This window comes from Streptosporangium sp. NPDC023825 (genome assembly GCF_040639575.1).
Taxonomy (GTDB): Bacteria; Actinomycetota; Actinomycetes; order Streptosporangiales; family Streptosporangiaceae; genus Streptosporangium.
This window is the reverse complement of sequence record NZ_JBFAAE010000021.1, coordinates 1-56,963: the sequence shown is the minus strand read 5'-3', so window position 1 is coordinate 56,963 and position 56,963 is coordinate 1. Positions and strand designations below refer to the sequence as shown.

The window sequence follows — 56,963 nt, the reverse complement described above, 5'->3', positions numbered from 1 at the left end:
GTGGACGGGTGTCCGATCGGACGGGGTGCCTCAGTGGAGCAGCGCGAAGAGCGTCAGCCACCGGTCGGGATGGACGAACGCCACCACGGCGTCACGGTCCACCCGCGCCTGCGCGAACGCGGCGTCCACCCGCCGGGCCGCGTACCGCATCCGCAGCGAGGCGTGCAGCGAACCGCCCAGCCCGGTGAAGCCGTACTCGACGAACTCCCGCCAGGCCGCGTCCCGGCCGCCGGCGAGCAGCGGGACGGGGCGCGACACGATCCGCAGGATCGCCGAGTCGACGGCGGGCACCGGCCGGAAGCTCTCGCGGCCGACCTGCCCGGCCAGCTCCCAGGAGTGGCCGGGCCACGTCAGCACGGTCAGCTTGCTCCAGCGGCCGAAGTCGCCGGAACGCTTGCGCGCGTACTCCAGCTGGGTGAGCAGGGTCGCCGAGGTGAGCGCGGGCGCGCGCAGGCACCAGCCGACGATCCTGGAGGTGATCGAGTAGGGGATGTTCCCGGCGACCGCGAACGGCTCGCGCGGGACCCGCGCGGTCAGGAAGTCGCCCCTGACCACCTCGATCCGGTCGTCGTCGCGGGTGCGGGCGGCGAGCCTGCCCGCGTACAGCGGGTCGATCTCGTACGCCACGACCCTGGCGCAGCTTTCCGCGAGGGCCAGGGTGAGAGCACCCTGGCCCGCGCCCGGCTCCAGGAGCAGCCCGTGCGATCCGACCGCCCCGGCCATCCGCCGGACGGCCCGCGGGTCGACGAGGAAGTTCTGCGAGAGGGTGCGCCTGGCCCGGTCGCGTTCACCGCGGCCACCCTCGTTCCTGACCTTTCTCTGGGTGTGTGAATGGTTTCCGTGCGCGAAGGAGTGCGTCACAGCTTTCGCCCTTTCGGGTCCGAGGTGAGGAAAGGTCTCGGAGGCCCTGGGCGCGCATCGGGGACGCGTGGAGAACGGAGGAGAGGTGACGCGTCCCTAGCGAGCCGGAGCCCGGCTGCCGCGGGGACGGATCACGTAGCCGACCATCTGGGCGGCGAAGCACATGCACATGGCACTAGACGGTACGGCCCGTCTCGCTGCCTCGCAACGGGTTTTCCACCGGCGCGGCCTGAACAGGTTTTCCGCCGGGGCGGGCCGGGGGGTGCCGGGGGTACCGGGATCAGCCCCCGAACAGGCGCGACGCCGCGTCGCGGGCGACGAAGAAACCGACGATGCCCAGGGTCCAGCCGAGCGCGGAGGCCGAGTGCCTGCGCATCCAGGCGCGCAGCCGTTCCAGCTTCGGGTCGAGCCGGCCTCCGGCGACGGTTTTGACGCCGAACAGCACGAGCGGCGGCAGGATCATCACGAGCACGTAGCCCGCGAGCAGCGGCACCCACTGGACGGCGGGCAGGTTCGCGCCGGTCATGAAACCGATCGCGCCGAGGTAGGGGATCATCGTCGCGACCTCCAGCAGGGCGGCGGTCAGCCCCAGGAGGATCATCGCCCCCGGCCCGCCGAGGCGGGGCTCCCAGCGGCTCGGTCCCTCCTTCTCCCTCTGGCGCTTGGAGTCGAAGCGGAAGCTGAGCAGGAACAGCCCCACGCCGATCGCCAGCTGGATCCAGTAGGCGGTGCGGCTGTACAGGGCCTCCTCGAAGGCGGCGAGGGCCGCCCCCAGCCCGAGCATCAGCGCGACGCCGACGCCGAAGTAGAAGGTGGCGACCGTGGCGAGGTAGACCAGCAGGCGGCCCGCCGGCGACCGGTCCGAGGCGAGCAGCAGGTAGAGGGGAATGCCGAGGGTCCCGAAGCTCGTGCTGTCGACGAGCGCCAGCGCTCCCAGGGTCAGTACCAGTTCGATGGTCAACTTCGCTCTCCGTCGGTGACGCCGGGGGCGCGGTGGCCCCGCGTGCCCCGCGTATCCGCGGGCGCTTCCGGCCATGACCATGGGAGCGGGTACGGGGGGTGATCGGTTGGGTTCCGGTTCTCACCTCCGATCATGCGATGCCGGAACCCGGGTGACCTCCTGCGTGACACCGAAGCCGTCGTACATCTTTCGAACTACGGCAGGGAGGGCGTGCCGGGCAGGCCCCGCGAGATGCGGTCGCGCAGCCAGTGGTAGGAGGCCTTCGGGGTGCGCGTCCCGGTGGGGAAGTCGACGTGCACGAGCCCGAAGCGCTGGCTGAAGCCCTCGGCCCACTCGAAGTTGTCCAGCAGGGACCAGACGTAGTAGCCGCGCACGTCCACCCCCTCGGCCCGCGCGCGCTCGACGGCCCCGATGTGACCGTCGAGGAAGGCGATCCTGTCCTGGTCGTCGACCGTGCCGCCGGGGCCGGGCTCGTCGGGCTGGGAGCAGCCGTTCTCGGTGACGTAGACCGGCGGGAGGGCGTCGCCGTACCGGGCACTGAGGCCCAAGAGCAGCTCGCGCAGGCCGTCGGGGACGACGGGCCAGCCGAAGGCGGTGGTGGGGTAGCCGGTGACGCCCGCGTCCTCGAAAGGGAGGCCCTCGCCGGTGGGCGCGGCGATCCGGGTGGGGTTGTAGTAGTTGATGCCGAGGCCGTCGAGGGGCGTGCCGATCAGGTCCAGGTCGCCGTCGCGCACGCAGTCGAGGCTCACCCCGTACGCGGACAGGTCGGGATAGGCGCCCAGGAGCACGGGATCGTTGAACAGGCGGTTGTGCAGGACGTCGTAGGCGTCGGCGGCGGCCAGGTCGGCGGGGTCGGAGGAGGCGGGCCAGACCGGGGTGCAGTTGTTGGTGATCAGGACCTTCTCCGCGCCGCGCGCCCTGAGCTCCCGCACGGCCAGGCCGTGCCCGAGCAGCTGGTGGTGGGCGGCCGGGAGCGCGTCCAGGATCAGGGTCCTTCCGGGGGCGTGGGTGCCCAGGGCGTAGCCGAAGACCATGTGGATGAAGGGCTCGTTCAGGGTGATCCACAGGGGGATCCGGTCGGCGAGCCTGTCGGCCACGGCCGCGGCGTACTCGGCGAAACGGTACGCGGTGTCGCGGTTCAGCCAGCCGCCCTCGTCCTCCAGGGGCTGGGGCAGGTCCCAGTGGAAGAGCGTGGCGGCGGGGACGATGTCCTTCTCGTGGAGCGCGTCGGCCAGCCGGTCGTAGAAGTCGAGGCCCGCCCGGTTGATCGCGCCCCTCCCCTCGGGCTGGACGCGCGGCCAGGCGATGGAGAAGCGGTAGGAGTTCGCCCCGAGGCCGGACATCAGCGCGAGGTCCTCCGGCCAGCGGTGGTAGTGGTCGCAGGCCACGTCGCCGGTGTCGCCGCCGCGGACGCGGCCGGGCTCGCGGGTGAAGGTGTCCCAGATCGAGGTGCCCCGTCCGTCCTCGGTGACGGCGCCTTCGATCTGGTAGGACGCGGTCGCCGTGCCCCAGAGGAACATCCCGGCCTCCAATGTGCGTGAGTCTGGCTCATGTTAATCCCCCGGGTCTGTCGTAGGGGATGATGGGGAGATGACGAACGTCTCCGGGGGAACGCTTCGCCGCCGGCCCGCTCAGCGGCGCAGCCTGGAACGGGTGGAGCGCATGCTGGACGAGTGCGCGCGGTTACTGGACGAGGTCGGCTACGAGGCACTGACCACCAAGGAGGTCGCGCGCCGCGCAGAGGTTCCAATCGGCACTTTCTACCAGTTCTTTCCCGACAAACAAGGGCTTGTACGCGCGCTGGCGCTACGCAATCTGGAGGCGTTCCTCGGCAGGATCACGGCCAGGCTCGCCGAGGTGCAGCTGTCCGAGTGGACGGAGATGGTCGACCTCGCGATCGACGAGTTCGTCGCGATGAAACGGTCCACACCGGGATTCGCGGTCGTCGACTTCGGGGGGGTGCTCGCCTCGCCCGGCGGTCCCATCCTCATGGGGACCCGTCGCATGCTCGACGCCGCCCTGGAGAACAACGCCATCGTGGCCGACCGGCTCCGCGCGATCACCGTCGAGCTGCTCGGCGCCCCGCTCGGCCCCGAGCTGGACCGGGTGCTCTTCGTCGCGGTCGAGGCCGCCGACGCGGTGCTCAAACTCGCCTTCCGCTCCCTGCCCGACGGTGACCCCGAGCTGATCGCCGAGTGCAAGCACCTGGTCCGCCGCTACCTGTCGGCGCACCTGCCGCAGGAATGACGGCGCCCGCCGCCGGTGCTCACCGGCGGCGGGGCCGACCGGCGGGACCCGCCGCCGTCGGTGGACGCGGTCGGTGGACGCCGTCAGCGGACGCCGTCAGCGGACGCGGTCGGTGGACGCCGTCATCGGCGGGTCCCGTCAGCGGACGGCGTCCAGGCGGGCGCGGTGCTCGTCGTCGAGCTTGAGGTCCAGCGCGCCCAGCGCCTCCTCCAGCTGCGCCAGGGAGCTCACACCGACGATCGGGACCGTCGTCACGTCACCGCCGATCAGCCAGGCCAGCACCACCTGGTTGACGGTCGCGCCCAGCTCGCCCGCGATCTCCCGCAGCACGGCCAGCCCGCGCTCGGTGCCCGGGTGATCATAGATGTCCTGGACCGGCCGGTCCTCGCGCGTGTAGGCGCCGAACATCAGCGTGTTGTACGCCCACAGGGTCAGGCCGGGCTCCGAGCGCAGGTAGTCGAGCATGTCGTCCTGGACCAGGACGTGACCCGCCTCCGGCAGCCGTACCCCGGGCCGGGGCCGCAGGTAGGTGTGGCGGAGCTGGACGTTGGTGTAGAGCGGCCAGCCGTTCGCCCGCGAGGTGGCGCGGGCGCGCTCCAGGCGCCAGGCCGGGACGTTGCTCGCGCCGATCTCGCGGACCTTGCCCGCCTGGGCCAGCTCGGCGAAGGCGCCCAGGGTCTCCTCCAGGGGAACGGAGCGGTCCTCGATGTGCGCCCAGTACACGTCGACGTGGTCGGTGCCCAGCCGCCGCAGGCTGCCCTCGGCGGCGGCGGCGATCGCCGTGGCGGACAGGCCCTCGGCGGAGTCCAGCGTCCGGTCGCCGGGGACGGTCGGGCGCGCGCCGCACTTGGTGCTCAGCACCATCCGGTCGCGGTTGCCCCGGGCGGCCAGCCAGCGGCCGATGGCCAGCTCGCTCTCGTCGCCGGTGGCGCCCTCGTTCCAGAACGGGTAGTTGTTCGCGGTGTCCAGCAGGGTGCCTCCGGCGTCGGCGAACCGGTCGAGGATCGCGAAGCCGGCCCTGTCGTCGAGGACGGTGCCGAAGGGGATGGTGCCCAGGGCGAGGGGGATGCGTGTCATGAACGCCACCCTGAATGCTGGAGTGGACTCCAGGGCAAGTGGGTCGCCGGGAAACATCGGAACTTGACCTTGAGTGGGCTCCAGGTGACATGCTGCCCGATGTGAGTGTGTACACACCGGGACAAGTGGTGGAGGAGACCGGCTTCAGCCTCGACACGCTTCGTTACTACGAGCGGATCGGGTTGCTCGAGTCGATCGGCCGCAACGCGGCCGGGCAGCGCCGGTTCACCCAGGAGGACGTCGGCTGGCTCGGTATGATCCGCTGCCTGCGCGACACCGGCATGCCGATCGCGGAGATGCTCCGCTTCGCCGAGATGACCAGGGCGGGTGACCACACGGTCCGCGACCGCATCGCGCTGCTCGAAGCCCACGACCGGCGGGTGCAGGAGCAGGTCGAGAACCTGCGCGAGAAGCAGGTGGCGATCCGGAACAAGATCGCGTATTACCACTCGGTGGTCGACTAGGAACTCCACGGCCCGCGTCGGCGGGGAACCGGGAACCGTACGGCCCGCGTCGGCGGGCGACCGGAGACCGCGCGGCCCGCGTCGGCGGTAGGCCGGACGGGCACGCGGTTCGTGCCGGAGGTGAGCCCCGGGGCTTATGGCCGTCCGGAAGCCGTACGACGGCTTTGCCCCTGGTCGGGGTGCCCTTTTCGGTCCGGCTGTTAAACCGGTATCGAGGTCGGGTGTCCGGGGAGGGGCCATGGTCGCACCGCGCGCGCGCCGGATCAACATCCCGCTGCGCCACGTCGCGCTGATGTGCGGGGGGATGCTGTTCGCCCTTCTCGCCAACGTGACCTACCTCCAGGCGCTGGACTCCGAGCGGCTCAACGAGGACCCGCGCAACAAGCGGACGATGATCGCGCGCTTCGAGAGCCCCCGGGGCAGGATCCTGCTCCGCGACGGCACGGTCATCGCGACCAGCCGCAAGGCCAGGAGCGCCACGTACCGTTACCGCAGGGTCTATCCCGGCGGGCCGCTCTACGCGGCGATCACCGGGCACTTCTCGCTCCACGGCACCGGTGGCGTCGAGCAGGCCGAGGAGGCCCTGCTGTCCGGGAGCGACCCCCGGGTGAAGGTGCGCGGGCTGGTCGACGGCACCCGCGGCGGCGCCACGCTCAGGCTCACCGTGGACCGTGGCGCCCAGCGGGCCGCCTACGACGGGCTGCGCGCCACCGGCAAGCCCGGCGCCGTCGTCGCGATCGATCCGCGCACCGGCGCGATCCTGGCCATGGTCTCCCTGCCCTCGTACGACCCGAACCTCTACACGAGCTTCGACGCGGCCAAACTCGACCGGGTGGACAAGCGGCTGCAGGGCGACCCCGAGGACCCGCTGCTGAACCGGGCGATCCAGCGGAACTACCCGCCGGGATCCACCTTCAAGATCATCACCGGCGCGGCGGCGCTCGGCTCGGGACGCTACGACCCCGGCACCCGCGTCAGCGCCCCGAAGTCCTTCCGTCTCCCCGGCACCGCCACCTACCTGCGCAACGCCGGCGGCGCCGCCTGCGGCGGCGGCGCACTCCCGCTGCTCCAGGCGTTCCGGCTCTCGTGCAACACCCCCTTCGCGAAGATGGGGGTCGACCTCGGCCAGGACGCGCTGCGCGAGCAGGCCGAGGCCTTCGGGTTCGACACCGACGACCTGCAGGTGCCCATGCCGGTGGCCAGGAGCGTCTATCCCCCCGCGCTGGACGACGCGCAGACCGCGATGTCGGCGCTGGGCCAGTTCGACGTCCGGGCCACCCCGCTCATGATCGCGATGATCGCGGCGGCGGTGGCCAACGACGGCTCGCTGATGCGCCCCCACCTGGTGGACGAGGTCCGTCTCGCCGACGGCACGGTGATCGACGTGACCGAGCCCTCGCCGTACCGCCGCGCGCTCGGCGCCGAGGAGGCCGAACGGCTCACGGAGATGATGGTCGCCGTCACCGGGAGGGGAGGGACCGGCGTCGCCGCGGCCGTCCGGGGTGTGAAGGTCGCAGGGAAGACCGGCACGGCGGAGAACGCCGTCTCGGGCGAGGACCACGCGATCTTCACCGGCTTCGCCCCGGCGGTCTCCCCCCGGATCGCCGTAGGGGTCCTGGTCGAGGGCGGCGGGCCGGGCGGGCGGGTGGCGGCCCCCATCGCCAGGGCCGTCATCGAGGCGTTCCTGGGCGGTCAGACCGAGTAGGGCCCGGCCCGGAGACGAGGTCGGGCCGGGGAGGTTCCGGCCCGGAGGTGACAACGGAGGTGACGGTGGCCGGGGAGGTTCCGGCCCGGAGGTGACAGGGGCCTTCGAGGCCGTCCCGGCGGGTCAGGCCGAGTAGGCCCTGGCCTGGAGGCTGTAGAGGTCGGCGTAGAGGCCGTCGAGGGTCATGAGCTCGTCGTGGGTGCCGTGCTCGACGACCTTGCCGTGGTCGAGGACGTAGATCCGGTCGGCGTAGCGGACGCTCGCCAGCCGGTGGGTGATCAGCAGCACGGTACGCCCGTCGGCGTGCCGCCGGATGCGCTCGAACAGGGCGTGCTCGGCGCGGGCGTCCAGGGCCGCGGTGGGCTCGTCGCAGATCAGCAGCGGGGCGTCCCGGTGGAAACCGCGGGCCACCGCGATCCGCTGCCACTGGCCGCCGGACAGCTCCTGGCCGTCCTTGAAACGCCGGTCGAGCAGGGTGTTGTAGCCGTGCGGCAGCTCGGCCACCACCTGGTCGGCGCCCGCGACCTCGGCCGCCGCGACGAGCGCGGGCTCCCCCTTGTCGGTGCCCATGCTGATGTTGTAGCGGGCGGTCAGCGGCCAGCGCGTGTGGTCCTGGGCGATGACCGCGATGCGGTCGCGCAACTCGTCGGGATCGACGTCCGCCAGGTCCGTGTCGTCCCAGCGGACCCGGCCGCCGTCCGGTTCGTACAGCCCGGACAGGATCTTGGCCAGCGTGGTCTTGCCCGAGCCGTTCTCCCCGACGAGGGCGATCACCTCGCCCCTGCCGATGGTCACCGTGAGCCCCTGGAGCGCCGGGCCGGCGGAGCCCGGATAGGTGAAGACGACGTCCTCGGCGGTGATCCGCTCGAAGCTCTCCGGTGCCTTCGCCGGGCGTCCGGCGGGCAGCCTGCCCTCGGCCTCGGCGCAGAAGTCGAGGAAGTCGGTGAAGTACAGGCCCTCCTCGTAGAGGCGGTTCGTGGCGTACATCAGGTTGGCCAGATAGGTCTGGCCCGAACGGATCGCCAGCACGGCGGTGCCCGCGACCGCCAGGGGGACCGCCCCCACCGCCAGCAGCACGCCCAGGGCGACGTAGACGACGGCCGTGCCGACGCCGCCCAGCGCCTCGCCGACGACCCGCGCGAGGACCTGCCGCCTGGCCAGGCCGAGCATGACCGTCTGCTCGGCCGTCGCCACCGCGTCGTACATCCGCATCAGGAAGCCGCGCATGGTGAACGAGCGCACCTCCGCGGCCGGATCGCGGTCCGCGAGCAGCTCCGCGATGATCCACTTGCGGCGCCTGGCCGGGATCAGGGCGTACATCGTCGTGTAGCGCATGCGCGCCGAGCGGACCGCCGCCCACGCGTCGGGCAGCACCGCCAGCACCAGCAGCGGCAGCAGGACCGGGTGGAGCACTCCCAGCACGCCCGCCGCGGCGACGATGCCGATGATCGCGGTCAGCGTGTTGATGGCCGTGCCCACCACCTCGTCCGCGACGCCGACCCCGCGCGCCCTGGCCCGCTGGAGCGCGTCGTGGAAGTCGGGGTCGTCGAAGGCCGCGAGGCCGACCCGGCCGGTCAGCCCGTACAGGCGTTCCTCGGCGATCCGGCCCACCTGGGGCTCCAGCCGTGACTGGGCCCAGCCCGCGCCCGCCTGCGTGAGGGTGCGCAGGGTCGCGGCCACCCCCACCAGGATCAGGCTGGGCAGGGCGGCCCGCACCCGGTCGGGGGTCGGCCCCGCCTCGAACAGCGCCGACAGCACCCCGGTCGTGGCGAGCAGCCCGAACGCGGTGAACACCCCGCTCAACAGGCTCAGGGAGATCGCGATGACGGTGTCGCGGGGACTGGCCAGCCACGCCAGCCTGACGGCCTGCGACACCAGCGCCGGAAGCCTGCGGGCGATGGTCAGGAAGCCGACCTTCGTCATCTTGTCGGTGTGGGCGTACCAGCCGGAGACGCTGATCTCGCCGATCTCGGGGACCGGGTCGGCGGGGGAGTTCGTCATGGGAGCAGTGTGAGTCGCCGCACCGGCGATGGCCATCGGACGACCGCGGGATGGCCGCGGGCGGTCACGGCGGGACAGGGTAATCCACAAGCCGGAAAAGGTCTAAGGCTGGGCATGGTTCGGTAATTGATGTCACACTTTCTGTGACGGTTCTATCCGCGACCTCTCTAAGAGCCGATGACCCAGGACACCGCACACTCCTCCTTCACCGGAGGCAACCTCCCCCTCGAACCCAACGGCTTCGTGGGGCGTGAAGCCGACGTGGAAGAGCTCACCGACCTGCTGGGCGTCGCCAGGGTGGTGACGCTCTGCGGGGCGGGCGGCATCGGCAAGAGCAGGCTGGCGGTCCGGGTCGCCGGCCAGGTGGCGGGGGAGTTCCCCGGCGGGGTCTGGCTGGTCGAGCTGGCCGACGCGGTGCGCGGCGACCAGATCGAGCCCCGGGTGGCCGCCGTGCTCGGGGTCAAGCCCGAGCCGTCCCGCGCGCTGGCCGACACCCTGATCGACGCGCTCGGCGACCGGCGGCTGCTGCTGGTCATGGACAACTGCGAGTCGCTCATCGAGGAGTCCGCGAGGTTCTGCCGCGCCGTGCTCACCGTCTGTCCCGACGTACGCGTGCTCACGACCAGCCGCGAGCCGCTCCGGGTGGCGGGGGAGACCGTGTGGCGGGTGCCGCCGCTCACCCTGCCCAGGAGCGACGGCCACGACCTCGGCACCAGCGAGGCGGTGCGGCTCTTCCTCGGCACCAGCGAGGCGGTGCGCCTCTTCGCCGACCGCGCCACCGCCGCCTCGCGGGCCTTCTCCGTCACCGAGCAGAACGCTGCCGACATCGCCGGGCTCTGCGAGGCGCTCGACGGGATGCCGCTCGCCATCGAGCTCGCCGCCGCCCTGTGCAGGGTGCTGACCGTGGAGCAGATCAACGCCAGGCTCAGGGACAGGTTCCGGCTACTGTCGGCGGGCGACAGGACGGCCCCGGCCAGGCAGCAGACGCTCAGGGCGACCGTCGACTGGAGCTACCAGCAGCTCAACGAGCCCGAGCGGATCCTCCTGCGCCGGCTCGCGGTCTTCACCGGCGGGTGGACTCTCGACATGGCCGAGCAGGTCTGCGCGGGCAACGCGCTGTGGGCCGAGGACGTCCTGGGGGTGCTCTGCGACCTGGTCGACAAGTCGCTGGTCCTGGCCGACGCCGAGGTGGCGGGCGAGACGCGCTACCGCATGCTGGAGACGATCCGCGAGTACGCCACCGAGCAGCTCGACGCCTCGGGCGAGGAGCCCGAGTTCCGGCGGCTGCACCGCGACCACATGATCGAGATCGCGGCCCGGATCCACCGGACGATCGTCCGGCGCCCCCGCCCGGCCTGGACCGAGATCTGCCCGATGCTCGTCATGCTGGACGAGCTCCAGACCAACGTGTGGGCGGCGGTGCGCTGGTCGGTCGAGTCCGCGGGCGACCCCGAGAGCGCGCTGCGCCTCCTCGTCCTGCTGCGCTGGCCGATCATCGCCGGGGGGAGGTTCACCCCGGCCGACAAGTGGCTCGACCGCCTGCTCGACGCCGCCCCCGAGGACCTGACGCCGTCCGTGCGCGGCGACGCGCTCGCGCTGCGCGGGCAGGTGGCCTTCGGGCAGGGCGACCCCGACACCGCGCAGATCGCCTGCACCGCCGCGGTCGGCCTGTGCCGCGAGGCCGGCCTGTACGGACCGCTCAGCGGCGCGCTCGCCATCCTCGCCTGGGTCGCCATCTACCAGCGGCGCCCCGAGCGGGCCAGGTCCCTGCTGGACGACGCGCTGGAGGCCGTACGCACGGTCGACGACCCCTGGCACGAGACGGTCATCCGGTCCATGGAGGGCACGTTCGCGCTGTCCGAGGGCAGGGCGAAGGAGTCACAGCGGTCCTTCGAGGCCGCGCTCGCCATCGCCCACGAGCTCGACAACCACTGGGCCGCGCCGGTCGCCCTCATCGGCCTGGCCCAGGTCGCCTGGCTCCGCGGCGACCTGGCGGAGGCCCGTGCCCACTACGAGCGCGCCCTCGACATGCTCCAGGACATCACCGCCCACTGGCAGGCCATCACCTGCCTGTCGGGGCTGGGCCGGATCGCGCTGGCCCAGGGAGACCTCCCCACCGCGCGGGGCAGGCTGATCGAGAGCCTGCGGCTCTGCATCGGGACCGGCCAGCGGCTCGGCGTGGCCCGCCGCATTGAGACGCTCGCGCAGCTCGCGCTCGCCGAGGAGGACGACCGCCGGGCGGTGCGCCTGGCCGGGGCCTCCGCCGCGATCAGGAGCGCGATGGGCGACGCCGTGCTGCCGCCCGGGTTCGGGGCGCGGATGGAGGAGCTGCTCCAGCCCGCCCGGGTGCGTCTCGGCGACGCGCTGGTCGCGCAGCTGTGGGCGCACGGCCAGGAGATGTCCCAGGAGCAGGCGGTCCGCTACGCGCTGCAGTTCGACGAGCCCTACGAGACGCCCCTGCTGCTCGGCAAGCATCCGGTCGTCGCCCCCATGACCACGCTCACCTGCCGGGAATGGGAGATCGCCGAGCTGATCGCCAGGGGGATGAGCAACAAGGCCATCGCCGACGAACTGGTGATCAGTCCCGCCACCGCGGCCCGGCACGTCGCCAACATCCTGGCCAAGCTCGGGTTCTCCTCCCGGACGCAGGTCGCCACCTGGGTCATCGAGCAGAACCGCTCCTGACCGGCGCGGCTGCTCACACGCCCCACCCGGCGCCGGTGAGTGCTACATACTCCGGACTACACATTCGCGGGGGTGAAGATACATCCCGGGATACGCAGTCCGGAGCATGTGTCGTACCCGCCGCGCACCGTACGTTTTCCTGGTGTTCGACCGATGACGTCCAGCCTTCCGCACCGCGCCGGCCACAGTTCCGGTCCGGGACGGTAGGTCCACACCATCCCGGGCGTCTCGGTCGAGCACGTCGCGGACGTCGCGTGTCCCCGCTTGATGGCCGAGGTCTCCTCGGAGGGGTGGGGGCTTGGGCCATGGGTCATGCGACAGCGGGCTCGAGTCGCGCAGGGCTCGGGCCCGCCCATCGCCTTTCCAGGCTCTTCTCCTGGTTTCTCCTTTTCGGCCGCGGCGTCGGGACCCGCGGACCGGGCGCCGCCCAGGGGGAGACCAGGCATCACCCGAGGGGGAACAGGGCGCTACCCGAGGGGAGACCAGACACCACCCGAGGGGTGACGGGGTTCCGTCCTGGAGGAGAGGGCCGAATACACAGTCATCTACATACATCTGCGGATGCCCGCGTGGATCGAGCGGCCCTACCGTCGGCGGAATGAGACCCACCTCTCCGTCCACCAGCTGCACCCTCACCGAAGCGGTGTTCGGCTACGCGCACGGTCGAGGTGACCGGCCCGCCCTGATCGACCTCGGCGCCGGGGTGGTGTACGGCTACCGCCGGCTGGCCGCGGAGGTGACGCGGGGAGCGTCGGGCCTGGTGAGGCGGGGTGCCCGGCGGCGCCAGGTGGCCGGGATCCATGTCGACAGCGCTGTGGCCCAGACGCTGGCGGTGCACACGGTCATCGCGGCGGGAGGGGTGGCGGCGCCGATCGCCTCCGGATGCGAGGAGATGGCCGACCTGCTCGCCGAGTGGGACGCGCGGCTGCTCATCACCACCCCGCCCCTGGCCGACGCGTCGTTGCGGGCCGTGGAGGACTCGCGGGTCCGGCAGGTGATCGCGTTCGGCCAGGCCCGTGACACCGTCGACTTCGCCGACCTGCTGCTCCTGGAGCCCGTCCCGCTGCCCTTCCTCGACCCGGCGGTGCAGCCCGCCCTCCTGGTCGACGACGGGGGCGTGCTCACCCACCACGACCTGATCGTGCGGATGAACGTGCTCGACGAGGGCGCCGAGCTGGGGAAGTCCGACGTCCTGCTGGTGACCTGGCCCCTGCGGTGCAGCCTGGCCATGACGACCCTGATCGGGCTGGCGCTGATGCGCGGCTCCCTCGTCGTCGTGGCCCCCGGCCTCTCGCCCGACGAGCTGTCGGCGACCATCCACGACTTCGGCGTCACCGTCGTGGCCCTGTCCGACGGGGCCGTCCAGCGCGTCTGAGGTATCCCCGGTCCTGTCCGATGGGGCCGTCTCGCGCGTCTGAGGCGGCTGCCCGAGGTGTTCCACCTGGGCCGATACGTGTCCGGCGGCGTGTGCTCCCGTCCCCTGGGTAGTTAACGACCAGCATGTTCTCGTAAAGGGGATCGTTCTCATGGCGCGCATTCTGATCACCGGCTCCACCGACGGCCTCGGGCTCATGGCCGCCCGGCTGCTGGTTCACGACGGCCATGACGTCACGCTGCACGCCCGCAACGACACCCGAGCCGGCGACGCGCGCGACGCGCTGCCGGAGGCGGAGACCGTCGTCGTCGGAGACCTGATCACCATCGAGGGGATGCGGTCCGTGGCGGCCCAGGCCAACGAGCTGGGCCGGTACGACGCGATCATCCACAACGCCGCCGTCGGATACCGGGAACCGAGCAGGATCGAGACCGCCGACGGCCTGTCCCACGTGTTCGCGGTCAACGTGCTCGCCCCGTACCTGCTCACGGCGCTCATCACCCCACCCGACCGGCTGGTCTACGTCAGCTCCGGCATGCATCGCGGAGGGGACCCCAAACTGGACGACCTCCAGTGGAGCACCCGCAACTGGGACGGTTCACGGGCGTACGCGGACAGCAAGCTGCTGGACGTCGTCCTGGCGTTCGCGGTCGCCCGCCGATGGCCGGACGTGCTGTCCAACGCGCTCGAACCCGGCTGGGTCGCGACGAAGATGGGGGGTCCGGGCGCGCCCGACGACCTCTCCCTGGGCCCCGTGACGCAGGTGTGGCTGGCCACGAGCCAGGACCCCGAGGCCATGGTGACCGGTGGCTACTTCCATCACCAGGAGACGCGCTTCGCCCACCCCGCCGCGCGGTCGCCCGAGGTGCAGGACGGCCTCCTCGACGCGTGTGCCAAGCTGACCGGCGTCCCGCTCCCGTCGCACGCGGCGTGAACACGCCGTCGCGGCCGGGACCGCCGGCGCCCCGGTGTTCCGGCCCGCCCGCATCCGTCTCCACGACGGCCGTCCACGCTCCCCTCGGCCGGTTCCCGCCCGGTTCCACGACCTGACGGCCTCCGGAGGGTTGAACCGGACGAGGCCCGCGGACGTCTCATGATCATGCGATTGATCGTCCTCACGTCTCTCGTCGCGTTGACCGCCTGCGGCGCGCCCGCACCCGTGGCGCGGAGCACGGGCGCACCGGCGGCCTCCACCCCCGCTTCGGCGCCGGCCTCGACGAAGACGCGGGCGGAGGCGGAGTCCGGGTCCAGGTGTGCTCCGGCCCCCTCCAGGAGGCTGGACCCCAAACTGCTCCGGCAGATCGCCTTCGACTACGACCCCCTCAACTCCCCGGAGGAGCTCGCGGCGAAGACGCCGCTGGTCGTCGGGGGAACCGTCGAGGACTTCGTACCGGGACCGATCGTCGAGGAGGGGCTCCCCGGCGACCGTACGCACTACGTGCTGATGCCGGTGAGAGTGACCGAGCGGTTCAAGGGGCGATCCGCCGGTCTGGTCCACGTGAAGTTCTTCCAGGGCGGGATATGGCGGAACCAGACCCCGGTCCACTCGGTGGCCGACTTCCGCAGGGGGGTGCCCGAGGGCACCAGGGTCCTGCTGTTCGTCTACCCGGACACCCGGAAGGAGTGGCCCGTGGTCGAGGACCGGGCAGCTCTCCCGGCCGGGACGCCGATCTACACGACCCATCCGCAGGGAGCGCTCCTCGGCAGGGGGCTGCGGGTGATCGGCGGCATGGAGGAGATCGACCCGGCCTCCCGCTGGGCCGATCCCTGTGGCCTGGACGGCATCGCCGCGCGGCTGCGCGCCGCCGGGTATCGCGGTACTCCCTGAACCGGTCCCGGCGCTCCGGCTTCGTCTCGCCGGGAAGACCGTCTCCGGGCGGTTCCTCAGGGCCGGAGTCCCGAGGGATCGACCAGGGCGTCGCCCAGCGCGGTGCGGTGGTACAGGACGCCTCGGCCGGTGCGGCTCCCGGTGATCAGGCCCGCCCTGCGCAGGGCGGAGACGTGGCCGCCCACGGTGCCCAGGCTCAGCTCCAGCAGGGTCACGAGCTGGGTGGTGGTCGCCGGGGTCGCCAGCTCCAGCAGCAGGCGGCTCCTGGTCCTGCCGATCAGTCCGGCCAGGCCGTCCGGCGTCTCGGGCAGGATGCCGGTGCCCCGGGCCGGATAGCTGATCGCGTACGGCCAGTGGGTCTCCAGGTAGGAGCCGACTCCGATGGGGAACACGGTCGGGATGAAGAGCAGTCCGCGCCCGTCGAGCCGGTAGGTCTCGTCCGAGCCCCTGGAAAGCACCTCGATGACACCGTCGGGACGCCAGCGGACCCGGGGGGTGAGGTCGTCGAGTGCCGCGGCCCAGCCGTAGGTCGCCAGGCGGCCCGCCCGCTGGACCACGTCCCGCTCCAGGATCGCGTGGAAGCGCGGCCACGCGGGGGAGACGATCTCCTTCCAGATCGCGGTCAGCGCCTCGGCGAACAGCCGTACGACGTCCGGTGAGAACAGCGTGTCCCTGACGGGCTCCGGCGGGCGCGGCATTCCCTCCAGGTTCCTGGTGATCTCGGCGTGCGCCCGCGCCACCGGGGTGGCGCGCACCACCGCGATCTCCGCCTCGAACGGGGTGTTCACCCCGGTCGGCGGCGGCGCGGGGAAGTCGGCGTTGTAGTGCCGCTCGCGGAACAGGGCCACCATGGCCCTCAGCCCGGGGTGCGCGAGCAGCAGCCTCCCGTACGGCTCCCGCATCCTGCCGGCCCACGCCCGCCACTCCCCGGCCTCCCTCCTGCCGGAGAGGATCCAGAGCGCGTGGTGGGTCACGATGAGCGGGGAGATGGCGAACCTGCTGGCCATGATGTCGTGCGGGGTGACCTCGATGCGGAAGACCATTGCGACGACCCTTCGGATATATCCGAAAGGTTAGCCAGCCGTCCGGACGCCTCCCACCATCGTGTCCATGACCACACAAGAGCGCGGCGCGACCTATACGGAGGTCTTCGCGAACCGGGACTTCCGTGTCCTGTTCGGAGGCTTCACCCTCCTGGTGGCCGGGGACCAGGTCAAGATGCTGGCCCTGTCGGCGCTGGTCTACGCGCGGACCGGCTCGCCGGGGCTGTCGGCGGCGTCGTACATGGTGGGGTTCCTGCCCTACATCGTCGGCGGGACCTTCCTGCTCTCGCTGGCCGACCGGATCCGCCCGCGTGCGCTGATGGTCGCCGGTGAGCTGGTACGGGTGGTGACCTGCCTGCTCCTGGCCTTCACGGGCCTGCCCGTCTGGGCGATGCTCGTCCTGGTCCTGGCCACCGGGCTGTTCTCGCCCGTCTTCGGGGCGGCCCGCAGCGCCCTCCTGCCCGACCTGCTGCCGGGCGACGCGTTCGTCCTGGCCAGGTCCGTGCTGAACGTGACGGCCGCCGGGGCCCAGATCGGCGGCCTGGCGGCGGGCGGCGCCATCCTCGCCCTCGCGGGACCCGCGGGGGCGCTGGCCGTCACCGCCGCGCTGTCCGCCCTGTCGGCCGTGGTGCTGCGCTACGGCCTGCCCGACTTCCCCGCCAGGAACGCGAGCGTCGCGAACGCGCGGGGAGAGGGTCCTGTACGGGAGACGCTGCGGGTCAACCGGGCCCTGCTGGCGGACCCCCGGGTGCGCGGCCTGCTGCTCGCGCAGTGGCTGCCGGTCTCGCTCGTGGTGGGTGCCGAGGCGATGATGGTCCCCTACCTGGGAAACGCCGCCGGGCTCGCGCTCGCCGGCGCCTCCGTCGGAATGGCGGCCGGAAGCTTCGTCGTCGGCCGGTTCGTCTCGCCCGCAGGCAGGGAGCGGCTGGCGTTCTCCCTCGCGGTCGTGTCGGGCGTTCCCCTGCTCGCCTTCGCCGGCCGGCCGGGGCTCGCCGGAGCCGCGCTGATCGTGATGCTCTCCGCGGCGGCGTCGACCGCCTGCCAGCTGGGATTGCAGCGGTGGTTCGTGGACGCGGTCCCCGAAGCGGTCAGGGGGCAGGCCTTCGGCCTGGCCTCGGCGGGGATGATGACCGGCCAGGCCCTGGGCGGCGCCCTGGTCGGTGTCGCCGCCGAGGTGACCTCCCCGCACATGGCCATTGTCCTCACGGGAGCCGCGACCGTCCTCTCCGCCCTCGCCCTGCACCGGTCCCTGAGAGCCGGCGGGCGGCGGCCCGCGTGACAGCCGCCCGCACCCCCGGGGAAGCCGGATCGGCGAACCCGGCGCGGGCGGCTCGCGCTCTCGACGCCCTGCCCGGCGGCCTTATCGGTGAGGGCCGAGCCGGTCGCGCGAGGTGCGGACGCGCAGGCGGCCGTATTCGAGTTCTCCGGTGATCCGGACGTGCAGCGCGCCCGGACGTGCGCGGCCGGGCAGCGCGCAGGTCACGCTGCCCCATCCGGTGCGTACCCCGTCGACGTTCGCGGTCGCGCCGGGCGGCAGGACGATCGTGGCCGAGCCGTAGGGGAGCCGGAGCTCGATGTCGATCTCCGGATACCGGACGCGGGCCTGGGACAGGTCGAGCTTCACCCCGCCGTACTCGGACTCGACGCGCAGCAGGCGCGGGACCTGCCAGTCGCCCGACCGCTTGATGCGTCCGCCCGTGGACGTCAGCCGGAGGACGTCGTCCGGGGCGTCCGGGCTGTCCGGGTCGTCGGGCAGGTCGGTGATCAGCGGCAGCAGGTCGCCGTGGTAGGTCGCCGTGAGCGCGCGTTCGAGCCGTTCCTCCATCTCGCCGGGGCCGAGACGACCGTCGGCGAAAGCCTGCTGGAGCCGGCGCACGACCCTGTCGCGTTCTCCGTCGGAGACGCGTATCCGTGGTTCCATCCGCTTTGTTGTCCGTCCTGTCTCGTCGGGCCCGATCACTGGCTGACCGCTCTCTTGTACAGCCGGATGGAGAGGGGCACGAAGACGACCAGGAGCAGTACCGACCAGAGCAGCGTCGCCGGCACCGCGTGCTGGAGCGGCCAGGCGCCGGGCACCGGCATGGCCGCGTTGGTGTTGCCGAAGAGCTCGCGAGCGGCCTGGACGACCGTGGAGACGGGGTTCCACTCGGCGACGACCCGCAGCGGCCCGGGCAGGCGGGTGCTGTCGACGAAGGCGTTGGACAGGAAGACCAGCGGCATCGACACGATGGTGGCGATGTTGTTGAAGACCTCGGGCTTGCGCAGGGCCAGCGCGACGGTCGCGGTCACCCACGAGAAGGCGTACGAGAACAGCAGGAGCAGCAGGAAGCCCAGCACGGCTCGATGCGGCTCCGAGTGGATGCGCCAGCCGACGGCCAGCCCGACGAGGGCCATCGCGACGACACTGCTCGCGTTCATGATGACGTCGCTGGAGGTCTGGCCGGTCAGCACCGCCGACGGGGACATGGGCAGCGTGCGGAACCGGTCGAAGATGCCCTTCTGCAGGTCCAGGGTGAGCGTGTAGCCGGTGATCTGCGCGCTCGTCACGATCGTCTGGACGAAGATCCCGGGAATCATGTACTCCTGGTACGACATGCCCGGCAGGTTCATCATGCTGCCGAAGACGTACGCGAACAGCAGCACGAACACGATCGGGAGGATGATCACGCCGCCCAGCAGGTCGGGTGCTCGCTTGATCTTGAGGACGTTGCGCTTGGTGATCGTGATGCCGTCGGCGACCGCCAGCTGGAGGGCGTTCATCGGGAGTGCTCCTTCGTCTTCGTCGTGGTGGGGTCGGCGGTCGGGTGTCCGGTGAGGGTGAGGAACACCTCGTCGAGCGTCGGCCGCCGCAGTCCGGCGTCGCGTACGGCGACGCGTTCGGCGGCCAGGTGGCCCAGGGCCGTGGTGAGCGAGGCCGTGCCGCCGCCGACCGGGATCGTGAGCCGGAGCGTGGCGTCGTCGGCCCGCGCGTCCCCCACGGCCAGGGGAGCGAGCACGCGCCGCGCGGTGTGCAGGTCGGCCGTGCTCGTCATGGTCAGCTCGACGCGGTCACCGCCGACCTGGTCCTTGAGCTCGTCGGCGGTGCCGAGCGCGATCACCCGGCCGTGGTCGACCACCGCGATCGTCCTGGCCAGCCGGTCGGCCTCCTCCAGGTACTGCGTGGTGAGCAGCACGGTGGTGCCGTCGGCGACGAGTTCGGAGATGACGTCCCACAGGCTCGTGCGGGCCCGGGGGTCGAGGCCGGTGGTGGGCTCGTCGAGGAACAGCACCGGCGGGGCGGCGACCAGCGCTCCGGCCAGGTCGAGGCGGCGTCGCATGCCGCCGGAGTAGCCCTGCACGGGGCGGTCGGCCGCCTCGCTCAGGTCGAAGCGTTCCAGCAGCTCGCGGGCCCGCTGCCTGCTGCGTTTGACGCCCAGGTGGTAGAGGCGGCCGACCATCTCCAGGTTCTCGGCACCGGTGAGGTGGTCGTCGACGGCGGCGTACTGGCCGGAGGCGCCGATGTGGGCGCGCAGCCGGTGCGCGTCGGCGACGACGTCGAACCCGGCGACCGTGGCGCGGCCGGCGTCCGGTTTCAACAGGGTGGTCAGGATCCGTACGGACGTGGTCTTTCCCGCGCCGTTGGGGCCGAGCAGGCCGAACACGGTGCCCTGGGGGACGGACAGGTCCATCCCGTCCAGGGCGACGACGTCGCCGTACTTCTTGACCAGCCCTTCGGCCGTTATCGCGGGGGGCATGCGGGTTTCTCCTTCGTTTGTTCGTGCCGGGGGACAGAGGGATGAGGGCATGGGGGGACAGCGGGATGAGCGGGATGAGGGCGTGAGGGGGTAGCGGGCGGTCGCCTGTCGACCGTCCGGTTGCGTGCGTCGGATGGGGTTAGATGTCGAGGTCCTCCACGGCGGGACGCTCGGCCATGTCGGCGATCAGGTCGTAGAACTCGTCAGGGATCCTGCCGCGCAGCTCCTGGAAGGTGTTCACGACCTCAAGCGTGGACTCGCCCTGGACGAATCCCCAGCTGGAGTCGGCCAGGCCGAGATAGCTCCGCCACGCGCCGCGCGAGAGGAGACCCTCCAGCCAGTTGTCGGCTCCCGACGTCAGGCTGTCCGTCCAGTCGGGCGAGCGGTCCACGTGCAGGACGTATTTGTCCTTGCGTGAGCGGTACACCCGGAACATCTCCACCCGGCTGCCCGTCGTGCGTCCCCACTCGCCGAGCAGCACCCCGGAGAAGCGCTGCTTGCGGCCCGTGCCACCCTGGCCGACCTGCACGATGATCTCGTCGTAGCCCTCCTGGCGGCCGTCCTCCATCTCGACGTAGCGCCGCAGCGCCATGCTGATCGCCGTCGACAGCTTGCCCCCGGCGAGCTCCTGCGCCCTCTGGAACAGGGGGAGATCCTCGTCCGAGACGTAGATCGTTTTATTGGGCATCGTTCCATCCTCATCCCGTATACGTATAAGCCTACGTATAAAACAGCATGGGCGGCAAGGCCCTTCCTGTTTTTCGCGTTATATCGTGATTTAGTGGTGATGGGTGCCGCCGGGCGGCACGTCGGCGAGGTCTCGGCCGCCGGGTCCGGGGGCCGGTCCGGGGATCAGAGCTCGACGCTCTCGCCGGGCCTGAGCCGCCGGATGTCGGCCCCGAGTCTTTCGGCCTCGCCGGCGAGCACGCCCTCCAGCACCTTGACGCCCCACTCGTTGATCAGACCGTCGTGGATCGCGTACGCGCGCCGGGGCGCCATCGTCCGCAGGTAGGCGATCATGTCGGGAACCGTCATCCAGGGAGCCTGGCCGGGCACCAGCAGTGTCGGCACGTCGACGACGGTCAGCGCGTCACCCGGGTGGAGGACCTCCCCGTCGACGACGAACCCCACGTTGTCCACCGGCGGCACGTCGGGGTGGCTGAAGTGGTGCTTCTCCCCGACGACGGTCACCTCGAAGCCTGCGATCGGCAGCACGTCCCCCTCCCGCACGACCCGTACGCGGTCGCCGAGCCCGGTCAGGTGCCGGGCCACGCCGGGGCAGGTGTAGACGACGAGACGCGGGTCCCCGGCGGCGGCCGCGCGCAGACGCCCGGGTTCGAAGTGGTCGAAGTGCTCGTGCGTGACGAGTACGGCCTCGGCGCCGGTGACGGCATCGGCCTCCGGGGTCATCGCGCCGGGATCGATGGCGAGGCTCCGCCCGTTCTTCTCCAGTCGCACGCACGCGTGTCCGTATTTAGTGAGCTTTATCGTCATACGTCACATGCTGCTCGCCCCGTGACGTCTCCTTGATCCGATCTGCCACGGGCGAACATTCGCGCAGGTGTCAGGCCTGGGTCAGGCGGTCGTACACAGTCGCGGCGGTCAGGCCGTAAGCGAGGTGCGGGACGATGTCGGACACCCAGGACGACGCGCTCCACTCGCGCGGGTCGGTCAGGCGCAGGATGGTGAGAGGGGCGACGCTCGCGCGGTCGGCCGGCTCGCCCGCCGCCCGGGCCGGCAGCCCGCTCGCGGGCCGGCCGCGTACGACCATGTCCAGGTAACCGGCGATGTTCAGCGCGGTGGTGCCCGCCGCGCTCGTACGGCGTGCCGACGCCGACCGCGGCGGCGGGGTCAGCGGGGGGACGGGGCGCTGCCCCTGACGCCCGAGGCGTGCAGGTCGGCCTCCACCCGCGCGGCGGTGGCGAGCAGCGGGGGGAGCAGGTGGCGGCGGGCGGACTCGGAGGTCGTACGGCTCGCGTGGGAGGAGATGTTGATCGCGGCGGTCACCCGTCCCGAGCGTTCCCTGACGGGGACGGCGATCGAGCGCAGGCCCTCCTCCAGCTCCTGGTCGACCATGGCCCAGCCCTGGGCGCGCACCCTGTCGAGCTCGGCTCCGAGGGCGGCGGGAGAGGTGATCGTCTTCGGGGTGAACCTGTGGAGCTCGACCTGTCCGAGGTAGGCCTCGAGGTCGCCGGGCGGCAGCCAGGCCAGCAGCACCCTGCCCATCGAGGTGCAGTGCGCCGGGAAACGGGTGCCGATGTTGATGGTCACCCGCATGATCCTGCTCGTCGCCACCCGGGCCACGTAGACGACGTCCTCGCCGTCGAGCACCGCCACCGACGCCGACTCGTGCACCTCGGCGACGAGGCGTTCGAGGTGCGGCTCGGCCACCTCGGGCAGCGAGAGGCTGGACAGGTAGGCGTACCCGAGGTCCAGGACGCGGGGGGAGAGCGCGAACAGCCGCCCGTCGGTCCTGACGTAGCCGAGGTCGACGAGCGTGAGCAGGAAGCGCCGGGCCGCGGCCCTGGTCAGGCCGGTCGCGCGGGCCACCTCGCTGAGCGTCAGCTCGGGGCTCGTCGCGCTGAACGCCTTGATCACCGAGAGCCCGCGTGCCAGCGACTGCACGTGGTCAGAGCCACGGTCAACCGGTTCGACCATCCCCGCCCTCCTCGTTCCGGTCGAACTCTAGCGCCGCCCGTGCCACCGCGAACGCCCGGTTGGCGGCGGGCACGCCCGCGTAGATCGCGGTCTGCAGCAGCACCTCCTTGATCTCCTCCTCGGTCAGCCCGACGCGCAGCGCCGCCCGCACGTGCATGGCCAGCTCGTGCTCGTGCCCGAGCGCGGCGAGCATGGCCAGCGTGATGCAGCTGCGGGTGCGCCTGTCCAGGCCGGGACGGGTCCAGATCTCACCCCACGCGTACGTGGTGATGAACTCCTGGAAGTCCGCGGTGAACGGGGTGGTGCCCGCGACGGCGCGGTCCACGTGCTCGTCGCCGAGTACGGCCCGGCGCGTCGCGTCCCCGGCCGCCCACCCGTTCGTGCCGGTCGTCTCCGCGCTCTCCCCGCTCATCTGCCCGCTCTCCCGTCCGTTCGTGCCGTTCGTCTCTCCGGTGTCCCGTTCGCTCATCCGCCGGCTCCCGTGAGGTTCTCGTGGGCGGCGAGTGCCCGGTCGACGAAGGCGGCGGCGGAGCCGAGGGCGCCCGCCGGGTCGAGGGCCGCGTCGATCTCCCCGGGGGTCAGGGAGACGCCGGGATCGGCGAGCAGGACCTCCCGTAGCTCCGTGCCCTCCTCGGTGGCGCGGGCGCAGGCGGCGTCCACCAGCCGCCGGGCCTGCGGGGTGCCCCCGAGCCGTACGACGACCTGCTCGGCCATCAGCAGCCCGCGGGTCGCCCCGAGGTTGGCGCGCATCCTGGCGGGGTCGACGGTCAGGCCCTCCAGCACCTCGCGGAGCCAGGAGGCGGCGCTGCCGGTGAGCCGGAGCAGCTCGCCCAGCGTCTCCCACTCGGCCTGCCAGGGGCCCGCCGCGCGCTCGTGCTCCTGGACCATGCCGTCCAGGATCGAGGCGACCAGCCCGGGGACGCGCTGGACGCAGGCGAGCACGGACATCGAGCCCACCGGGTTGCGCTTGTGCGGCATCGCGCTGGAGGTGCCCCGGCCGGGCCCGGTGGGCTCGGCGACCTCCGCCACCTCGGTCTGGGCCAGCAGCTTCACGTCGTTCGCCACCTTGCCCAGCGTCCCCGCCGCGGTGCCGAGCGCGCAGGCCAGCCGGGCCACCGGGGTCCGGTCGGTGTGCCAGGGGACGAGCGGCTCGGCCAGTCCCAGGCCGGCCGCCAGGAGCGGCGGCACCTCGTGGCCCCGCTCGCCGAGGACCGACAGGGTGCCCGCCGCCCCGCCGTACTGGACCGGCAGCGGCACCTCCGCCAGCCAGGACCGCGAGCGGTCCAGCGCGCTCAGCCAGCCCGCCGCCTTCAGGCCGAACGTGACGGGCACGGCGTGCTGCAGGACGGTGCGCCCGGCCATGACGGTGCCGCGATGACCGGCCGCCAGTCGCGCGCAGGCGTCCGCGCAGGCGGACAGGTCGGCGAGGATCGGTGCCAGCGCGCGGCGGGCGACCAGCATGGCGGCGGTGTCGTTGACGTCCTGGCTGGTGGCGCCGTAGTGGACGAACCGCCGCAGGCCGGGCTCGATCCGCTCCCGCAGGGCGGCGACCAGGGGGATGACGGGGTTGCCGGTCCGCGCGGCCCTGTCGCCCAGCTCGGCGACGTCGTAGAGCCCGGGGCGGCAGGCCTCCGCCAGCGCGGCGGGCACCTCGGCGGGGACCAGGCCGAGCGCGGCCTGCGCGCCGGCCAGCGCGGCCTCGGCGTCCAGCATGGCGGCCAGCCACGCGACGTCCGACACCTCCGCCGCGGCCTCGCCCCTGGCGAACATCCCGGAGAACAGGCCGCCGTTCACGGGAGCGGGAACGGGATCGTTCGCGGGAGCGGGATCGTTCGCGGGAACGGGAACGGGAGCGGGATCGTTCGCGGGAGAGGGAGAAGGAGAGGTCATGTCCACCTCCGGGTGGTTCGGACGCCGGTCATGGCCGCTCAGGAACCGATCCCCTCGAGGACGACGGCGAGTCCCTGGCCGACGCCGATGCAGATGGCGGCCAGGCCGTACCCGCCGCCCCGGCGGTGCAGCTCGTGGGCGAGGGTGCCGAGGATACGCGCCCCCGAGGAGCCGAGGGGGTGGCCGAGCGCGATGGCGCCGCCGTTGACGTTGACGATCCCGGGGTCGAGATCGGGCCACTCGGCGAGGCACGCCAGCGACTGGGCGGCGAACGCCTCGTTGAGCTCGACCACGCTCAGGTCGGACCAGCCGACGCCCGCCCGCTTGAGGGCCGTACGGGCCGCGTCGACCGGCCCGATGCCGAACAGGTGGGGCTCGACGCCGGCCACCGCGCGGGAGACGATCCTGGCCAGCGGGGCCCGCCCTGACCGGGCGGCCCCCGCCTCGTCGCCGACGAGCAGCGCGGCCGCGCCGTCGTTGAGCGGGGAGGCGTTTCCCGCGGTGACGGTGCCGCCGGGGCGGAAGACCGGCTTCAGGCCGGCCAGCGACTCCTCGGTCGAGTCGGCCCTGACGGACTCGTCGTGGCCGAGGGCGTCGAGCGGGACCACCTCGCGGTCGAAGACGCCGTGCTCCCAGGCCGCGGCCGCGCGCCGGTGGCTGCGCAGCGCGAACCGGTCCTGGGCCTCGCGGCCGATGTCGTAGCGGTCGGCGAGGATCTCTGCGCCCTCACCCAGGGCGACCGTCCACTCGGCGGGCATCCGGGGATTGACCATGCGCCAGCCGAGGGCGGTGTCGTGCAGGGTCCGCTCTCCCCGGTCGAAGCCCCGCGCGGGCTTGGGCATCACCCACGGCGCCCGGCTCATCGACTCGGAACCTCCGGCGACCACCAGGGACGCGTCGCCCACGGCCACCGCGCGGGAGGCGGCGATCGCCGCCTCCAGGCCGGAGCCGCACAGCCGGTTGAGGGTCGTGCCGGGCACCGTCACCGGCAGCCCGGCCAGGAGCACGGCCATCCGCGCGACGTCCCGGTTGTCCTCGCCCGCCCCGTTGGCCGCGCCGAAGAACACGTCCTCGATGGCGGCGGGGTCGAGGGCGGGGGCACGGTCGGCCAGTGCGCGGACGACGTGCGCGGCCAGGTCGTCGGGGCGGACGCCCGACAGGGCCCCGCCGTACCGGCCGATGGGCGTGCGGACCGCGTCGAGGATGTAGACGTCGTTCACGTTCGGAGGCTCCTGTCGGCCGGGGGCTCGGCGAGCGGGGCCACCAGGGCCATCGTTCCTCCCCGCGCGTCCTCGATACCCGGATCGGTGGACGTTCGTCATGCGTACGAATGTTCTCTGAATGAACTTACTGAGGTGCCGTTCGGGCGGTCAACTTCGCCGCCCGACATTCTTGACACGCCGGATGCCGGGGCGTAGCTTCCGCGATACGCATCGTGCGTTCAGGGAATCTTTGTTCGCATAACGCACGCCCATTCCCCACCCCTTCCCCCCGGAAGGTCCCGTGCGTCGTTCCCCGGCCCCCTGGCCGGCCATGACCAGCCATGACCAGCCATGACCAGCCATGACTCAACATGACGAAGGAGACGCCATGTCGCTGATGGACGCCAAGACGTGGACCGGGCAGGTTTTCGGGGACGGCTGGATCACCTCGCACGCGGGTGACGCGGCCGTGGTCGAGCCCGCCACCGGCGTGGAGCTCGGCCGGGTCGGCGTGGCCGGGGCCGAGGACGTGGCGGCGGCGGCCGTGCGCGCCGTACGGGCCCAGCGGGAGTGGGCGGCGACCTCGTTCGAGGAGCGGGCGGCCGTGCTGCGGCGGGCCGGGAGGCTGTTCGAGGAGCACGCGGAGGAGATCCAGGACTGGCTGGTCCGCGAGGCCGGGTCGATCCGCCCCAAGGCGGGCGTGGAGACGCACGTCGCCGCCCAGGAGTGCCACGAGGCCGCCGCGCTGGCGTCCCAGCCGCTGGGGGAGATCCTGCCGACCGTCAAGCGGCGGCTCAGCCTGGCCCGCCGCGTGCCCGCCGGGGTGGTCGGGGTGATCGCCCCGTTCAACTTCCCGCTGGTCCTCGCCATCCGCTCGGTCGCCCCGGCGCTCGCCCTGGGGAACGCGGTGATCCTCAAGCCCGACCCGCGTACCGCCGTCTCCGGGGGTGTCGCCGTCGCCCGTGTCTTCGAGGAGGCGGGACTGCCGCCCGGGCTGCTCCACGTGCTGCCGGGAGGCGTGGCGGCGGGTCAGGCGCTGGTCGGCGATCCGCTGGTACGGGTGATCTCCTTCACCGGCTCGACCTCGGCGGGGCGCGCGGTCGGCGAGGCGTGCGGACGGCTGCTCAAGCGGGCGCACCTGGAACTCGGCGGCAACAGCGCGCTGATCGTCCTGGACGACGCGGACCTGGACCTCGCGGTCTCGGCGGGCGCCTGGGGCTCCTTCCTGCACCAGGGGCAGATCTGCATGACCACCGGACGCCACCTGGTGCACTCCTCGATCGCGGAGGAGTACGTGGCGCGGCTCGCGGAGAAGGCGGACCACCTGCCGGTCGGCGACCCGGCGGGCGGGCAGGTCGCGCTCGGCCCGCTGATCGACGCCGGCCAGCGGGACAAGGTCCACGGCCTGGTCACCGCGAGCGTCGACGCCGGGGCGCGGCTGGCCGCGGGCGGCACCTACGAGAGCCTCTTCTACCGGCCCACGGTCCTGGCCGACCTGCCCGCGCACTCTCCCGCGTACGTCCAGGAGGTGTTCGGCCCGGTCGCGCCCGTCGTGCCGTTCTCCACGATCGAGGAGGCCGCCGCGCTGGCGTCCGACAGCGAGTACGGCCTGTCGCTGGGCATCCTGACGCGCGACGCGATGCGCGGCCTGGCGCTGGCCGACCTCGTTCCCACCGGGATCGTGCACGTCAACGACCAGACGGTGGACGACGAGGCGGTGGCCCCGTTCGGCGGGGTCGGCGCGTCGGGTACCGGCTCGCGCTTCGGCGGGGGACGGGCCAACATCGAGGCCTTCACCGAGACCCGCTGGGTGACGATGCAAGGAAATATCGCGACGTATCCCTTCTGACTCCCTGCTGACGGGCTCCGGCGGGCTCCGGCGGGCTCTGCGGATCTCCCGAGAGTTCGTGAATTCTGAAGGGGGTATTGGGCGGAACCCAAGGTGAGATACCCCTGAGGATGGAATGTCAGGTCGCGGGTTGGCGAACACGAGCTGTTTCTCCGCGACCTGCGACGCAGGGGCCTGGGCACCGGCAGGACGGCCATCGGCGTTAGTGGCTCTGGGCCTCGGGGATGGATGCATGTGGCGAGGCTGCTACGCAGGTGATGGCCGGATGAGGTCATGTGGTGGCGGCGTTTACGGCGGTCTTGGCCGTGACCGGTGGGATGGAAGTGGCGTAGCGGATGCGATGCATCCTTTGGCGGCCAGGACAGGCCCGCCGGTCCGGTTCCTTTAGGTCTGGACCTGCGGTTGCGCGCTGGTCGAGAAGTGGTGTGGAGGTTGTCTGGCCCTGGCCGAGCGGATAGCGGAGGGGTATGGCGCGGTCCGTAATCAAATGAGAACTTCATTCGGTTTGTTTCGGTCTGACCTGACTTGTTGTGATCATTGTGTGTATCGACATGATTGCTTAGCGTCATTGGGCGTGGGCTCGCCGGGCCCGGCAGGAAGGCGTGCGATGGGGCTTCTGCGCAGCAAGACCACAGGATTCTCTGCGGTCGTCACGACGACGCTGAACCAGCCATGGACGTTGTGGTTCCTGCGCAGGGACGAGGCCGCACTGATCGACACGAAGGCTCTACAGTGGCGCAAGCCGCTGGCACAGGCGTTCGACGGGGCGTTCGCCACTCTGCCCGAGCCGTTCGCCAGCTGCGGCGACGGCGTCATACGCCTTGGCCAAGGCTCCACGCTCTTCCTCGCCGGCGACCAGTGCCTGGAGCAGGACTGGAACAAAAAAGACCTCTACCGGGGGCCAATCACCAGCTACCCGGGCCTGGGGGCTTACATCCCGGCCGCGTTCCGCAGCGACCTCGACGTCGCCGTGCAGTTACCCAACCTCTACAGCACACGCCGCACCATGCTGATCAAGGGTGATCAGTGCGCGGTCATCATGTGGGGCCAGGGCGTGGGCTATCAGGGCCCGCTGTCGGGTATGGAGGGCGCCGGGTGGAAGATGCTGCCCGAGGACATGAGCGGTGACTTCGATCACGCTGTCGTGTGCCTGCCCGGCGGGGTGCATCGAACCTTGTTCATCAAGGGCGACAAGGCGATGGACTTCGACTGGGACAAGGGCCCCACAGCCGTGGGCACCTGGGGTGAGGTGATGGCCGGACTGGCCGCCCTGCCCGCCCCCTACCGGCAACCCCGACTGCCGGCCGCCGGGCGCTTCTCCGGTACCGCCGACGAGCTGCGCGTCGACCTGGAAGGTGAGCTGCCGGTGGTCTCCGGAGACCTGTTCCGCGTCTCCGACGGCAGCTACTACAACTCCTTCGTCCTGGACGGCGACGAGGCGGTCGAGCTGCCCGCGACCATCGAAGGCATCGCGGAGTACGCCTACGACACCAGCAGGACGCTGGTGTCGGTGCAGGTGGACAAGTCATGACGGCTCAGGCGGCGTTCGCCGACGCCGGCGTGGAACTTTGCACCGCGGGCGTCCCCGACGAGGTGTCCCTGGACGGGACCGGCGAGGACCTGGTGTGGTCGGACGCCGAGCTGCACGCCGCGATGGTCAGCCACTTCAGCCTCCATCGCGACACCCGGCAGTGGAAGCTGTGGGGCTTCATCGCCAACCGCCACACGAGTCCCACGACCGACTCAGGCGTCGACAACATCACCCTGAACGAGACCGTGCGCCGCCTGGCCCGCGCCCACGCCCGCGCCGGTGACCTCAAGGAAGCCGACACCGTCCTGGACCAGCTCGTGGAGACCTTCCGCGACAAGGACGTCCCGGCCCCCGTGCTGGACACCATCGTCGAGCAGGCCGAAGCCACCCGCACCCAGCTGCACGACCAGCCCTGACAGGCCCCCGGGCCCGCGCCGTCCCCCAGGGCGTCGCAGGCCCGCCAGGCGACAACGTCGCCGCCATCGATGTCCCTCTCTGGCAAGGCGCCGGCCTGCGGAGGGGTGAGAGGCGCTCCCGAGAGGTGCCGGCCCGACTGTCCGACGGTGGGACAAGGGGTGGCATCTGGCGGCTTCATGCGGGCGGCAGAGCTCCACCCGCCGCCCGCATGAAGCCGCGACGGGGAGCGCGCGTGATCGACCGGCGCCCCCACCCCCGTTCGAAGGATGTCTGATGACAGGAACCCGCCCCGCCCTGCCCGACGCCACCACCCCGGAGTTCCAGGCCGAAGCGCTCGCCGAGGCCAACGCCTACCGCGCCAAGCACCACGCGCCCCCTTTGGTCATGGACGCCGAACTCAACGCCTACGCGCTGGAGCGGGCCCTGTCCCGTTCCGAGCAGGAAGGGCTCAAGGCCGGTCACACCGGCCTGCGCGCGCAGACGGGCGAGAACATCTTCTGGGGCGGCGACGCCGAGGCCCTGCCCGGATCCAGAGCGGTCAAGAAGTGGTACGACGAGATCGCCGCCTACGACTTCGCCGCCGCCCAGTTCTCCTCCAGCGCCGGTCACTTCACCCAGCTGGTCTGGAAGGCCAGCACCAAGGTCGGCATCGCGCGCGTCGCGGGCCAGCCCGGTGAGTACTTCGAGACCTACATCGTGTTCGTCTTCGAAGAGCGCGGCAACATGACCGGCGCCTTCGCCGACAACGTGCTGCCCGCCTGAGCGGCCGGAAACGAGCGCTGGCGTGAGTCACCCGCACCACGCCAGCCGACATTCCACCAGGTCTTCCAGCCTGCCCGCTCGCTGGGAGAAGGGCACCTTTCAAGGCGAGGTTGACCTGCTGTAGACCTCGCCTTGGCCGTAGGCATCGGCGTTGGGATCGTCTTCGGGCTGGCCGGCCAGGTCGGTTACCGAAGGAGCGAACTCATCGGCGAAGCCGGGCTCGTCATGAACGTCTTGCTGATCCGCCCGGCGCTCCGCCAGCGGAGCATCCTCGTGATCAGGTCCGGAATGCGACCTGCTTTTTCCAGAATATGGTCGCGCCCGTGCGATGAAGGTGACACCGCGGGGCAGCCGGTGAGCTCGACAGCACCAGCCGCCCCAAAGGTGGCTCTCTAGATCGGAAGAGAGCATCATCACGCTACAACGCAGCGGTCGCTGCCCCCCCTGGAGCAGCGCCGCAGGACGGGTGCGCCGCGCCCCTGCGCGGGGTGCGGGGGCAGCCGCCGCAGAACCACAACGGATCGCCGGCGGCCCGCCCCGGGCTACTCCGTGTCGCTCTGGCGGGCTCTGAGAGGTTGAACAACCTCCCCTGATGGTGCGCTGTGAGGCTTATGGGAGAGTTGGGCAATGTTCGAGCGGGGAGTCGGTGTGTCACGGGTGTCGCGGATGTCGCGGGTATTGCTCATCGCGGGATTCGTGCTCGCGGCGCTCAACCTGCGGCCCGCGCTGGCGGGCATCTCCCCGGTACTGGACGAGATCATGGACGACCTCGGGCTGAGCGCCGCCGGGGGAGGGGCGATCACCACGGTCATGGTGGTCTGCCTGGGCATCCTCGGCCCGCTCGCCCCCCTGCTCGCCCGCCGTTTCGGCCTGGACCGCACGCTCATGGCCGGGCTGCTGATCCTGGCGGCCGGGGTGGCGCTGCGCAGCGTGGGAAGCGTCCCCGCCCTCTACGCGGGCGCGGCCGTCGCGGGCACGGCCATCGCCGTGATGAACGTCGCGATGCCCGGCGTGGTCAAGCAGCACTTCCCCGCGCGGATCGGGCCGTTCACCGCGGTCTACGTCTCCTGCCTGGTGCTGGGCGCCGCGGTGGCCTCCGGTTCCGTGGTCCCGATCGAGCGGGCCACCGGGCTCGGCTGGCGCGAGGTGACGGCGATGACCGCGATCCCGGCACTGGCCGCGGCGGCGCTCTGGCTGCCCCAGGCACTGCGCCGCCCCGCCCGGCCGGAGGTCGCGCCCAGGCCGTTCGCCGTGCTGCTCCGCAGCAGGGTGACCTGGTACGTCACCGTCTACATGGGCCTGCAGTCGCTGACCTTCTACATCATGCTGGCCTGGATACCGACGATCTTCAAGGACGCGGGACTCCCCGCCGACCAGGCCGGATACATGCTCAGCCTCACCAACCTGGCCCAGATGGCGGCCACGCTGACCGTTCCGGTGCTCGCGGGCCGGGCCCGGTCGCAGGTGCCGTACGTCACCGCCGCGACCGTTCTCACGATCGCCGGATACCTCGGCGTGCTGATCGCCCCCGCCGCCCTGCCGTGGCTCTGGATGATCGTTCTCGGGGTGGGGCAGGGCGCCTCGATCGCGCTGGCCCTGCTCATCATCACGCTCCGCGCGCCCGACCCGGTCTCGGTCACCGCGCTGTCGGCCGTCGCCCAGTCCGTCGGCTACACGCTGGCCGCGCTCGGACCGCTCCTGATCGGCGCGCTCCACCAGCTCTCGGGCGGCTGGACGCTGCCGCTGCTGGCCGGGCTCGGCGCGTGCGGCCTGCAGCTGGCGGCTGGATTCCTGGCCGGGCGCCCGGTCGCGCCGTCCGGCGCGGACGAGCCCCGCCCGGCCGAGGGGTCACCTTCCATGACCTGATCTGTATGCCATAAAACCCCTGGTCAGCGAGGTTAAGCGGCCTCTTGTGGCTTTCCTGGCGGGCGCGTAGCGTGGGACGGGGCCGCCACCGGACGACCGAAGGGCGGAGCCGCGATCGGCGGCACGCCGTACGGCATCACGTTCACCCGGATCCAGGGTGGCCGTCATTCCATTCTCTTTGCGACTCTCTTCGCGACGACGACCCCGTGTCACCGGGACTCCTCGCGATGCGGACGGGGAGGCGGCCATGGTCGCGACGGCGCGACGGCTCGTGAGGCGGGTTCCCGCCACGGGCGCGGATCTCCTGGTCGGCTGCCTGGAGCGGTCGGGGGTCGAGTACGTCTTCGGGATCCCGGGCGCCAAGATCGACGCGGTGTTCGACGCCCTGGTCGGCGCCGAACCACGACTGGTGGTGTGCCGGCACGAGCAGAACGCCGCCTTCATGGCGGCGGCGGCCGGCCGGCTCACCGGACGGCCCGGCGTGGTGCTGGTGACCTCCGGGCCCGGCACCTCCAACCTGGCCACCGGCCTGGCGACGGCGACCACGGAGGGCGACCCGGTCATCGCGTTCGCCGGGGCGGTGCCCCGCGCCGACCGGCTGAAGCGGACGCACCAGTCGATGGACTCGGCCGGCCTGCTCCGGGCGGTCTGCAAGGCCGCCTGGGAGGTGGACGACGTGGCCGCCCTGCCCGAGGTCGTGTCGAACGCCTACCGGACGGCCACCACCTCGCCCCGCGGGGCCGTGGCCGTCATCCTCCCGCAGGACCTCCTCGGTGACGCCACCACGGAGTCCCCCGCCGGGACGCCGGACGTGCCGCGGCTCGGGCCCGCCCCCCCGGAGGCGGTCGACCGGGCCGCGGACGCCGTCAGACGGGCGCGGACGCCGGTCGTGCTGCTCGGCGCCCGGACCGGCGACCCGATCACGGCCGAGGCGGTGCGCGCCCTGATGGCGCGCACCGGGCTGCCGGTGGTGGAGACCTTCCAGGCCGCCGGGGTGGTGCCGCGAGGTGAGCTGGAGGAACGCTTCCTCGGCAGGGTCGGCCTGTTCCGCAACCAGCCGGGGGACGAGGCGCTGGCCCAGGCGGACCTCGTCCTCGCCGTCGGGTACGACCACGTCGAGTACGACCCCGGGCTGTGGAACCCGGGCCCCGGGGCGGGACCGGAGATCGTCCACCTGGACGACCTCCCGGCGGAGATCGACAATCACTACCGGCCGTCGGTCGAGCTGCGCGGCGACGTGGCGGCCACCGTGACGGCGCTGGCCGACCGGCTGGACGGGCTGGCCCTCGCACCCGGAGCCGCGGCCCGTGTCGCGAGGCTGCGCGCCAGGCTCGCCGACCTGGACGCCGCGCCCGCCGAGTCCCCTCCGGGCCGGATCCATCCCCTGCGGATCGTCCGCGCCCTGCGTGAGGCGGTCGACGACGACACCACCGTGATCTGCGACGTCGGCTCCCACTACATCTGGATGGCCCGTCACTTCCGGACCTACCGGCCACGCGGCCTGCTGTTCTCCGACGGCCAGCAGACGCTCGGCGTGGCACTGCCCTGGGCCGTCGCCACGGCGCTGGTGCGGCCGGGCCACAGGGTGGTGTCCGTCTCCGGCGACGGGGGCTTCCTCTTCTCCGCCATGGAGCTGGAGACCGCAGTGCGCGTCGGCGCCGACCTCACGCATCTGGTGTGGCGCGACGGCACCTACGACATGGTCGCCTTCCAGGAGCGGTTGAAGTACGGGCGGACGTCGGGGGTCGACTTCGGCCCGATCGACACGGTGCGCTTCGCCGAGAGCTTCGGCGCGACCGGGATGCGGGCGACCGGCGCGGACGAGCTCCCCGGAGTACTCCGCCGGGCCCTCGACACGCCGGGTCCCGTCGTCGTGGAGGTGCCGGTCGACTACGGCGACAACGAGAGCCTCGGGGCGGTTCTGCGGCTGGAGTCGTTCGAGTGACATCCTCCCGGGAGGGGTGACGGCACGATGGACGGACACAGTAAACACAGTGGACGCAGCGGACACAGCGGGCGTCACGGCCTTCTGGACGGGCTGGTGCGCGCCTTCCTCGCGCACCACGACGGTGGAGGCGGCCTGCACCGGGATCCCGGCCGGGCCCGCGAGATCTTCCAGTCGTCCACGATGGACGCGCTGTTGGACGGGGTGTACGAGGGCGACCTCACCATCGGAGAGCTGCGCCGCCACGGGGACTTCGGGCTCGGGACCTTCAACGGGCTGGACGGCGAGCTCGTCGGGTTCGACGGCCGGTTCCACCATCTCCGGTCGGACGGCACCGCCGCCCCGGCCGGCCCCGCGGAGAAGACCCCCTTCGCCGCCGTCACCTTCTTCCACGCCGACCGGGAGACCGAGGTCGCCCCCGGCACGTCGCGCGCGGAACTGGAGTCGCTGTGCGACGGTCTCGCCGCCGGACGCAACCTCTTCTACGCGGTGCGTCTCGACGGGCTGTTCACGCGGGTGACCACCCGCACCGTGGCCAGGCAGCACCGGCCCTACCCGCCCCTGACCGAGGCCACCCGCGACCAGCGCCTGACCACCTTCACCGACGTCGAGGGCACCATCGCGGGCTTCCGCACCCCGGACTACGCGCAGGGGATCGCGGTCGCCGGCTACCACCTGCACTTCCTGGACGCCGGTCGCGCCGGCGGCGGCCACGTGATCGACGTCACGGTGCGGCGGGCGACGCTGCGGATCGGCACCGAGGCCGAACTGCACCTCAGCCTTCCCCGCACCCCGCAGTTCGTGAACGCCGACCTCGCCGGTCATGACGTGGACGACGAGGTGAGACGGGCCGAAGGGGGAGGTGCCGGCGGCGGCTGAGACGGTTCCCCGCCACCCGCCGCAGACCGGAGGCGCCCGGAAGGCCCGGACCCGCCCTCCGGGACGGCGCGCGCCATCGGCCGCCCGTTCTCCGGGGCGGGACGGATCATCGGCCGCCCGCACGTCCCGTTCCCTTCGCGAGTCGTTGTTCCAATGGTCATCCGGGCGGCTTACGTTCCTGAACATGATCCGTAGGCTTCTGGCCGCGGCGCTGGCGGTCCTCGCGACCGGTACCGTCGCCGTTGTGCTGCAACAACCCGAACCCGCCACCGCCGAGCCGCGCGGCCGCGAACCCGTCATCATCGGCCACCGGGGCGCCAGCGCGCACCGGCCCGAGCACACCCTGCTCTCGTACGAGACCGCGATCGCGCTCGGCGCCGACTACATCGAGCCCGACCTGGTCTCGACGAAGGACCACGTGCTGGTGGCCAGGCACGAGAACGAGATCGGCGGCACCACGGACGTCGAGAACCACCCCGAGTTCGCGGCGCGCCGGACGACGAAGACCATCGACGGCACCCCGGTCACCGGCTGGTTCACCGAGGACTTCACGCTCGCCGAGCTGAAGACGCTCAGGGCCGAGGAGCGCGTTCCCGACCTGCGTCCGGACAACACCGCCTTCAACGGCCTCGCGGAGATCCCGACCTTCGACGAGGTCGTCGCGCTCGCCAAGCGGAGCGGGGTCGGCGTCTACCCCGAGACCAAGCACCCGACCTACTTCGACTCCATCGGGCTCTCCCTGGAGGAGCCGCTGCTCGACGTGCTCGGCCGGCACGGCTGGCGCGGGAGCCGGGACCCGGTCTTCATCCAGTCCTTCGAGACCGCCAACCTGCGCGAGCTGAGCAAGCGGACCAAGCTGCCGCTCATCCAGCTCATCACCGCCACCGGCGCCCCGTACGACTGGGTCGCCGCCGGAGACCCGCGCACCTACGACACGATGGTCACCTCCGCCGGGCTCCGCGACGTGGCGGGCTACGCGGACGGCGTCGGCGTCGACACCAGGCGGATCGTGCCCGCCGGCCCCGACGGACGCCTCCTGCCGCCCACCCCGCTCATCCGGGACGCCCACCGGGCCGGTCTGAAGGTCCACACCTGGACCGTCAGGAACGAGAACTCGCAGCTCCCGGTGGACTTCCGGTTCGGCAACCCGGCGAGCCCGGCCTACCCGCGCGCCACCGGCAACGTGATGGGCTGGCTGGAGAGGCTCTACTCCCTCGGCGTCGACGGCGTCTTCGCCGACGACCCGGGCATGGCCAACGCCGTCAGGGAGCGCGTCTTCTAGGACCCCCGTGCCCGGCGGCCCGCACGGGGTCTCGCGACGGCGGGACCCCGTGCGGGCCGGGAACGCGGCTAGCGTACGGGGGAGGGGGCGGGCGGCGGCCTGTCCGTGACGGCCGTGTAGAGGTCCTCGGCGAGGCCCTCGCCTCCCCGGGGGGCGAACGGCCTGATCGCGACGACGTGCCCGTCGGGCCTCAGCAGCACCAGCGTGTCCTCGGGGACGCCGAACCGCAGGCGGAGCCGCTCGCCGGGGTCGAGCAGGAGCCGGTCGCGCAGCTCCGAGCCCGGTGGCACGTCCCACCTGCTGACCACGTACTGCCGCAGCGCGGGCGAGTCGGGGGGCGGGACCAGGGGAGCCCGCCGGGCGTCGGTGAAGTACAGCGCCACGAAGGAGTCCGCGCACAGGTCGTGCAGGTGGACCTCCCCGGCGGGGCCGAACAGCGGCAGGTCCGGGGCGCGGTCGCCGCCCCGCACCGGCACGGGGGTGTCACCGGTCTTGACCATGCCCCAGTCGCCGGTGCCGTCCACGTCGAGCCGCACGCCCAGCAGCGTGCGCGTCTGGGCGGTTCCCCAGCCGCCCTCCGTCATGGCCGTGACGTCCGCACCGCGATGGCCCATGACGGCGCGGGCCGCCTCGGCCATCTTGCCCGAGCCCAGGGAGGCCACCGGGAGCTGCTCGCGCTCGTACCCGTCGAGCAGCCGGTCGTCCGCCCACCCCCGCAGCACCCACGCCAGGCGCCACGCCAGGTTGGAGGTGTCCAGCGCCCCGGTGTTGAGGCCGAGGGCCCACATCGGCGTGATCAGGTGGGCGGCGTCCCCGAGCAGGAAGACCCGGTGGTCGCGCCAGCGGCTCGCGATCCGGTGATGGACGCGGTAGACGTTGCAGCCGACCAGCCGCGAGGGGCCCACCTCCCCGAGGAAGCGCAGCGCCCTGTCCCGCAGCTCCGCCTCGTCCGGTTCCGGCGTGCCCGGCTTGAGCGGGTAGACGAAGCGCCAGCAGTGCGGCAGGCGCACCACGACCACCCACTCCTCCGGGTCGGAGAAGTAGCCCAGGTAGGGATAGTCGCGCGGGGTCTCGACGTCGAGGTCGACCTCCAGGTCGACGAGCACGTACCGCTCCTCCAGCGTCCGGCCCTCGACGGTCACGCCGAGCGCCCCCCGGACGGACGACCGCCCGCCGTCGCAGCCCAGCAGGAACGACCCGCGGATCACCTGCCGCCCCGAGGCCGTCTCGGCGGTCACCTCCACCCCGTCCGGGTCCTGCCGGAAACCGGTCACGCGGTGTCCCATGCGCAGGGCGCCGGGCGCCCTGCGCCCCAGCTCGTCGCGGAGCACCGGCTCCAGGTGGTGCTGCGGGACGTTGGCGAGGAACGGGAACCGGGTGTCCCCGGCCAGCGCGTCCGTACGCACCCGGAACCTGGGCAGGCCCGTGGCACGCTCGAACTCGCCGATCTCGTCGACGCGCAGCGCGGCGCGCAGCACCGGGGGCAGCGCCCCGTACCGGTGCAGGATCTCCAGGCTGCGGGTGAGCAGCGAGCCGGCCTTGGTGTCCGGGGACAGCCGTTCGTCCTCCTCGAGCACCACGACCGGGAGGCCGTGGTGGGCGAGTCCGAGCGCGGTGATGAGCCCCACGGGCCCCGCGCCGGCCACGACGACCGGAGCGGGCCGCCCGTCGCCGGCCGGCAGGGGCCGCTCGTCGGGTGCCGGTGCGGGACGTCCGCCGGGGGGTGGTGCGGGACGTTCGCCGGGGGGCGGGACAGGCCGCTCGCCGATGGACGGGCGGTCAGCCATTCTTCAGCTCCACCAGGCGCGAGACGTATCTCGTCTCTCCCACGTTCGTCAGCTTGTGCACCGCGCCCGGATCCCTGAAGATCACCGAGCCGCGCGGCTCCGGCGCGTCGATCAGCTGCCCGTCGGCGGTCTCGATGACGTTGAGGGCCTCCTCGACCGCGATGACGAGGTACGGGTGGTCGTGCCGGTGCAGGGGCTGGGTCTGGCCCGGTTCCAGCTCGATCTGCCATACCCTGACCAGCTCGTTCTCGAAGACGATGTGCTGGCCCACCGGGCCCAGCCCGGTCTCGCCCGCTTCTGGATCACTCATCGGATACCTCCGTGTCGACTCGGATGATGTGGCGGTGCCTGCCGGGAGAGCCGGATTCAGGCGGTGGTCTCGCGCGCCCACGGCAACAGGAGGTGCTCGATCGCGACCAGGACGTAGAACAGCGCGATGCTCATCACGCCGAGCAGGACCATCGCGGCGAACGCGAGCGCGGTGTCCGCGCTCGCGCCGGACTGGACGATGACGTAGCCGAGCCCCTCCTGGGCGCCGACGAACTCACCGATCACCGCGCCGATGACGGCCAGCGAGATCGCGACCTTCAGCCCGACGAAGATCTGCGGCAGGGCGTGCGGGAAGCGCACCTGGAGGAACAGGCGCCACCAGCTCGCCCGGAGCGACCTGCTCAGCTCGACGAACTCCGCCGGGGTGGACCGCAGGCCGGTGGCCGTGGAGATCACGATGGGGAAGAAGCAGACGAGGAAGACCATCACCACCTTGGGGAGCTGGCCGAACCCCATCCACACGACCAGGATCGGCGCGACGGCCACCTTGGGCACCGCGTTCACGGCGATCAGCAGCGGGTAGACGCTCTCCTCGACGATCCGGAACGTGGCGATCAGGACCGCGATCAGCACTCCCGCCACCACGGCGAGCGCGTACCCCTGCAGCGTCTCCACCAGCGTCACCCAGGTCTGGTCGAGCAGGTAGCCGCCGTGCTCACCGAAGACGGCGAGCACGTCGGGAGGCGCGGGCAGGACGTACGGCGCGATGCCGAAGGCGATCGTGGCCAGCCACCAGGCCGCCACGGTCAGTGCCGCGCCGGCCGCGGGAAGCACCCAGACCCTCATCGGGCGGTTCTCCCCGTCGGTTCCCCGGGCGAGCCCGGAGCCGGCCCACCGGCCCGTTCACCGCTCTGTCCACCGGCCCGTCCGCCGGCCTGTCCGTCGAACCGCTCGCCGGCCTGTTCGCCGGTCCGCTCGCCGAGCGGCTCGGCGAGCAGGGAGCGCAGCTCCGCGCCGTACCCGGCCAGCCGCTCCGCGTGGGCGTCGCGGCCCAGGGATCGCGGCCGGGGTACGTCGATCTCCACGATCTCCCGGACCCGGCCGGGCCGCGGGCTGAGCACCACGACCCGGTCCGCGAGCAGTACCGCCTCCTCGATGGAGTGGGTGACGAGGACGACCGTGGCGGCGCTCTCCGCCCGGATCCGCTGGAGCTCGGCGGAGAGCTCCTCGCGGGTGAGCGCGTCCAGCGCGGAGAACGGCTCGTCCATGAGCATGACCTTCGGCTCGCAGATCAGCGACCGGCACAGGGCCACCCGCTGCTGCATGCCGCCCGACAGCTCGTGCGGGAGCCGCTTCTCGAACCCCTCCAGCCCGGCCACGCGCAGCAGCTCGCGCGCGCGGCCGAGATGGGCGGCCTTCGACCTGCCGAGGAACTCCACGGGCAGCAGCACGTTGCCGAGGACCGTCCGCCACGGGAGCAGGGCGGGCCGCTGGAACATGAGGCTGACGTCGGGGCGGGGCCCGGTCACCGGCTCTCCCGCGACCCGCACCTCCCCGCCGGTCGCCGGGATGAGACCGGCGATCAGCCGCAGGAGCGTCGACTTCCCGCAGCCCGAACGCCCGATCACCGCCACGAACTCGTGCTCGCGCACCCGCAGGCCGATCCCCTCCAGCGCGGTCACCGGTCCGGCCCTGCCGGGAAACACGCAGGACAGATCCGATATTTCGATCACGTCAGGATCCGGGGGCCAGGCCGAAGGTGACGATGTCGGAGGGCTTGAAACCGGGCTCGATCACCTTCGCGTCCTCGAGGATGGCGATGACGGCGGCCAGGCGGCTCTCGTCCAGCGCCCCCACGGGCACCCCGGCCTCCGACGGCCGTACGAAGGCGGCCATCTCCTTCAGTTCCGCGGCCGCGGTGACCGGGTTCTGGGTCGGGTGATACTTGTTCAGGATTTTTCCGGACTCGTCGGGGTTGTCGACGGCGTACTCCAGCCCCTTGAGCAGGGCGTCCCTGAACCTCGTCACCACCTCGGGCTTCTCGGCCGCCATCTTCGCGGTGGTCGTGAGGATGTTGCCGTACATCTCCTTGACGTGATCGCTGTACGGCAGGACCACGGCCTTGCGTCCCTGGGCCGCCTGCTCGATGGTCGGCCTGCCCACCACGAACTGGCCGATGGCGTCGACCTTGCCCGAGGACAGCAGCTGCGGGAGCGACGGCGGCGGGGCGGGGACGAAGGTGACCTTGGCCGGGTCGATCCCGGCGGCCTTGGCGTACGCGGGGAAGACGAGCTTCACGGCCGAGCCGGGCGGGTCGGCGATCTTCTTGCCCTCCAGGTCCTTGGGCGCGGCGATGCCCGAGCCCTCAAGGGCGATGACGGCGGTGAGCGACCGCTGCTGGATCGCCGCCACCCCGGTGACCGGCATCTTCTGCCCCGCGAGAGTGACGATGGAGCCGGTCAGGTCGGTGATCCCGAAGTCGGCCTGGCCGCTCGCGATCAGTTTGAGGGAGTCGGCGGTGCCGTTGCCGGGCCTGATGGTGACGTCGAACCCGGCGTCCCTGAAATATCCCTTCTCCAGGGCGACGTAGGCGTAGGCGTCGCGCCCGAAGACGTTGAACGAGGTCAGATAGGTGATTTTCGTGGCCGCCGCGGGCGCGGACGGCGCGCCGGAGCCCGTCGCGGGGGTGCTGCCGGTGTCGGCGTTCGCACACGCGCTCGCAACCAGAAGGCATAAGGCTGCCAGCGAGCCGCGGACGATCGTCGGGATGTTCACAGGTCCCCTTCCGTTACCAGATTTGATCAAAGCGTTTTTGATCAAATCCGGCAACGGTCCGGGATGACTTTCTGTCAAATTTTCAACGGAAGCCGTGCCAGTCAGGCGACCTCGACCATCCGCTCGGCGTCGTCCATGGGGCGCAGCTCGTCGGCGTAGCTCACCGAGACGCGGCGCATCACGCCGCTGTCGCTGATGGAGTACTGGCCCAGGCGCCACAGCGGCGGCGAGTAGGCGTGGATCGAGACGCTGCCGTGCACCGCGCCGGTCAGCCGGTGGATGTGGTCGGGGCCGAAGGAGAAGGACTCGCCCTCCGAGATCACGGTCTCCAGGTGCTCGCCGCCGATGCGGGGGTTGCACTCCAGGAGCGTCCCGGCCACCACGCGGACCGCCCCGGAGGAGGTGTCGTGGTCGTGCCAGCCGGTGTCGTCCTCGGGACGCCAGCACAGCAGCCAGACGTCCACGTGGGAGTCGCGGTAGAGGGAGGCGAAGTGGCGCCCGCCCTCCTCGGGGAACTCCACCTGGTCCTGCCAGGTGGACGGGTCGGCGGCCAGCTCGTTGACCAGGTCGAGGAGCTCGCGCCGGTCGAGGGCGCGGGCGGGCAGGGCCTCGTAGCTCATGAGGTCTCACCGCCGAACGGCCCGGAGCCCGCGGCGGCCACTCGCCCGGCGAGCTCGCCGGACTCGTCCGGTCCTGCGTGACCTGCGTGACCGGCACGACGGGCGCGACGGGCGCGGTCGGCGGGCCCGGCGGCTCGTGCGCGCCGCTCGCTCACGGCTCTCTTCGCCGGGAGCACACAGCTCTCGCGGCCCTGGTACTGGTTCACTTGCGCGACTCCTTTCCGTTCAGCAGGCGGTTCGGGTTGGTGACCGCGATGGCGTGCCAGGCGGCGTCGCCGAGCGCGGGGTCGGGTGCGGTGGCGTAGGGCTGGTCGGAACCGCTGACCACGATGTCGACGCCGAGCTCGCGGACGACGGCGTCGATGGCGCGCGGGCCGTAGGAGGAGGTCTCCAGGAACAGGTCGGGATCGACCTGTCCCCGGCCCTCGCCGCCCCGGTTGGCCAGGCGCTCGGAGTGGAGCGGGGCCAGCCCGGCGAGCAGCGAGAAGCAGACCCGCAGGCGGGGGTGGCGGGCCCGGCCGAAGGCGGCGAAGGCGTACCACGCGGCATGCATCTGCTGCACGTACGGCACGACGGCGGGCCACCAGCCGGGCCCCTCGGGCTCGGCGGCCGGTCCGGGGTGCACGAAGAGCGGCAGGTCGCGCTCGGTGAGCACGTCGAGCAGCGGGGCGACCCCGGCCAGGCCCGCGGCGTCGCGCACGGCGGTCGCGGGCAGCTGGAGCCCGGCGAATCCCGGCCTCACGCCCCCCGCCCCGCCGTCGCCCTTCGCCCCGCCGTCCTTCGCGTCGTTCCGCACGCCGTCTCGCGCGTCGAGGGTCTTGGCGAGCCTGGCGGGATCGACCTCGCTGAGGCAGGTCGCCGCCCAGGCGCCGAAGGGCGCGGGCAGCGCGAGGGCGTCCTCGTGGTAGGCGTCGATGATCGGCCACGCCTCGTCGGGGGGCAGCGACTCGATGCCGAGCGGGCTGGACAGTGACACGAGGGCCAGATCGAGCCCCGCGTTCAGCGCGAGGCGCCCGGCGAGGTCGTGGTCGGCGGGGTCGACCTCGTAGGCGGGCTCGCCGTCCAGGTGGAGGGTCCAGCCGTCGAGCCGGGGCGCGGTCGTGCGACGTCTGAACGCGTCCACGAACGCGGGCGTCCACAGATGCTGGTGAACGTCGACGGTCACGACGGGTCCCCTCCTTTCACGCCTTCGAGGTATTCCCTACCTAGAATAGGGGTAAACGCCTCCACCTCGCCACATTCAACAGTGACACGGTTCAGTGAACCGTTTCAGTGAACCGCTTCACCTAGCTTCGTGTCAATACCTCCCGATGGCTCGCGACGCCGCCGATCGCGCGGGGAGCGCGCCTTCGAAAGCCCCGGGGAATAGGCTGGTCCGATGCCCCAGCCCCGGAAACGAGCGACCATACGTGAGGTGGCGAAGGCCACCGGTCTGTCGCCCGCCGCCGTCTCGTACGCCCTGCGCGGCATGCAGGTGTCGGAGGAGACCATCGAGCGGGTGCGGCGGGCCGCGGCCGAGCTCGGCTACGAGGCCGACCCCATCGCCCGCGCCCTGGCCAGCGGCCGGACCGGGATGATCGGCCTGCTCTGCGGCTCCCTGGAGGACCTCTGGCAGCAGGCGCTGGCCGTCGGCATCGGCCGCGCACTCAAGGACAACGACCGCTACGCCCTGATCCTGGACGCCGCGGGAGACCCGGCCAGGGAGCACACGCTCGCCAGGCAGCTCCGTGACCAGCGGGTGGACGCGCTGATCGTGCAGCCGGTCGACCCCGCGGCGCCGCTCTGGGCCGACCTGTGCGAGGGACTGCCGGTGGTGTCGATCGGCGACGCCCTCGCCGGGGCGCGCACCGCGGGCGAGGTCGTCTTCGACAACCGCGCCGGGGTGACCCTCGCCCTGGAGCATCTGCGCCGGCGGGGTCACCGGCGCCTGGCCGTCCTCACCTCGACGCGCGCCAGCACCCCCGACCGGCCCGCCGACGTGCACGTCCTGGCCGAGGCCGGGCGGCTGGGCCTGGACATCGAGATGGTCACCGCCTCGCAGTCGCTGGGCACCGCCACCCAGGTCGCGGGCGAGATGCTCGACGCGGGCCACCGGGCGTTCTTCTGCTTCGCCGACTCGATCGCCTACGGCGTCTACGCGGCCTCGGCCGAGCGGAAGCTGGGCATCCCGTTCGAGGTGTCGGTGATGGGCTACGACGACCATCCCATGTCGGGCCTGCTCACCCCCGGCCTGACCACGGTCGACTGGGACATCGACGGCATCGTCCGGGCCGCCGTCCGCATCGTCGTGGCGGCCGCCGACGGCAACACGCGCCGCCGCCGCATCGTCCAGGCACCCCAGCTCCGCGAGCGCGGCTCGGTCGGCTGACTCGCGGGTCTCAGGGAACGAGGCCGGGCAGGAGCCCGCGTGCCGCGTCGAGGTCGGCGTCCAGGGGGCGGTCCTCCATCGCGGGATCGAGCGGCAGGTCGCAGGGCAGGCCGCGCCGCCGCAGGGCCCGTACGGAGGCCACCAGCTCGCACGCCAGGACGATCTCCAGCGGTTCGGCGGCGGCGAGCGCGGAGCGGGCCGCCTGCGGGGTGAAGCTCGCGTGGTCCTCGGTGCCCAGGGAGAGCACCGCGCCGCCCAGGGTGACCGGCGCGGCCAGGTGGCGCAGCTCACCCAGCGCGGAGTGCGCGACGTATTCGAGGATCATGACCCCGGACAGCCCGGGACGTTCGGCCAGGAAGGGGAGCAGGCCCGTGTGGGCCGGATCGTTCAGGGTGGCGAGCCTGGCGGCGCTCAGCGTCGCGGTCTGCACGAGCGCGGCCCGCAGGGCGTCGAGGGCGAGCGCGACCCGCGCCGAGTGGAAGTTGCCGTTGTGCCAGGCCCGGCCGTCGGCGATCAGCGGGTTCTCCGGGGCCGCGTTCATCTCCTCGGCGATCGTCCGCTCCGCCCGCCCGAGAGCGTCGAGGACGGCCCCGTGGACCTGCGGGAAGGCGCGGTAGCCGTACGGGTCCTGGACGCGGCGCGGGCTGGTGGAGCCGACCAGGGCCCGCAGCCCGGTCGCGACCTCGGTCTGCTCGGGGCCGCGTTGCACGACGGGGGAGAGCGGTTCGAGCGAGGCCTCGATCGCCCGGAAGGAGCGGGCCGCGACCGCGGTGGCGGCGGACAGCAGGACGCCCAGGCGGTGACAGGCCAGCGCGGCGTCCGCCAGGGTCGCCGCGCCCGAGCTGATGAACGGCAGCGCGTCACCGGAGGCGAGCGCGAACCTGGGTACCGGATCTCCCGCCCGCGTCCCCGGCGGGCCGCCTCCCGCGCTTCCCGCTCCGCTCCCGGCCGTGCTCCCGACTCCGCTCGCGGACGGGGGATTCCCGGTCCGCGCCCCGGTCCGTACGTCCTCGGAGGGCGAGGTCCAGGGAAACTCGCCCAGGAGGCAGAGCGCGGTCGTGGCCAGGGCGGTCAGGTCGCCGGTACCGATGGCGCCGTAGGTGCGGATCGGCGGGGTGAGACCGCGGTTGACGGCGGCGGCGAGCACCGGCAGGAGCGCGGGATCGACCCCCGAGCCGCCGGCGAGCAGCTGGTTGAGGCGGACCACGAGGGTGGCGCGGGCGCGGAACGCCTCGATCACCGGTCCGGCGCCGCCCGCGTGGCTGCGGAGCAGGTCCAGGCCGGTGTCCTCGGCCGCCACGTCCTTGTTGGCGCCCACGCCGGTGGTCCGGCCGTACACGGGACCGTTGAGCAGACCGGCCATCCGCCATGCCGCCTCCGCGCGGCCGGTGGAGCCCAGCGCGATCCCGGAGCCGTGGGCCGCCCGGTCGACCTGCTCGCAGGTCAGGTGGGCGCCGTCAAGGACGACGGTCATCGGCTCAGTCGCCGACGATCTTGTCGAGGATCAGGTCGAGCAGCCAGCTGACCAGACCGATGACGATCGCGCCCCAGAACGCGGCCCAGAAGCCCTCGACATGGAAGGGCAGCGAGAGCTCGCCGGCGATCCAGCTGGTCAGCAGCAGCAGCCCGGCGTTGACCACCAGGGCGAACAGGCCGAGCGTGAGGATGTAGAAGGCGCAGCCGAGCGTCGCGATGATCGGCTTCAGGACCGCGTTGACGATCCCGAAGACGAAGGCGACGGCGATGAGCGTGCCGATCTCCTTGACCGGGGTCCGCGCGGACACCGTGATGCCGTCCACGAACCGGGTCGCCGCCCACAGAGCGGCTGCCACGACCAATATCTTGATGATTACTTTCACGTTTCGGGATCCTCGCATGGATAGCCGGACGGACGATAGATTTACGCCCTCGGTGTGGATATATACGCATAACAGGTGATTTTTCGGTCGGTCGCGTGTCCACCGGTCCGGTCACCTGGGGCGACGAGGACGCGGCGGCCGCCACGATCGCCGGGACGGTGAGCCGGCCCGGCTGCCGCGGAAAGTTTCGCATCCGTGACCGTATGCGGTCATGAAAGTGGCGAGATCATGTCAGGTGCGCCGCTCCCCGCCGTGGAGAAACGCCGCCGGATGAGAAAGTCCCAGGTGAGGAGCACGAATCGCCGAGGGGACCTCATCATGTCCAACGCCCGATCATTCACCGGCCGACCGGAGAAGCCGTCCGCCGGAGCCGGCACAGCGCCCGGAACCGGAACCGAGGCCCATTCCGTCCCCAAACCCGGCCCGCCCCCCAAGCCCGGCCCCCCGCCGAAGCCAGGTCCCCCCAAGCCCGGTCCCCCTCCCCGGCCCGGTCCCGGTCCCGGCCCCGACCCGGAAACAGGACCCGCTCCGGGAACGGGGCCCGGCCAGGGAACGGGGCCCGGCCCGGGAGCGAGGACCACCGGTCGTGCGCCGCGTGGGGAGGGACGCACGGTCTCCAGGGAGATCCGGCTCGTGTCGCGGCCCTCGGGGTGGCCGGTTCCGGAGAACTTCGAAACGGTGGAGGCCGAGCTGCCCGCCCCCGCCGAAGGGGAGATCCTCGTCCGCAACCTCTTCATGAGCGTCGATCCGTACATGCGGGGGCGCATGAACGAGGGCAAGTCCTACACCCCGCCCTTCCAGATCGGCGAGCCCCTCGACGGCGGCGCGCTCGGTGAGGTCGTCGCGTCACGCGCGCCCGGCCTCGCGCCCGGAGACACCGTCACCCACAGGTACGGCTGGCGCGAGTACGCCGTCCTCGACGCGAAGGAGGCTCGCAAGGTCGAGGAGATCCCCGGAGTACCCCTCTCCGCCTACCTGGGCGCGCTGGGCATGACCGGCCTCACCGCGTACGTGGGCCTGCTCGACATCGCCCGCTTCGAGGACGGGGAGGCGGTGTTCGTGTCCGGCGCGGCGGGGGCGGTGGGCAGCATGGCCGGGCAGATCGCCCGGCTGAAGGGGGCCTCGCGCGTGGTGGGCAGCGCCGGGTCACGGGAGAAGGTGGCCCACCTGATCCGCGACCTCGGCTTCGACGCCGCCTTCAACTACCGCGACGGCGAGATCCACGAGCAACTCGCCAGGGCCGCCCCCGGGGGGATCGACGTCTACTTCGACAACGTCGGCGGCGAGCACCTGGAGGCGGCCATCGACGAGCTGAGGACGTACGGCAGGGCCGCGATGTGCGGGTCGATCTCCTCCTACAACGCCACCGGGCCGGTCCCGGGCCCGAGGAACATCGGCCTGGTCGTGGGAAAGCGGCTCACCCTGCGCGGATTCATCGTGTCCGACCACCCGGAGCGCCTGCCCGACATGATCGCCGAGGTGGGCGCCTGGCTCCGCGAGGGCAAGATCACCTTCACCGAGACCGTGGTCGACGGCCTGGAGAACGCCCCGCGGGCGTTCATCGACATGCTCCGCGGGGCCAACACCGGAAAGATGGTGGTCCGGCTGGTGCACTGACGGTGCATACCCTCAATTGCGCATGATGGCCATATTCTCGGGGCAGAAGGGGCGTGAGGGGGTGGGTCTGTTGGAAACGGACGAGCTTGAGTCGCTGTCGGCCCAGGAACTGCATGATCGCGCGGTCCACTACGCCGTGCACCACGGAGATCTCGGCTTCCTGTGGGAGCTGCTCACGTTGATCCCCGCGGCGGAGGCGTCCGCGGGGAACGAGGATCAGACGACCAACGACCTCAGCCGGGTCTCGGCCCTGCTCAGCGACGCGATGGCCTCGGGCCACGGGGAGCTGGGCGAGGCGCTGCGGCCGTTCTACATCGAATACCTGTCCAAACACCCAGAGGCCTGAGGCGGGCCTCGTTCCCGCCCTCACCCGGGCGTTCCTCCCTTCGCGGGCCTCTGTAGGGTGATCCGCAGATTCAGGGGGAGGAACGCCATGGCACAGGTGAGAGTGGAGCGGACCGACGACGGGTTCGTGGCGCGCAACGATCGCGGAGCCGAGGTCGCCATGGGCGGCGGTGACGAGCAGGGGGTGTTCACCCCGGTCGAGCTGCTGCTCGCGGCGCTCGGCGGCTGCAACATCGTCACCGTGGAGCCGCTGACGGCCCAGCGCGGCCATCGGATGACCCGCCTGGCGATGACCGTCCAGGCGGAGAAGGTCGAGTCGTCCAGGCTGGGGACGATCACCATCACCTACGACGTGGAGCTGCCCGAGGGTGACGAGAAGGCCGCCGAGGTCCTCCGTGCCGTGGCCCACCGCGTCGAGGAGAAGTACTGCACGGTGAGCCGGGCTCTGAGGGACAACATGGAGATCGACCTCGAACTCCCCTGACGGTCCCGTTCTGCCGAGGGTCCCGCCGGAACCTCGCTGACGGCACTCGCCGGGCACCCGCGCCCCGGCCGGAAACCCGGTGACCACACCGACCGGAAACCCGGTGACCACACCGATCCGGGCCGGAACGGCCGACGGGCCCCGGCGGGCGCCCGGAACCAACGCGCCCGCGAGCCCGGATCGATGCGATCACCACCTCGACGGCGTTTTCCCGCATGTCCGCAGGGGGCCGATGGCGCTTCGGTGATACCGGGTCAAGGTTGGGTGTAGGCGCAAAATCAACCTTTGGATGACGCGCCCGTTACATTTGGCTAGGTAGTGTTGTTGCAGGTCGAGGGGTCTGCGAAGCCCGGGGGGAGCGTTGCAGAGACTTTTCACCGGATAAGAACGCGAGGGGGATCGCGTTCCTGAGCGGAGCCGCCGAAGTCTTGGGGGAGACGACGGCAAAGCCCGCGAAGAGACCGGGGCCGGACAGTTGGGGGACTGTCCGGCCCCGAGTCTGTGGAGGACCGGACGGCGTCCGGCCGGCCCGGTTTCTCCGGAAAACCCGGCCCGGTTTCTCCGGAAAACGGACAGGAGCCGGCCGGGATCAACCGAGGTGCGAGCGCGCTGAAGCTGCTGCTAGAGTTACCTCCGTTGCAAGCGCCGCTAGCTCAGTTGGTTAGAGCAGCTGACTCTTAATCAGCGGGTCCGGGGTTCGAGTCCCTGGCGGCGCACAACAATCCAGACCAGCGCGTTCCCGATCACATCGCGGGACGCGCTGGTCTGTTTTTTGCCCCGATCCCCACCCGGCCGGCCGGTGACCGGTGTCGGGTACGCCTCGAGCACCGGTTCAGGCCCGGCCGTTCGATGTGGTGGGGAGACCTGGAGGCGGATCCGGTCGGACGGCCCCAGAGGGCGCGGACCGGAGAGCCCGGACCGGATCAGCCGGACCAGCCGGCCGTGTTCGAAAACGATTCGCGGGAGATGCCCGACCCGGTCTTCGGGAAGGCTCCGTGGCGCTCGCGGTGCAGGTGGGCGAAGAAGTAGCACATCTCCTCGCACTCGGCGTCCAGCACCGCCTTCTTCGGGTTCTCCGCCACCGCGGTGTAGAAGTCGTGGCCCAGCGCGACGATGAAGCCGCGTGCATAGAGGAAACCGTCGTCGGAGCCGTCGGTGACCGCGTGGATGTCCGCGCGGTCGATGTCGTAGAGCCTGCTCTCGACCACCCGATCAAGATTCGCCAGCTCGTCCGCCGGCAATTCCTCGCTGATGGAGGCGAGGTTGTCCAGGAACCTCTTCAGAGCGGCCTCGACCACGGCGAGCGGCGGCTTGCCGTGAAGGTCCTCGTCGGGAGCGGGCGTCCGATGCGCCAGCGCACGTCGTGCCTGATCGACCTCCGCTCCCAGCGGCGCCCAGGCCGCCTCCACCAAGTCCCAGAAACGTTTCTCGTCCTCCGCGGGAAGCCGCTGACCCTTCAACGTCCGTCGCCACCTCTCATGACCGGCCCGGTGATCTGTGCCGCTCACACAACCAGACGACACCGACAATCGGCTCGGCCTGGGCGACGGCGAGTCTGAACCGGTGTCGCCCTCACGGACGCGTGGCGGTGGTCGGATCGGCCGGCCACGCGTACCTGTACCGGCCGGGCCACGCCGCCGGCTGCCGAGGAGCCCGGTCACGGGTGTGACCGGGCTCCTGTTTCGGATCAGTGGACGGCCCGGATCAACGGATCCTCACCAGGCGGCAGGCGCGGAACCGGGTGCCGGTGGTGAGGCCGTGTTTGACGACGCGGTGGTCGGTGCCGTAGCCGGAACGCTGCCGGTAGGCCCAGTAGGAGGTGCGCTTGGCGTCCTGAAGCCGGACGACCGGTTCCGGGCCCACCGGCCGGTCAACCTCAGGAACGGCGTCCCCGCCCTGGAGGCCTCCGCGCCGGCCGGCGACTGACGTGCCCGCTCAGCCGGGCGGCCGAGCGGGCCGGGGCGTCACCAGGCGACAGGGAAGGTCGTCAGGCCGTAGACCACATTGAACGAACGGAACTCCGGTTCCCCCGCCTCGCGCAGCCCGGGGAACCGGTCGAACAAGGCAGGAAAGGCGATCTGCATCTCCATCCGGGCCAGTGGCGCGCCGATGCAGTGGTGCGCGCCGTAACCGAAGGCGACGTGGGGCATTTCGGGCCGCTGGATGTCGAAACGGTCGGGGTCCTCGGCCAGGGCCGGGTCGCGGTTGGCGGCCGGGAGCGAGACCACCACCACGTCGCCCTTCGCGATCGGCACACCCGCGATCTCTGTGTCGGCCGAGGCCACCTTGGTGGCGCCCTGGTGGATGATCGTCAGCCAGCGCAGCAGCTCCTCGACCATGCCCTTGACCTTGTCCGGGGCGGCACGCACCAGGTCGAGCTGGTCCGGGTGGCGCAGCAGGGCCAGTGTGCCCAGGCCGATCATGCTGGCCGTCGTCTCGTGGCCCGCCACCAGCAGCAGGCCGCCGATGCCGGCCAGCTCGTCGTCCGATATCCCCTCGCCGTGCTCGCGGATGAGCATGCCGAGCAGGTCCTCGCCCGGTTCGGCCCGGGCCCGGCCGACCAGCTCGGCCATGTACATGGAGGCTTCCATCTGGGCTTTCCCGCGTGCCTCCGGTGGCTGGTTGAAGTCGAGGATCGACCGGGTGCGCGCCTGGAAGGCCTCCCTGTCCTCGTAGGGCACGCCCAGCAGCTCGCAGATCACCAGCGACGGGATCGGCGTGGCGAACTCGGAGATCAGGTCGGCCGGGGCACCGGTACGTTCCATCGCGTCCAGGTGGTCGGCGACGATCTCGCGGACGCGGGGCTCCAGGCGGCGGATGCGGCGCATCGTGAACTCGGGGGTCAGCATGCGGCGCAGGCGGGTGTGGTCGGGAGGGTCCATCAGGAGCAGCGCACCGGCGCGTAGCCGCCTGGCCTGCTCCTCGCTCATGGGCGGCAGGGTTATGCCGCTGGCGTAGCTGAACAGCTCGGCGTTCCTGAGCACGTCACGCACGTCGTCGTACCGGGTGACCAGCCAGGCTTCGCGGCCGTAGGGCGTCGGGACCCGTTGCAGGCCCGGCTGCTCGCGGGCAGCGGCCAGTCCGGGGTCGGGATCGAACTCCCGGCGACGCATATGGAGGGGCAACATTGTCGTCTCCTGAGGGGGAAATCGGTTACCCCTGCAAGATCCCGTTCTGGCCCGCCCCGCGCAACCCCCGCCGGTCACGGCTTCGGGAACGACGTCACGATCATCGGCGCAGACGGTCGTGATACCGCCGCCCCCTCGGCCGAGCCGCCCCCGCCGCCCCCGCCGTCTCCCCGCCGGCGGTTCGTCGACGATCATGAAGAGAGCGCTCCCTGACGAAGGATGATTGCGTTCGCGTTTCCTGTCAACGGTGGGCCCCGCCCGGTCGGCCGACGTGCCGGACGAATCGGGAAGACGCTTCCTCGAAGAGATTCCGATTCGACCAGGTCAGCGGCGCCTGGCACGGTACAAAAGACCGCCAGGGAGCGTTCCCTTAAACGTGCCGGTGTTCGATCGCGGTGCGCCGGCTGTTTCCGTCAGGTTAAACAGCCCCTTGACAACGATTGTCGAGCAAGAGCAATCTCGGGTTGGGAGAGCGCTCCCTCAGCTTTTTCCGGTGTCCCCCTCCAGGGACCCCGGGCCCCCGCCCCGAGACCTTGACCACCGGTCCACCCCCCACAGAGACCTGGAGTCTCGCCCATGGCCTCGCTCCGCCGATGGTTACCACCCCTGACCGCTCTCCTCACTCTCACCGCCCTCCTGCACCCGCTCCCGGCCACCGCCGCGGCCCCGGCCGCCACCTCGGCCCCGGCCGCGGCGAGCGCGGCCGCCCCGCCCGTCGACCCCGCCAAGTTCCAGCAGGTCACGCTGGCCAAGGGGGTCGCCGAGGTGGGAGAGCCCATGACGATGGCGGTGCTGCCCGACCGCTCCGTCCTGCACACCGCCCGCGACGGCACGGTCCGGATCACCGACGCCGCCGGGAACACCAAGGTGTCGGGCAAGCTCTCCGTCTACTTCAACGACGAGGAGGGCATGCAGGGCATCGGCGTCGACCCCGGCTTCGCCACGAACCGGTTCGTCTACCTCTACTACGCGCCGCCGCTGTCGACGCCGCCGAACGGCTCCCCGCCCGACGGCACCCCGGCGGAGTTCGCGCGTTTCGACGGCGTCAACCGGCTCTCGCGTTTCAGGCTGAACACCGACGGCACCCTCGACCTCGCGAGCGAGAAGAGCGTCCTGGAGGTGAGGGCGAGCCGCGGCGCCTGCTGCCACGTCGGCGGCGACATCGACTTCGACGCCGCTGGCAACCTCTACCTGACCACCGGCGACGACAGCGAGCCCGGGTTCAACGACGGTTACGCCCCCCTGGACGACAGGCCGAACCGCAACCCCGCGCTCGACGCGCAGCGCGGCGCGGCCAACACCAACGACCTGCGCGGCAAGGTGCTCCGCATCAAGGTCAACGCCGACGGGTCGTACTCGATCCCGGCCGGGAACATGTTCGCCCCGGGCACCGCGAACACCCGTCCGGAGATCTACGCGATGGGCTTCCGCAACCCGTTCCGGATGAGCGTCGACAAGGCGACCGGCGTCGTCTACCTCGGCGACTACGGCCCCGACGCCGGCACCGCCGGTCCCCGCGGGCCCGGCGGCCAGGTCGAGTTCAACCGGATCACCGGGCCCGGCTTCTTCGGCTGGCCGTACTGCACCGGCAACAACACCCCGGCCGAGACCTACGCCCGCTACGACTACGACACCTCGGCGATCGGCGCGAAGTACGACTGCGCGGGCGGTCCCGAGAACACCTCGCGCAAGAACACCGGCCTGGTCAAGCTGCCCGCGGCCAAGGCCGCCTGGATCACCTACGACGGCTGCACCCTGGTGCCGGAGTTCGGCTGCGGCGCCGAGTCGCCGATGGGCGGCGTCGTCTACCGCTACTCCGCCGCGCTGAACTCGCCGGTCAAGTTCCCGCAGTCGCTCGACGGGCACTTCCTCGCCGGCGAGCTCCAGCGCCAGTGGATCAAGGACATCGAGGTCAACGCCGACGGCACCCGGGGCACCATCCAGCCCTTCCCCTGGTCGGGCAAGCTGGTGATGGACATGGCGTTCGGCCCCGACGGCGCCCTGTACGTGCTCGACTACGGCACCGGCTGGTTCAACGGCAACCAGGACTCGGCGCTGTACCGCATCGAGCACATCGGCACCGGCGGGCGGGCACCCATCGCCAGGGCGACCTCCGACAAGGTCTCCGGCAAGGTGCCGCTGACCGTGGCGTTCTCCTCGGCGGGCAGCTCCGACCCCGACGGCGACGCGCTCACCTACTCCTGGGCGTTCGGCGACGGCGCCACCTCCACCGCGGCCAACCCCACCCACACCTACACCACCGACGGCAGGCGGATCGTCACGCTGACCGTGCGCGACGGCACCGGCAACACCGCGACGGCCAACATCGAGATCAACGTCGGCAACACCGCGCCCGTCGTGCGGATCGACCTCCCGCTCAACGGGCAGGTGTTCGGCTTCAGCGACGCCGTGCCGTACCGGATCACGGTCACCGACGCGGAGGACGCGACGATCGACTGCGCGAAGGTGAAGATGACCTACATCCTCGGCCACGACACCCACGGGCACCCGATGGCCACCGCCAACGGCTGCTCGGGCACGATCCAGACGCCCGGCAACGGCGAGCACGACGGGGCCGCCAACCTCTTCGGGGTCTGGGACGCCGAGTACACCGACGCGGGCGGGCTCACCACCCACACCCAGCACGTCACCCAGCCGAGGAACCGGCAGGCCGAGCACTACACCACCTCCCAGGGGGTGGCCCAGTACGACAAGCCGGCCGCGCACGGGGCGAAGACCGTGGGCAGCATCGAGAACGGCGACTGGATCTCCTTCGACCCCTACGTCCTGAGCGGTGTCACCAGGTTCACCGCCCGGGTCTCCTCCGCCGGGGCCGGTGGGACGATCCAGGTCAGGGCGGGGTCGGCGACCGGGACCCTGCTGGGCACCGCCACCGTGGCACCGACCGGCGGGTGGGAGACGTTCGTCGACGTCTCCGCCACGCTGACGAACGCCCCGGCCGGGACCACCAGGCTCTTCCTGGTCTTCGCCGGGGGGACGGGCCCGCTGTTCGACGTGGACGACTTCACCCTGACCACCGGGACGGGCCCGCCCACCGGCACGCTGCTGTCGGCGGGGCGCCCGGTCACCGCGTCCTCGACGGAGAACGCCGCCTCGGCGGGGTCCAACGCGGTGGACGGCAACGGCGGCACCCGCTGGTCGTCGGCGTTCTCGGACCCGCAGTGGATCTCGGTGGACCTGGGTTCGGCCAGGCAGGTGAACCGGGTGAGGCTGCAGTGGGAGGCCGCCTACGGCAGGGCGTACCGGATCGAGACCTCGGCCAACGGCACCACCTGGACGCAGGCGCACGCCACGACCGCCGGTGACGGCGGCGTGGACGACGTGAGCCTCACCGCGACCAGTGCTCGATACGTGCGGGTGTACGGCACCCAGCGCGCGACCGCGTACGGCTACTCCCTCTGGGAAATGGAGGTCTACGGTGCGTAACATCATCGCGGTTGTCACCGCGTTGTTCGTCGTCATGATCGGTCTGGGTGCTCCGGCCCTGGCGGCCGATCCGGCGTACAAGGTCCTGGTCTTCTCCAAGACGGCCGGGTTCCGGCACGACGCCATCCCCGCGGGCATCACCGCGCTGCGCGGGCTGGCGACAGAGAACGGCTTCACCGTCGACGCCACCGAGGACGCCGGCGCCTTCACCACGGCCAACCTGGCCCAGTACCGGGCGGTCGTCTTCCTGCTGACCACCGGCGACGTGCTCAACGCCACGCAGCAGACGGCGTTCGAGTCCTACATCGCCGGCGGCGGCGGATACGTGGGCGTCCACGCCGCGGCCGACACCGAGTACGACTGGCCCTGGTACGGCAACCTCGTCGGCGCCTACTTCGCCTCCCACCCCGCCATCCAGCAGGTGACCGTACGGGTGGAGGACCGCACGCACCCCTCGACGGCCCACCTCCCGGCGAACTGGGTGCGCACCGACGAGCTGTACAACTACCGCACCAACCCCCGCTCCACCGCCCACGTGCTCGCCACGCTGGACGAGTCGACCTACTCCGGCGGGTCGATGGGGGCCGACCACCCGATCTCCTGGTGCAAGGCCTACCAGGGCGGCCGGTCCTGGTACACCGGCCTCGGCCACACCATCGCGTCCTACACCGAGGCCAACTTCCGGGCGCACCTGTACGGCGGGCTCCGCTACGCGGCCGGGGTCGTCTCGGGCGACTGCGGGACCACCCCGAACCCGACGCCCACGCCGAGCCCGGGTGTCGTGCTGCTGTCGTCCGGGCGTCCGGTCACGACCTCCTCCACGGAGAACGGGGCGTTCGTCGGGAGCAACGCGGTGGACGGCAACGGCGGCACCCGCTGGTCGTCGGCGTTCTCGGACCCGCAGTGGATCTCGGTGGACCTGGGTTCGGCCAGGCAGGTCAGCCGGGTGAGGCTGCAGTGGGAGGCCGCCTACGGCAGGGCGTACCGGATCGAGACCTCGGCCAACGGCACCACCTGGACGCAGGCGCACGCCACGACCACCGGTGACGGCGGCGTGGACGACGTGAGCCTCACCGCGACCAGCGCCCGCTACGTGCGGGTGTACGGCACCCAGCGCGCGACCCCGTACGGCTATTCCCTGTGGGAGCTGGAGGTCTACGGCCGATAGGCCGCCGGGGCCGCGAAGGCGGGCCCCGGAGGTCTCCCGCTCTTTCCTGGACGAGAATCCCAGGCCGGTTCGCCGGCCTGGGATTCTCGGCTTTTCCGGGTGGTCGCCGCCGGGGCGCGACCGGGGAATTCCGCACGCCGCCGCCGGGGGACGGGAGAGCGGCGCGTCGCCGACCTGCGGCCGGACCAGAGGTGAGGCGTGCCGTCGCACGGCCTCGCCGTTTTCGAGGGGACGGCCGCGTCGTTTTCGAGGGGGAGGCCCCGGAAATCGGTCTCGCCGAAAGAAGCGCCATCTCCATCGGCGGCGCAGGTAATTCTATTTATGGCGATAAATGACGTGTGGGGTCGAGTCTCCGGCATGTCGAACAACGATAACGAAGATGGCGATTAATAGGATTGGAGGCTGCGGCGCGTTATTGACAATGCGCCGACGTGATAAATGCCAAAAGAAAAGGATTGTTCGGTGACGAGCAGTAAAAATTCTCGTGTCGTGCGACGACACGGCGTCCGTTCCTGGCTGGCGGGGGTTCTCACCGCGCTGGTCGCGTTCGGGTGTGTCGTGGTGACGCCTCGTGCCGCGGGTGCGGTGGTGGCGCCGGTGGGTCTGGGTACGGCGGGGGCCTTCGCGGTTCTGGCGGGCAGTACGGTCACCAATACCGGTGCCACGGTCATCACGGGTGATCTGGGGTTGAGTCCGGGGACGGCGGTGACCGGGTTTCCGCCGGGGACGGTGAACGGTGCGATCCATGCGGCCGACGCGGTCGCGGCGCAGGCCAAGGTGGATCTGGCGGCCGCCTACGCCGATGCGGCCTCGCGTGCTCCGGCGGCCACGGT

50 protein-coding genes, 1 tRNA gene and 1 pseudogene are annotated in these 56,963 nt (G+C 71.7%); 24 read left to right on the top strand and 28 right to left on the bottom strand.

Annotation, left to right across the window (positions count from 1 at the left end; genetic code table 11):
* Nucleotides 1-30: 30 nt before the first annotated feature.
* The 3 genes from erm to AB0G15_RS19900 all read right to left on the bottom strand — a co-directional run bounded on the left by erm (nt 31) and on the right by AB0G15_RS19900 (nt 3,342).
* Nucleotides 31-861, bottom strand: a complete 831-nt coding sequence (gene erm, locus AB0G15_RS19910) for an ErmE/ErmH/ErmO/ErmR family 23S rRNA (adenine(2058)-N(6))-methyltransferase (protein ID WP_362841621.1) — start codon at nt 859-861, stop codon at nt 31-33.
* A gap of 280 nt (nt 862-1,141) precedes the next feature.
* Nucleotides 1,142-1,822, bottom strand: coding sequence for a GAP family protein (locus AB0G15_RS19905; protein ID WP_362841618.1), 681 nt, complete (start codon nt 1,820-1,822; stop codon nt 1,142-1,144).
* Between the two features lie 194 nt (nt 1,823-2,016).
* A complete protein-coding gene (locus tag AB0G15_RS19900) occupies nt 2,017-3,342 on the bottom strand; it encodes a GH1 family beta-glucosidase (RefSeq protein ID WP_362841616.1) in 1,326 nt (441 codons plus the stop codon).
* A 70-nt stretch (nt 3,343-3,412) separates the two neighbouring features.
* On the opposite strand from AB0G15_RS19900, the gene AB0G15_RS19895 reads away from it, so the two are divergent.
* On the top strand, nt 3,413-4,069 hold the full coding sequence (locus tag AB0G15_RS19895) for a TetR/AcrR family transcriptional regulator (protein ID WP_362693429.1): 657 nt from the start codon (nt 3,413-3,415) through the stop codon (nt 4,067-4,069).
* 138 nt (nt 4,070-4,207) lie between these two features.
* Here AB0G15_RS19895 and AB0G15_RS19890 read toward each other — a convergent pair whose 3' ends face one another.
* Nucleotides 4,208-5,146: an aldo/keto reductase gene (locus tag AB0G15_RS19890; RefSeq protein ID WP_362841613.1), complete on the bottom strand. Its 939-nt coding sequence runs from the start codon at nt 5,144-5,146 to the stop codon at nt 4,208-4,210.
* Nucleotides 5,147-5,247: 101 nt separating this feature from the next.
* Between AB0G15_RS19890 and AB0G15_RS19885 the strand changes: the two genes are divergently transcribed.
* Together AB0G15_RS19885 and AB0G15_RS19880 are read left to right on the top strand one after the other, a co-directional pair.
* Nucleotides 5,248-5,610 (top strand): MerR family transcriptional regulator, encoded by a 363-nt coding sequence (locus AB0G15_RS19885; RefSeq protein WP_362693424.1) that lies wholly within the window; start codon nt 5,248-5,250, stop codon nt 5,608-5,610.
* Nucleotides 5,611-5,848: 238 nt separating this feature from the next.
* Nucleotides 5,849-7,315, top strand: coding sequence for a penicillin-binding protein 2 (locus tag AB0G15_RS19880; RefSeq protein ID WP_362841610.1), 1,467 nt, complete (start codon nt 5,849-5,851; stop codon nt 7,313-7,315).
* A gap of 123 nt (nt 7,316-7,438) precedes the next feature.
* Here the strand turns inward: AB0G15_RS19880 and AB0G15_RS19875 are convergent, their stop codons facing one another.
* On the bottom strand, nt 7,439-9,316 hold the full coding sequence (locus tag AB0G15_RS19875) for an ABC transporter ATP-binding protein (protein WP_362841607.1): 1,878 nt from the start codon (nt 9,314-9,316) through the stop codon (nt 7,439-7,441).
* A 177-nt stretch (nt 9,317-9,493) separates the two neighbouring features.
* On the opposite strand from AB0G15_RS19875, the gene AB0G15_RS19870 reads away from it, so the two are divergent.
* From AB0G15_RS19870 to AB0G15_RS19855, 4 genes are all read left to right on the top strand, one after another.
* Entirely contained in the window at nt 9,494-12,001 is a 2,508-nt protein-coding gene (locus tag AB0G15_RS19870) for a tetratricopeptide repeat protein (RefSeq protein ID WP_362841604.1), read from the top strand.
* A gap of 598 nt (nt 12,002-12,599) precedes the next feature.
* A complete protein-coding gene (locus tag AB0G15_RS19865; RefSeq protein WP_362841600.1) occupies nt 12,600-13,376 on the top strand; it encodes an AMP-binding protein in 777 nt (258 codons plus the stop codon).
* Between the two features lie 151 nt (nt 13,377-13,527).
* Entirely contained in the window at nt 13,528-14,310 is a 783-nt protein-coding gene (locus tag AB0G15_RS19860; RefSeq protein ID WP_362841597.1) for an SDR family NAD(P)-dependent oxidoreductase, read from the top strand.
* Nucleotides 14,311-14,469: 159 nt separating this feature from the next.
* Nucleotides 14,470-15,204 carry a hypothetical protein gene (locus tag AB0G15_RS19855; protein WP_362841594.1) on the top strand — a complete coding sequence of 245 codons (735 nt, stop codon included), beginning with the start codon at nt 14,470-14,472 and terminating at the stop codon, nt 15,202-15,204.
* A 56-nt stretch (nt 15,205-15,260) separates the two neighbouring features.
* On the opposite strand, the gene AB0G15_RS19850 is transcribed toward AB0G15_RS19855, so the two are convergent.
* The gene (locus AB0G15_RS19850) at nt 15,261-16,247 is read right to left on the bottom strand and encodes a winged helix-turn-helix domain-containing protein (protein WP_362841591.1); all 987 of its coding nucleotides are present in this window, start codon (nt 16,245-16,247) and stop codon (nt 15,261-15,263) included.
* 67 nt (nt 16,248-16,314) lie between these two features.
* Between AB0G15_RS19850 and AB0G15_RS19845 the strand changes: the two genes are divergently transcribed.
* Nucleotides 16,315-17,526: an MFS transporter gene (locus tag AB0G15_RS19845; protein WP_362841588.1), complete on the top strand. Its 1,212-nt coding sequence runs from the start codon at nt 16,315-16,317 to the stop codon at nt 17,524-17,526.
* Between the two features lie 81 nt (nt 17,527-17,607).
* Here AB0G15_RS19845 and AB0G15_RS19840 read toward each other — a convergent pair whose 3' ends face one another.
* The 10 genes and pseudogenes from AB0G15_RS19840 to AB0G15_RS19795 all read right to left on the bottom strand — a co-directional run bounded on the left by AB0G15_RS19840 (nt 17,608) and on the right by AB0G15_RS19795 (nt 25,749).
* On the bottom strand, nt 17,608-18,168 hold the full coding sequence (locus tag AB0G15_RS19840) for a DUF1707 domain-containing protein (RefSeq protein WP_362841586.1): 561 nt from the start codon (nt 18,166-18,168) through the stop codon (nt 17,608-17,610).
* Between the two features lie 35 nt (nt 18,169-18,203).
* Complete coding sequence (locus tag AB0G15_RS19835) at nt 18,204-19,007, bottom strand: ABC transporter permease (RefSeq protein ID WP_362841583.1); 804 nt, start codon at nt 19,005-19,007, stop codon at nt 18,204-18,206.
* Entirely contained in the window at nt 19,004-19,981 is a 978-nt protein-coding gene (locus AB0G15_RS19830) for an ATP-binding cassette domain-containing protein (protein WP_362841580.1), read from the bottom strand. Before AB0G15_RS19830 ends, AB0G15_RS19835 begins: the two co-directional genes overlap by 4 nt.
* A 139-nt stretch (nt 19,982-20,120) precedes the next feature.
* The gene (locus tag AB0G15_RS19825; protein ID WP_362841577.1) at nt 20,121-20,669 is read right to left on the bottom strand and encodes an EXLDI protein; all 549 of its coding nucleotides are present in this window, start codon (nt 20,667-20,669) and stop codon (nt 20,121-20,123) included.
* Nucleotides 20,670-20,833: 164 nt separating this feature from the next.
* Nucleotides 20,834-21,475, bottom strand: coding sequence for an MBL fold metallo-hydrolase (locus AB0G15_RS19820; RefSeq protein ID WP_362841574.1), 642 nt, complete (start codon nt 21,473-21,475; stop codon nt 20,834-20,836).
* Between the two features lie 70 nt (nt 21,476-21,545).
* The gene (locus tag AB0G15_RS19815) at nt 21,546-21,752 is read right to left on the bottom strand and encodes a hypothetical protein (protein ID WP_362841571.1); all 207 of its coding nucleotides are present in this window, start codon (nt 21,750-21,752) and stop codon (nt 21,546-21,548) included.
* Between the two features lie 80 nt (nt 21,753-21,832).
* Entirely contained in the window at nt 21,833-22,639 is an 807-nt protein-coding gene (locus tag AB0G15_RS19810; protein WP_362841568.1) for an IclR family transcriptional regulator, read from the bottom strand.
* Nucleotides 22,623-23,009 (bottom strand): annotated as a pseudogene (gene pcaC / locus AB0G15_RS19805) (4-carboxymuconolactone decarboxylase); the annotation flags it as partial. The gene AB0G15_RS19810 and the pseudogene pcaC, both read right to left, overlap by 17 nt.
* A gap of 95 nt (nt 23,010-23,104) precedes the next feature.
* The gene (gene pcaB, locus AB0G15_RS19800) at nt 23,105-24,529 is read right to left on the bottom strand and encodes a 3-carboxy-cis,cis-muconate cycloisomerase (RefSeq protein WP_362841565.1); all 1,425 of its coding nucleotides are present in this window, start codon (nt 24,527-24,529) and stop codon (nt 23,105-23,107) included.
* 38 nt (nt 24,530-24,567) lie between these two features.
* Nucleotides 24,568-25,749, bottom strand: coding sequence for an acetyl-CoA C-acyltransferase (locus AB0G15_RS19795; protein ID WP_362841563.1), 1,182 nt, complete (start codon nt 25,747-25,749; stop codon nt 24,568-24,570).
* Nucleotides 25,750-26,119: 370 nt separating this feature from the next.
* On the opposite strand from AB0G15_RS19795, the gene AB0G15_RS19790 reads away from it, so the two are divergent.
* The 8 genes from AB0G15_RS19790 to AB0G15_RS19755 all read left to right on the top strand — a co-directional run bounded on the left by AB0G15_RS19790 (nt 26,120) and on the right by AB0G15_RS19755 (nt 36,262).
* Nucleotides 26,120-27,580, top strand: coding sequence for a benzaldehyde dehydrogenase (locus AB0G15_RS19790; RefSeq protein WP_362841560.1), 1,461 nt, complete (start codon nt 26,120-26,122; stop codon nt 27,578-27,580).
* 607 nt (nt 27,581-28,187) lie between these two features.
* A complete protein-coding gene (locus AB0G15_RS19785; protein ID WP_362841557.1) occupies nt 28,188-29,111 on the top strand; it encodes a hypothetical protein in 924 nt (307 codons plus the stop codon).
* Nucleotides 29,108-29,527 (top strand): hypothetical protein, encoded by a 420-nt coding sequence (locus tag AB0G15_RS19780; RefSeq protein ID WP_362841554.1) that lies wholly within the window; start codon nt 29,108-29,110, stop codon nt 29,525-29,527. Before AB0G15_RS19785 ends, AB0G15_RS19780 begins: the two co-directional genes overlap by 4 nt.
* 274 nt (nt 29,528-29,801) lie before the next feature.
* Entirely contained in the window at nt 29,802-30,290 is a 489-nt protein-coding gene (locus AB0G15_RS19775) for a CAP family protein (RefSeq protein ID WP_362841551.1), read from the top strand.
* 666 nt (nt 30,291-30,956) lie between these two features.
* A complete protein-coding gene (locus tag AB0G15_RS19770; RefSeq protein ID WP_362841548.1) occupies nt 30,957-32,156 on the top strand; it encodes an MFS transporter in 1,200 nt (399 codons plus the stop codon).
* Nucleotides 32,157-32,403: 247 nt separating this feature from the next.
* Complete coding sequence (alsS, locus tag AB0G15_RS19765; protein WP_362841545.1) at nt 32,404-34,101, top strand: acetolactate synthase AlsS; 1,698 nt, start codon at nt 32,404-32,406, stop codon at nt 34,099-34,101.
* 27 nt (nt 34,102-34,128) lie between these two features.
* Nucleotides 34,129-34,980, top strand: a complete 852-nt coding sequence (gene budA / locus AB0G15_RS19760) for an acetolactate decarboxylase (RefSeq protein ID WP_362841544.1) — start codon at nt 34,129-34,131, stop codon at nt 34,978-34,980.
* A gap of 184 nt (nt 34,981-35,164) precedes the next feature.
* Entirely contained in the window at nt 35,165-36,262 is a 1,098-nt protein-coding gene (locus AB0G15_RS19755) for a glycerophosphodiester phosphodiesterase (protein ID WP_362841541.1), read from the top strand.
* A 68-nt stretch (nt 36,263-36,330) separates the two neighbouring features.
* Here the strand turns inward: AB0G15_RS19755 and AB0G15_RS19750 are convergent, their stop codons facing one another.
* From AB0G15_RS19750 to AB0G15_RS19720, 7 genes are all read right to left on the bottom strand, one after another.
* Nucleotides 36,331-38,049, bottom strand: a complete 1,719-nt coding sequence (locus AB0G15_RS19750) for an FAD-dependent monooxygenase (protein WP_362841538.1) — start codon at nt 38,047-38,049, stop codon at nt 36,331-36,333.
* Nucleotides 38,042-38,359: a hypothetical protein gene (locus tag AB0G15_RS19745; protein WP_362841535.1), complete on the bottom strand. Its 318-nt coding sequence runs from the start codon at nt 38,357-38,359 to the stop codon at nt 38,042-38,044. Before AB0G15_RS19745 ends, AB0G15_RS19750 begins: the two co-directional genes overlap by 8 nt.
* 56 nt (nt 38,360-38,415) lie before the next feature.
* Nucleotides 38,416-39,165, bottom strand: coding sequence for an ABC transporter permease (locus AB0G15_RS19740; RefSeq protein ID WP_362841533.1), 750 nt, complete (start codon nt 39,163-39,165; stop codon nt 38,416-38,418).
* Nucleotides 39,162-40,052, bottom strand: coding sequence for an ABC transporter ATP-binding protein (locus tag AB0G15_RS19735; protein WP_362841530.1), 891 nt, complete (start codon nt 40,050-40,052; stop codon nt 39,162-39,164). Before AB0G15_RS19735 ends, AB0G15_RS19740 begins: the two co-directional genes overlap by 4 nt.
* Nucleotide 40,053: 1 nt before the next feature.
* A complete protein-coding gene (locus AB0G15_RS19730) occupies nt 40,054-41,094 on the bottom strand; it encodes an ABC transporter substrate-binding protein (RefSeq protein WP_362841527.1) in 1,041 nt (346 codons plus the stop codon).
* A 101-nt stretch (nt 41,095-41,195) separates the two neighbouring features.
* On the bottom strand, nt 41,196-41,714 hold the full coding sequence (locus AB0G15_RS19725; RefSeq protein ID WP_362693338.1) for a cysteine dioxygenase family protein: 519 nt from the start codon (nt 41,712-41,714) through the stop codon (nt 41,196-41,198).
* A gap of 202 nt (nt 41,715-41,916) precedes the next feature.
* Entirely contained in the window at nt 41,917-42,879 is a 963-nt protein-coding gene (locus AB0G15_RS19720; protein WP_362841524.1) for an amidohydrolase, read from the bottom strand.
* 249 nt (nt 42,880-43,128) lie between these two features.
* Here AB0G15_RS19720 and AB0G15_RS19715 point away from each other — a divergent pair, with 249 nt between their 5' ends.
* Nucleotides 43,129-44,082, top strand: a complete 954-nt coding sequence (locus tag AB0G15_RS19715) for a LacI family DNA-binding transcriptional regulator (RefSeq protein WP_362841521.1) — start codon at nt 43,129-43,131, stop codon at nt 44,080-44,082.
* 10 nt (nt 44,083-44,092) lie between these two features.
* On the opposite strand, the gene AB0G15_RS19710 is transcribed toward AB0G15_RS19715, so the two are convergent.
* Both AB0G15_RS19710 and AB0G15_RS19705 read right to left on the bottom strand, forming a co-directional pair.
* Nucleotides 44,093-45,556, bottom strand: coding sequence for an aromatic amino acid lyase (locus AB0G15_RS19710; RefSeq protein ID WP_362841519.1), 1,464 nt, complete (start codon nt 45,554-45,556; stop codon nt 44,093-44,095).
* A gap of 4 nt (nt 45,557-45,560) precedes the next feature.
* On the bottom strand, nt 45,561-45,941 hold the full coding sequence (locus tag AB0G15_RS19705) for a phage holin family protein (protein ID WP_362841516.1): 381 nt from the start codon (nt 45,939-45,941) through the stop codon (nt 45,561-45,563).
* Between the two features lie 624 nt (nt 45,942-46,565).
* On the opposite strand from AB0G15_RS19705, the gene AB0G15_RS19700 reads away from it, so the two are divergent.
* The 4 genes from AB0G15_RS19700 (at nt 46,566) to AB0G15_RS19685 (ending at nt 49,103) form a co-directional block, all read left to right on the top strand.
* Nucleotides 46,566-47,558 carry an NADP-dependent oxidoreductase gene (locus AB0G15_RS19700; RefSeq protein WP_362841775.1) on the top strand — a complete coding sequence of 331 codons (993 nt, stop codon included), beginning with the start codon at nt 46,566-46,568 and terminating at the stop codon, nt 47,556-47,558.
* Nucleotides 47,559-47,619: 61 nt separating this feature from the next.
* Nucleotides 47,620-47,904, top strand: a complete 285-nt coding sequence (locus AB0G15_RS19695) for a hypothetical protein (RefSeq protein ID WP_329085017.1) — start codon at nt 47,620-47,622, stop codon at nt 47,902-47,904.
* A gap of 87 nt (nt 47,905-47,991) precedes the next feature.
* The gene (locus AB0G15_RS19690) at nt 47,992-48,387 is read left to right on the top strand and encodes an OsmC family protein (RefSeq protein WP_362841513.1); all 396 of its coding nucleotides are present in this window, start codon (nt 47,992-47,994) and stop codon (nt 48,385-48,387) included.
* A 642-nt stretch (nt 48,388-49,029) separates the two neighbouring features.
* Nucleotides 49,030-49,103: transfer RNA gene (locus AB0G15_RS19685), tRNA-Lys, on the top strand.
* Nucleotides 49,104-49,310: 207 nt separating this feature from the next.
* Here AB0G15_RS19685 and AB0G15_RS19680 read toward each other — a convergent pair.
* The 3 genes from AB0G15_RS19680 to AB0G15_RS19670 all read right to left on the bottom strand — a co-directional run bounded on the left by AB0G15_RS19680 (nt 49,311) and on the right by AB0G15_RS19670 (nt 51,515).
* Nucleotides 49,311-49,847: a DUF4240 domain-containing protein gene (locus AB0G15_RS19680; protein ID WP_362841510.1), complete on the bottom strand. Its 537-nt coding sequence runs from the start codon at nt 49,845-49,847 to the stop codon at nt 49,311-49,313.
* A 244-nt stretch (nt 49,848-50,091) separates the two neighbouring features.
* Nucleotides 50,092-50,250 (bottom strand): hypothetical protein, encoded by a 159-nt coding sequence (locus AB0G15_RS19675; protein ID WP_362841508.1) that lies wholly within the window; start codon nt 50,248-50,250, stop codon nt 50,092-50,094.
* 101 nt (nt 50,251-50,351) lie between these two features.
* Nucleotides 50,352-51,515, bottom strand: a complete 1,164-nt coding sequence (locus AB0G15_RS19670) for a cytochrome P450 (protein WP_362841505.1) — start codon at nt 51,513-51,515, stop codon at nt 50,352-50,354.
* Nucleotides 51,516-52,091: 576 nt separating this feature from the next.
* On the opposite strand from AB0G15_RS19670, the gene AB0G15_RS19665 reads away from it, so the two are divergent.
* The 3 genes from AB0G15_RS19665 to AB0G15_RS19655 form a co-directional block, all read left to right on the top strand.
* Nucleotides 52,092-54,962, top strand: coding sequence for a PQQ-dependent sugar dehydrogenase (locus AB0G15_RS19665; RefSeq protein ID WP_362841502.1), 2,871 nt, complete (start codon nt 52,092-52,094; stop codon nt 54,960-54,962).
* Entirely contained in the window at nt 54,955-56,130 is a 1,176-nt protein-coding gene (locus AB0G15_RS19660) for a ThuA domain-containing protein (protein WP_362841499.1), read from the top strand. Before AB0G15_RS19665 ends, AB0G15_RS19660 begins: the two co-directional genes overlap by 8 nt.
* Before the next feature lie 438 nt (nt 56,131-56,568).
* A partial coding sequence (locus tag AB0G15_RS19655; RefSeq protein WP_362841496.1) for an ice-binding family protein occupies nt 56,569-56,963 on the top strand: 395 nt, incomplete at its 3' end.

Excerpts from the sequence above, each read along its gene's own strand:
- AB0G15_RS19900 (WP_362841616.1), bottom strand. The coding sequence starts at position 3,342 with ATGTTCCTCTGGGGCACGGCGACCGCGTCCTACCAGATCGAAGGCGCC.
- AB0G15_RS19895 (WP_362693429.1), top strand. The coding sequence starts at position 3,413 with ATGACGAACGTCTCCGGGGGAACGCTTCGCCGCCGGCCCGCTCAGCGG.
- AB0G15_RS19890 (WP_362841613.1), bottom strand. The coding sequence starts at position 5,146 with ATGACACGCATCCCCCTCGCCCTGGGCACCATCCCCTTCGGCACCGTC.
- AB0G15_RS19880 (WP_362841610.1), top strand. The coding sequence starts at position 5,849 with ATGGTCGCACCGCGCGCGCGCCGGATCAACATCCCGCTGCGCCACGTC.
- AB0G15_RS19875 (WP_362841607.1), bottom strand. The coding sequence starts at position 9,316 with ATGACGAACTCCCCCGCCGACCCGGTCCCCGAGATCGGCGAGATCAGC.
- AB0G15_RS19870 (WP_362841604.1), top strand. The coding sequence starts at position 9,494 with ATGACCCAGGACACCGCACACTCCTCCTTCACCGGAGGCAACCTCCCC.
- AB0G15_RS19865 (WP_362841600.1), top strand. The coding sequence starts at position 12,600 with ATGAGACCCACCTCTCCGTCCACCAGCTGCACCCTCACCGAAGCGGTG.
- AB0G15_RS19860 (WP_362841597.1), top strand. The coding sequence starts at position 13,528 with ATGGCGCGCATTCTGATCACCGGCTCCACCGACGGCCTCGGGCTCATG.
- AB0G15_RS19855 (WP_362841594.1), top strand. The coding sequence starts at position 14,470 with ATGATCATGCGATTGATCGTCCTCACGTCTCTCGTCGCGTTGACCGCC.
- AB0G15_RS19850 (WP_362841591.1), bottom strand. The coding sequence starts at position 16,247 with ATGGTCTTCCGCATCGAGGTCACCCCGCACGACATCATGGCCAGCAGG.
- AB0G15_RS19845 (WP_362841588.1), top strand. The coding sequence starts at position 16,315 with ATGACCACACAAGAGCGCGGCGCGACCTATACGGAGGTCTTCGCGAAC.
- AB0G15_RS19840 (WP_362841586.1), bottom strand. The coding sequence starts at position 18,168 with ATGGAACCACGGATACGCGTCTCCGACGGAGAACGCGACAGGGTCGTG.
- AB0G15_RS19835 (WP_362841583.1), bottom strand. The coding sequence starts at position 19,007 with ATGAACGCCCTCCAGCTGGCGGTCGCCGACGGCATCACGATCACCAAG.
- AB0G15_RS19830 (WP_362841580.1), bottom strand. The coding sequence starts at position 19,981 with ATGCCCCCCGCGATAACGGCCGAAGGGCTGGTCAAGAAGTACGGCGAC.
- AB0G15_RS19825 (WP_362841577.1), bottom strand. The coding sequence starts at position 20,669 with ATGCCCAATAAAACGATCTACGTCTCGGACGAGGATCTCCCCCTGTTC.
- AB0G15_RS19820 (WP_362841574.1), bottom strand. The coding sequence starts at position 21,475 with ATGACGATAAAGCTCACTAAATACGGACACGCGTGCGTGCGACTGGAG.
- AB0G15_RS19815 (WP_362841571.1), bottom strand. The coding sequence starts at position 21,752 with ATGGTCGTACGCGGCCGGCCCGCGAGCGGGCTGCCGGCCCGGGCGGCG.
- AB0G15_RS19810 (WP_362841568.1), bottom strand. The coding sequence starts at position 22,639 with ATGGTCGAACCGGTTGACCGTGGCTCTGACCACGTGCAGTCGCTGGCA.
- pcaB (WP_362841565.1), bottom strand. The coding sequence starts at position 24,529 with ATGACCTCTCCTTCTCCCTCTCCCGCGAACGATCCCGCTCCCGTTCCC.
- AB0G15_RS19790 (WP_362841560.1), top strand. The coding sequence starts at position 26,120 with ATGTCGCTGATGGACGCCAAGACGTGGACCGGGCAGGTTTTCGGGGAC.
- AB0G15_RS19785 (WP_362841557.1), top strand. The coding sequence starts at position 28,188 with ATGGGGCTTCTGCGCAGCAAGACCACAGGATTCTCTGCGGTCGTCACG.
- AB0G15_RS19780 (WP_362841554.1), top strand. The coding sequence starts at position 29,108 with ATGACGGCTCAGGCGGCGTTCGCCGACGCCGGCGTGGAACTTTGCACC.
- AB0G15_RS19775 (WP_362841551.1), top strand. The coding sequence starts at position 29,802 with ATGACAGGAACCCGCCCCGCCCTGCCCGACGCCACCACCCCGGAGTTC.
- AB0G15_RS19770 (WP_362841548.1), top strand. The coding sequence starts at position 30,957 with ATGTCGCGGGTATTGCTCATCGCGGGATTCGTGCTCGCGGCGCTCAAC.
- alsS (WP_362841545.1), top strand. The coding sequence starts at position 32,404 with ATGGTCGCGACGGCGCGACGGCTCGTGAGGCGGGTTCCCGCCACGGGC.
- budA (WP_362841544.1), top strand. The coding sequence starts at position 34,129 with ATGGACGGACACAGTAAACACAGTGGACGCAGCGGACACAGCGGGCGT.
- AB0G15_RS19755 (WP_362841541.1), top strand. The coding sequence starts at position 35,165 with ATGATCCGTAGGCTTCTGGCCGCGGCGCTGGCGGTCCTCGCGACCGGT.
- AB0G15_RS19750 (WP_362841538.1), bottom strand. The coding sequence starts at position 38,049 with ATGGCTGACCGCCCGTCCATCGGCGAGCGGCCTGTCCCGCCCCCCGGC.
- AB0G15_RS19745 (WP_362841535.1), bottom strand. The coding sequence starts at position 38,359 with ATGAGTGATCCAGAAGCGGGCGAGACCGGGCTGGGCCCGGTGGGCCAG.
- AB0G15_RS19740 (WP_362841533.1), bottom strand. The coding sequence starts at position 39,165 with ATGAGGGTCTGGGTGCTTCCCGCGGCCGGCGCGGCACTGACCGTGGCG.
- AB0G15_RS19725 (WP_362693338.1), bottom strand. The coding sequence starts at position 41,714 with ATGAGCTACGAGGCCCTGCCCGCCCGCGCCCTCGACCGGCGCGAGCTC.
- AB0G15_RS19710 (WP_362841519.1), bottom strand. The coding sequence starts at position 45,556 with ATGACCGTCGTCCTTGACGGCGCCCACCTGACCTGCGAGCAGGTCGAC.
- AB0G15_RS19690 (WP_362841513.1), top strand. The coding sequence starts at position 47,992 with ATGGCACAGGTGAGAGTGGAGCGGACCGACGACGGGTTCGTGGCGCGC.
- AB0G15_RS19670 (WP_362841505.1), bottom strand. The coding sequence starts at position 51,515 with ATGTTGCCCCTCCATATGCGTCGCCGGGAGTTCGATCCCGACCCCGGA.
- AB0G15_RS19665 (WP_362841502.1), top strand. The coding sequence starts at position 52,092 with ATGGCCTCGCTCCGCCGATGGTTACCACCCCTGACCGCTCTCCTCACT.